Here is a 56,739-nt window from a genome sequence, read left to right as displayed (position 1 = left end):
GCATCGCGCGTCGCCACCGCATCGGCCTCCTCGCCGATCTCGAAGGCGACGAAATAGGTGGGGTCGCCGACCTCGATGCCGAAGGAGCGGTTGGCGGTCGCCGGGATCTTCAGCGGCAGCGTATAGGTCAGTGTCAGGATCTTGTTCTCATAGGCGAGCGAGGCTTCGCCCGGCGTGCCGAATTCCTGCACCTTGCCGTTCGCCTTGGCGATGGTGAAGAAGCCGACATCCGGCAGCGATTCCATGTTCACCTTGGCGAGCTCGGTCAGTTCGTCCGGGGTGATCTTGCCGTCGCCGTTCTTGTCGAGGCCCTGGACCATATAGGCCGAATAGGCCTCGTCGAAGCTCCAGCGATGGCGCAATGCCTTCACCGCGCCGCTGGCGTCATAGAGAATCTCGGTGCGCGAGGTCACGAAGACGTGCGGATGCGCCAGCGCCGGCAAGGCAAGGCCGAGCCAAGCCGAAATGGCGGCGAACAGCGTCAGGAGCGTCGAGTATCGCGGCACGCGGCAATTTCCTCGAATCTGCGGCGAATCCGGCCGAGCTTTCATACAAAAACGCGCCTGGCGCGCCTAGCCTTGCAATCCCGTGCCGTCAGCCCTGCCGGCATCGCCCGCAAAGGCGGCCAAATCGCGGCGCGAGCGGTCTCCGCCACTCTGGAATCACCCCAGGGTGATTTGACGATATCACGTCAGTTATGACAGCCTTGCTGACATAATAACGAATTGGTGACCGGCGCTACCGGTCCCTATAGTCGATTTGTGCGCGATCGTCGGGAGGTCGGCCATGGCCGGTACGCAGCAGACTTCGCAAGGCCACGCGGCGAGTGAGCCGGAGCTCAGAGCCGTCGCGCTCGACGACAAATACGACCTTTCCAAGCAGCAGATCTTCCTGACCGGCACGCAGGCCATCGCCCGCATGCTGCTGGTCCAGCACGAACGCGACCGGCGTGCGGGCCTGAACACCGCCGGCTTCGTCTCCGGCTATCGCGGCTCGCCGCTCGGCGGGCTCGACCAGCAGCTCCAGCGGGCCGCCAAGCAGCTCAAGCCCGCCAATATCGTCTTCCAGCCCGGCCTCAACGAGGACCTCGCCGCCACCGCGATCTGGGGCACGCAGCAGGCCGAGCTCTCCGGTGAGGGCAAATATGACGGCGTCTTCGCGCTCTGGTACGGCAAGGGCCCCGGCGTCGACCGCACCGGCGACGTCTTCCGCCACGGCAACATGGCCGGCACCTCGCGCCATGGCGGCGTGCTCTGCCTGCTCGGCGACGACCACACCGCGGAATCCTCGACCAACGCTCACCAGACCGAGTTCGTCCTGGTCGACCGGATGATGCCGATCCTCAATCCGGCCGGCGTCCAGGAGATCATGGACTATTCCCTACACGGCTTTGCGCTCTCGCGCTTCGCCGGCGTCTGGGTCGGCCTGAAATGCGTCAAGGACAACATCGAATCGACCGCCTCGGTCGACGGCTCGGTCGACCGGGTCAGCATCGCGATCCCCGATGATTTCGTCATGCCGCCGGGCGGCCTCAGCATCCGCCGCGAGCTCGATTTCCTCGACCAGGAAAAGCGCCTGCACCTGTACAAGCGCGCCGCGATCCTCGCCTACTTGCGCGCCAACAAGCTCAACCAGACCATCCTCTCCGGTGGGCAGACGCCGCGCATCGGCATCATCACCGTCGGCAAATCCTATCTCGACGTGCGCCAGGCGCTGGAGGAGCTCGGCCTCAACGAGGTCCGCGCCAATGATCTCGGCATCCGCCTGTTCAAGATCGCCTGCCCCTGGCCGCTCGATCCGCAGGAACTGCAGGACTTCGCCGCAGGACTAGACCTCGTCATGGTCGTCGAGGAGAAGCGCTCGCTGATCGAGGTCCAGCTGCGCGAGGAGCTCTACGGCACCGCGCACCAGCCCATGGTGATCGGCAAGAAGGACGAGCAGGGCGAGTGGCTCTTCCCGGTCCATGGCGCGCTCGATCCCAACGACATCGCCATCGCGCTCGGCGCCCGGCTGCTGCAGTATCAGGACGATCCGGCTCTGCGCGCCCGGCTCGAAGAGATCGCCGCGGCGCAGGGCCGGCTTGCCGAGGCGCAGGAAGTCGCCAAGCGCACCCCGTATTTCTGCTCGGGCTGCCCGCACAACTCATCGACCGTCGTGCCCGAGGGCTCGCGCGCCTATGCCGGCATCGGCTGCCACTACATGGTGCAGTGGATGGACCGCGACACCACCGGCTTCACCCAGATGGGCGGCGAAGGCGCCAACTGGATCGGCGAAGCCCCGTTCTCGAGGCGCGGCCACGTCTTCCAGAATCTCGGCGACGGCACCTACACCCATTCCGGCTCGCTCGCGATCCGCTGGGCCGTCGCGAGCGGCGTCAACATCACCTACAAGCTGCTCTACAACGACGCCGTCGCGATGACCGGCGGCCAGCAAGCGGAAGGGCATTTGTCGCCCGACCAGATGGCGCGCCAGGTCGCGGCCGAGGGCGTCTCGCGCATTGCCGTGGTCTCCGACGATCCGGACAAGTACCCGGCCGGCACGGTCTGGCCACCCGGCACCACCTTGCACCACCGCGACGATCTCGACGCCGTCCAGCGCGAGCTTGCGACCGCGTCAGGCGTCTCGCTGCTGCTCTACGACCAGACCTGCGCCACCGAGAAGCGCCGCCGGCGCAAGCGCGGCGCCTATCCCGATCCGGACAAGCGCGTCATCGTCAACGAGCTGGTCTGCGAGGGCTGCGGCGACTGCGGCGTGAAGTCGAACTGCGTCTCGGTGCAGCCGCTCGAGACCGAGTTCGGGCGCAAGCGGCAGATCGACCAGTCGAACTGCAACAAGGACTTCTCCTGCGTGAAGGGCTTTTGCCCCTCCTTCGTCACCGTGCATGGCGCGCGGCCGAAGAAGGCGGAGCCGCGCACTCTCGATGCCTCCGCGCTCGGCGCAAGCGATCTGCCCGAGCCCAGGGTGCCAGCGCTCGACCGCAATTTCGCTGTCGTCGTCACCGGCGTCGGCGGCACCGGCGTCGTCACAATCGGCGCGATCCTCGGCATGGCAGCCCACCTCGAAGGCAAGGGCTGCGGCATGATCGACATGGCCGGCCTCGCCCAGAAGGGCGGCGCGGTCTTCAGCCATGTCCGTCTCGCACCGACCCCGGACGAGATCCACGCCATCCGCGTCGCCGCCGGCCAGGCCGATCTCGTGCTCGGCTGCGACCTCACCGTCACCGGCTCGAAGAAGGTGCTGGGCGCCATCCGCCAGGGCCGCTCGACCGTCGTGGTCAACACCGCCGAATCCATGCCCGGCGATTTCACCCGCAACGCCGATTTCTCGCTGCCGACCGAGCGATTGAAGCGCTCGATCGTCTCGGCCGCCGGGCGCAACAGCACCCATCTCGTCGATGCGACGGCCGCAGCCGTCTCATTCCTCGGCAATGCCATCGCCGCCAACATGTTCATGCTCGGCTACGCCTGGCAGCATGGCGGCGTGCCGCTCTCGCGGACATCGCTGCTGCGGGCGATCGAGCTCAACGGCGAGGCCGTGGCGATGAACAAGCAGGCTTTCGAGCTCGGCCGCCGCGCCGCGCACGACCCGGCGGCCCTGCTCGCGGCGCTCGCCGAGGCCAAGGCGCCGACGGACGCCCGCCAGCTCTCGCAGAGCCTCGACGAGATCATCGCCCGGCGCGTCGACTTCCTCACCAGCTACCAGAACCCGGCCTACGCGGCGCGCTATCGCGATCTCGTCGAGAAGGTCCGCGCCAAGGAGGCCGGCGTGCTTCCCGGCCAGAGCGCACTGGCCGAGAGCGTCGCGCGCTATCTTTTCAAGCTGATGGCATACAAGGACGAGTACGAGGTCGCCCGGCTCTACAGCGACGGCGCCTTCCGCAAGCAGCTCGCCGCGACCTTCGAGCAGGATAGCGCTTCGGGTGAGCCCTTGCGGCTCGAATTCCACCTCGCACCGCCCCTCCTGGCCAAGCGCGATCCCAATACCGGCCTGCCGCGGAAGATGAGCTTCGGGCCGTGGATGCTGGGCGCCTTCGGCCTGCTGGCCAAGCTGAAGGGCCTGCGCGGCACCGCCTTCGACGTCTTCGGCTACACCCAGGAACGCAAGACGGAGCGCCGGCTCATCGCAGATTACGAGGCGCTGGTCGCCGAAATCCTTGGCAAGCTCTCGCCGCAGAACCATGCGCTCTGCGTTGCGCTGGCCGCGATCCCTGAGAAGATCCGCGGCTTCGGCCACGTCAAGGAGCGCCATCTCACGGCGGCAAAGGCCGAGGAGGCGGACCTCCTCAAGCGCCTGCGTGACGGGTCGGCGCAGGTGCTGGCGATGCCGAAGGCAGCCGAGTAGCCGCACGAACGTTCAAGACGGCCGATAGCTCCCCTGGTGTCCTCTGCGCTCGCTCAGGGCTGCGGAGGACGACATGGATGGGCTGGCCGGATTCCTCCTCGCCGGCGTTGCGCTCACCGGCAGCCCCGGGCCGGCGACCCTGAGCCTGACCGCGACCGGCGCCGCCTTCGGCACTCGCCGCGGCCTAGCCTATGGCGCCGGCATCACGCTTGGCATGCTCGCGGTGATGGCCCTGACGGCGAGCGGCGTCGTCGCCGTCGTCCTGGCGCTGCCGGGCCTGGCACCGGTCGTCACGGTGCTGTCGGCGCTCTATTTCCTCTATCTCGCCTTCCGGATCGCGACGGCGCCGCCGCTGGCCGAGACGAACAGCGACGCGGCGGCTCCCTCCTTCGCCGCCGGCTTCACGCTCTCGCTGGTCAATCCCAAGGGCTATGCGGCCATGGCCGCGCTGTTCTCCGGCTTCACGCTGCTGCCGCAGCAACCGGCGCTCGATGCAAGCCTCAAGATCGGCCTCCTGCTGCTGGTGATCGCCACGGTCAACCTCGGCTGGCTTCTGGCCGGTTCCGGCCTGACCGGCCTGTTCCGTGATCCCCGCAGCAACCGCATCGTCAACCTGATCTTCGCGGCGCTGCTGCTCGCCTCGCTCGCCGCCGCAATCAGGTCCTGAGGGGCCATCCCGTGGAAGCGACGCACGATGCACCTGGGGATCGGCGCAGGCCGCACGACAGCCCGCCTGACTTGAGTTTGCGATGAACCGGGCCGCATAGTGCGCGACGAGCGCATGCGAGGGGCCGGCGAATCTTGATTTCCGAGGACGAGCTGCGCCGCATCGCCGCCTGGTCGAACGACCTCACGCCGGAGGAGTTCGAGGAAGCCCGGCGCGGCACCAGCCTCAAGGCCTATGGCAAGGGCGCCTATGTCTGCCATGTCGGCGACCGACTGGAATCCTGGACCGGCGTCGCCGACGGGCTGCTCAAGATGAGCACGACCTCGCGCAGCGGCAAATCGGCGACGCTCGCCGGACTGCGCGGCGGCGCCTGGTTTGGTGAGGGCACGATCATCAAGAACGAGGCGCGGCGCTATGATCTCGTTGCGCTGCGCGAGAGCAAGGTCGCGCTGATGCGGCGCCAGACCTTCCTCTGGCTGTTCGAGCATTCGGCCGCCTTCAACCGCTTCCTAGTGCACCAGTTCAACGAGCGGCTCGCCCAGTTCATCGGGCTCGCCGAGTACGACCGCATGCTGGGCGCCACCGGTCGCCTCGCCCGCAACCTCGCCTGGCTGTTCAACCCGATCCTCTATCCGAACAACGAGCGGACGCTGACGATCAGCCAGGAGGAGCTCGGCCTGCTCGCCGGCATCTCCCGGCAGATGGCCAATCAGAGCCTCGCCAGGCTGGCCGAGCTCGGCTTCATCAAGATCGGCCACAACGAGGTGACGATCCTCGATCTGGAGCGGCTGGCGCGCTACGAGGGGTAGATGGCGCTCGCTGGAAGCAAGGTCCGCTTCCGGGGCCTCGAAGCCTCAGACCCAAGGCTGCGGGATGTGCTCCTGCGCATGGGCGCGCTGCACGGCTGGCCGGGCGATCATGCGCTGCAGATAAGCGCCCAGTTGCTGTCGGCTGACGGCGGGTCGACGCATGCCGCGCGACCAGCGGGCAAGCGTAAAGAGATAGGCGTCCGCGGCCGTATAGGTGTCGCCCAGGAGCCAGGCACCGCCATGCCGCGCCAATTCCTCCTCGACACGGTCGAACTGGGCGTTCACGCGTTGCTCGGCTGCGTCCCTCACCTCGGCTTGCGCTTCCGCAGAAGCCGCAACCTTGCTGGGGTGTAAATAGAGCGACAGATTGGCGTGCAAGGCAGTCGAAAGCCACATCAGCCATTTGTAGAACTGCGGCCTGAGAGCGCTGCCCTGCTCGGGCAATAGCGATGCGCCGCCTGTCTTTTCGAGGAGATGAAGGATGATGGCGACGCTCTCGTAGAGAACCAGATCGCCGTCTTCCAGCACGGGGACAAGGCCGTCGGGATGCAGCGCGAGATAAGACGGGCTCCTGTTCGGCCCCTTGTGCAGGTTCACGAACGACAGCTCATAGTCCAAGCCGATCTCTTCGATGACGATGTGCGTGGCGAGGCTGATGAACCCGGGATAATAGTGAAGACGTAGCATCTCGGAGCTACCAATTCGGTCATCGTCTGGGGCGCCATTTGTCAGGCTCCCGACCTGCAGCGGTCAAGCTCACGATCCCGGCTGGGTTCGCAAACGTCCGCACTTACCGATTGCGGCAGCAGCGACGGCACTGTCCGAACCTAGCCGGCTCGATGGTCGCCGAATTGTCGCATAAATCGCCCAATGGTTGGGGTTCACGCCCAGCGGAGCCGGCATGGACTATTTCAGGCGCTTCACCTTCCTGTTCGCGACGCCGAACTTCGATGCCGAGGATCTCGAGGGCATCCGCTTCAATCAGATCATCGACGAGATCGAGCGGTCGGGCTTCGAGGTGGTCAAGGCGCGCAAGCTCGAGGATGCCGAGATCGCCGTCCAGACCGACGCCGCCATCGGCTGCATGGTGGTCGACTGGGGCAAGAAGGGCCTGGAAGGCAAGACCGCCGCGCTGATCAACCTGATGCGCCGGCGCGGCCTCGACTTCCCGATCATCCTGCTGATTCGCCGCAAGCGCTTCGAGGACGTGCCGGTCGAGGTGCTCGACTTCATCGACGGCTACATCTTCCTCTCGGAGGAGACGCCGCCCTTCATCGCCAAGAGCCTGATCAGCCGCCTCAAGCAATATGCCGAGACGCTGAAGACGCCGTTCTTCGGCGCGCTCGTCGACTATGCCGAGGAGGGCAACCATCTCTGGACCTGCCCGGGCCATAATGGCGGCGTGTTCTATAGCCGCAGCCCGATCGGCCGGGTCTTCATGGAGCATCTCGGCGAGGCGGTCTTCCGCGACGATCTCGACAATTCCGTGCTCGATCTCGGCGACCTCCTGACCCATGAGGGCCCGGCCCTCAAGGCGCAGAAGGAAGCGGCGCAGATCTTCGGGGCCGAGAAGACCTATTTCGTCCTGAACGGCACCTCGACCTCGAACAAGGTCGCGCTCGCAGCCCTGGTCACCGATGGCGACCTCGTCCTGTTCGACCGCAACAACCACAAGGCTGCCCATCACGGCGCACTGCTGATCGCCGGCGGTATACCGGTCTACATCCCGACCGCCCGCAATGCCTGGGGCCTGATCGGGCCGATGCGCTGGGAGAGCTTCGACGAGGAGGCGCTGCGCGAGCGCATTCGCACCAATCCGCTGGTCAAGGATGCCGAGGCCTGGACAAAGCCGCGCCCGTTCCGCGTCGCCGTGGTCGAGCAGTGCACCTATGACGGCACGATCCACTCGGCCCAGATGATCCTCGATAAGATCGGCCACCTCTGCGAGTATATCCTCTTCGACGAGGCCTGGGCCGGCTTCATGAAATTCCACCCGCTCTATGCCGGGCGCTTCGCCATGGGGCTGACAGGCTTGGGGCCGGACTCGCCCGGCATCATCGCGACGCAGTCGACGCACAAGCAGCTCGCGAGCTTCAGCCAGGCCTCGCAGATCCATATCAGGGACCGGCACATCAAGGGCCAGAAGCGGCGGGTCGAACACCGGCGCTTCAACGAGAGCTTCATGCAATACGCCTCGACCTCGCCGTTCTATCCGCTGTTCGCCTCGCTCGATGTCGGCGCGCAGATGATGAAGGGCCGCTCCGGCGAGGTGCTGTGGGACGACACGATCCGGCTCGGCATCGAGTTGCGCAAGAAGATCCGGGCTGTCCGCCGGGAATTCGAGGAGAAGGAGACGAGGCCGGAGCGGCGCTGGTTCTTCGAGCCCTTCGTGCCGGACCGGGTCACGATCGCCGACGCGTCGCGCGAAGGCGCCGTCCATGATGTCGCCTGGGAGATGGTGGCGACCGACCAGCTCGCCAGCAACCCCGCCTACTGGCAGCTCGCACCGGATGCCAACTGGCATGGCTTCACGCAGATGGAGCCGGGCTTTGCCATCACCGACCCCAACAAGCTGACCCTGCTGACGCCCGGCTTCGACCGCGAGACCGGCACCTACGCCGAGCATGGCATCCCGGCGCCGGTTGTGGCGCAGTTCCTGCGCGAGAACCGGATCGTCGCCGAGAAGAACGATCTCAACTCGCTGCTCTTCCTGCTGACGCCGGGCGTCGAGGCCAGCAAGGCCGGCACGCTGATCAGCGGACTGGTCGCCTTCAAGAAGCTGCACGACGACAACGCCCTGCTGGAAGAGGCGATCCCCGAGTTCTACCGGCGCCGGCCGGGCCGCTATGGCGGCGTGCGCCTGCGCGATCTCTGCGGACAGATGCATCGCTTCTTCCGCGACCACGACGTCAGCGGCCTGCAGAACCGGCAGTTCTCGCCCGAGCATCTGCCGGAGATGGCGATGTCGCCGCATGATGCGGCGCGCTGCCTGACTCGCAACGACGTCGACTATCTGCCGATCGACGCCATCGCCGGCCGGATCGCGACGACCCCCTTCGTCGTCTACCCGCCGGGCATCGCGACCATCGTCCCCGGCGAGCGCCTGACCGAGCGGGCCAAGCCGATGATCGACTATCTCAAGATGTTCGAGGCCTGCTTCAATCTCTTCCCCGGCTTCGATGTCGAGATCCAGGGCGTCTATCGCGAGGTCGATGCCGAAGGGCGGGTGCGGCTCCACACCTATGTCGTCAGCGAGCAGGCGCAGGGTTGAGGATCGCGACGGCATATGGAGAGCGAGCTACCGATCATCATCCGCCCCTCCCGCGACGACGATGTCGAGCCGATGCTGGCGATCTATCGCCGGCATATCCGCCATGGCATCGAGGCCGGCGTCGAGGATACCGGAACGCCGCAGCCCGACGACCTCAAGGACCGGCGCAAGAACCTGCGCAGCCGCAAGCTGCCGCATCTGGTCGCGACCCGCGGCGGCGAGGTCGTCGGCTATGCCTATGTCGTGCTGTTCCGCAAGCGGCCGGCCTATCGCTTCACGGTGAAGCACTCGATCTACGTCCATCACCAGCATCTCGGCCGCGGCATCGGACGGCTCTTGATGCAGGCGCTGATCGACGCCTGCGCTGCCGCCGGCTTTCGCCAGATGATCGGCTATATCGACGCCGAGAACGGCGCCTCGCTCGCCTTGCACGAGCGCTTCGGCTTCGTCCGGGTCGGCCTGCTGCCGGGCGTCGCCTATCGCCATGGCAAATGGTCCGACAGCGTCATGGTGCAGAGATCGCTGGGGCCGGGTGCGACGCAGCCGATTGGGTGAGGCGGAATGTCGGCTTGCGACCCGTTGCCGACATCAGCACTACGATCCCCCACCCGGTGAGAAGAAGCAGAGCAACTCGCCCGCATCGTTCATGCAGAGATGGAAGAAGCCGTCCGGCGAAAGACGGGCCTTCTGATAGGGGATGTCGAGCACGGCCGGCTGGCGGGCGCTCGCTGGCCCACATCGGATGGCGACCGGGCATGATCGTCACGACGAAGCCGGACGGAGTCTCCCGCACCTCGCTTGGATCGATCCGCGCGCAATCGGCCTCGGAGCAGCATTCGAACGGATAGTCCCAGCCGCCCGGCGCCCGATGCGCATGCGTCTGCGTGGCGCCCGCGGCGAGCAGCATCGCGATCGAGGCAAGAGCACGCATTGGCCAGTCCCCGAATCGAGCTTCCGGTTCGAAAGCGGCAGATCGAAGGCGCTGCCTTCCACCCGCATCGCCCCGCCAGGTTCACCCCGAGGCCGGAGTATGGTAGCTCGGCGCCATGACCGCATCCATCCGGCTTCGCTGACCTCATCGAGCGCACGTCCGCAGCCCGCCTCACCGAGAGCGGGCGCGATCGATTCTGCCTTGATGACGAAAGCGAACCAAGATGCACGCCTTTGAACTGCCTGCCGATCCCGCCTTCTGGCAGGATCCCGCACCCTTCTTCCAATCTGCCCTCGCTACCGGCGACGGCCTCTTCGCATCGACCGGCGGCCTGTCCGTACTGGGCTATGAGGCGCTCTTCGCGCTTGGGCGCGACCCGCGCCTCGATGGCCATCCCTTCCCGCCCGAAGGTCTCGGCCCGGACAAGGCCGATATCCACGCCTTGCTGCGCTGGGGCCTGTTCACCCTGGCGGGGCCCGAACATCGCGGCCTGCGGCAAGCGGTCATTGCCGGGCTGTCGGCCCAGCGGATCGAGGCGTTGCGGCCCACGATCCGGCATCTGGCCGATGCGGCGCGCCGGGACCTGCTCGGCGCAGCGAATCCGGACCTGGTCCGCGACTTCGTCGCACCGCTTTCGGCCCGCGCCTTCTGTGCACTTGCTGGGATAGACCAGCAACAGGCAGGCCGGATCGGCTTTGCAATAGCCGTCATCGGCGAGCAATTGTCCTTCGCGCCGGCGCCGGACAGGCTCGCCGCCGCGAACCGGGAGGCGCGCGGCCTGCTGCGGCTGCTGCACGAGCTCGAATCCGAGGGCCAATCAGGGCTGATGCGCGACATCGCGGCGCGATTGCCGTCGGGGAGCGCCGCCAAGGCTGCAGATCTGGTCGCAGGCTTTGCATTCGACGCCGTCGAAACGACGATCTCGGGCGTGTTCTGCGTCCTCGACTACCTGATGCAACAAGAGCAATTGCGCCTCGACCTGTCGGCCGGACAGTACACGCTTTCCGATGCGGTGCAGGAGGCATTCCGGCTGACCTCGCCAACGATCCTCACCGCCAGGATGGCGGCCGAGGACATCGTCTGGCGCGGCGAGACGATTGCCGCCGGCACTTCATTGACGATGTGGTGGCCGTCGGGCAATCTGGATGGATGGGCCTTCGAAGAGCCGACGCGGTTCGATCCAGCCCGGCCAGCGAAACGGCACCTCGCCTTCGGCGTTGGCGGCCATGGCTGCCTCGGCCGGCAGCTCGCTTCGCTGCTCGCCGAAGAGGCCGTGCTCGCTCTGCTGGTCAGTGGCGGGCCGCAACCTGTCAGGATCGGCGAAACACGGTTCCTGCCGCGCTTCTCGCGTTTGAGTGAAAGCGCGCCGATCCGTTTCGTGTGACGGCAACGCGGCCTCCTGCACGATCGGGGGCCGCAAACTCTCGAAACTGCCTGAGAAACACCGGTTCGGGTAGAGCAGGCCAAACCTCGGCGGGACAATAGCGCCCCAAATGCGTCTTGTCTGTCAAGTGGCTTCTTGCACAGCGTCGAGGCACCTGCAAAGCTTGCATGATCGCAAAAGGGCGCAAGGCCCCGACAACCCGCGACAGACGGGGCGACAGGGTGGAGACGATATCGTGGCAAGCGCAGCCGCCGGCCGGGCGGACACCTTTCCCAAGCTTTTGCTGCGCAATGCGCGGGAGCGCGGCGCACGCGTCGCGTTCCGGCACAAGGACCTCGGCATCTGGCAGTCCTGGACCTGGGCCGAGGTGGCCGAGCAGGTCCGCGCTTATGCCAAAGGCTTCGAGCAGCTCGGCCTGAAGCGCGGCGAGAAGGTCGCGATCATCGGCTACAACCGGCCGCGCCTCTACTGGTCGATGGCCGCGGCGCAATGGCTCGGCGCGATCCCGGTGCCGGTCTATGCCGACAGCGTCGCCGACGAGATGGCCTATGTGCTCGACCATGCCGGGGCGGTCTTCGCCTGCGTGCAGGACCAGGAGCAGGTCGACAAGGTTCTCTCGGTCGTCGAGCGGCTGCCGGCCCTGCGCCACATGCTCTATGACGAGCCCCGCGGCCTGCGCGATTACGACCATGCCAAGCTGCACGACATCGGCAACGTGATCGAGGCCGGGCGCGCCGCGCTCAAGGACACCACGGTTTCTACCGCGCATGACCGCGAGATGGAGCAGGGCGCGAGCGACGATCTTGCCATCATCCTCTACACCTCCGGCACGACCGGGCGGCCCAAGGGGGTGATGCTGACGCATTTCAACGTCATCACCGCCGCCGAGATCGGCTGCAGCTTCGACGGCCTGAACGAGAGCGACGAGATCATCGCCTATCTGCCGATCGCCTGGGTCGGCGACCATGTCTTCTCCTATGCCCAGGCGATCATCGCCGGCTTCTGCGTCAACTGCCCCGAAGGACCGGAGACCGTCGTCGACGACCGCCGCGAGATCGGCACCACCTACGCCTTCGCGCCGCCGCGCGTCTTCGAGACCATGCTGACGCTGACCATGGTGCGCATGGAGGATGCCGGCCCGCTGATGCGGAAGGTCTTCAACTACTTCCTCGGCGTCGCCAAGCAGCATGGCGAGAAGATCCTGAACGGCGAATCCGTGCCGCTCTCCGCCCGGCTGCTCTACAAGCTCGGCGACATCATCATCTACGCGCCCTTACGCAACCGCTTCGGCCTGACCAACATCAAGGTCGGCTACACCGCCGGCGAGGCGATCGGCCCCGAGCTCTTCCGCTTCTACCGCTCGATCGGCGTCAACCTGAAGCAGCTCTACGGACAGACCGAGGCCGGCGTCTACATCACCATGCAGCCGGACGGCGAGATCAAGGCCGACACGGTCGGCAAGCCGGCGCCGCAGGTCGAGATCAAGATCGCCGACAATGGCGAGGTGCTCTACCGCTCGCCCTCGATCTTCCGCGGCTACTACAAGGACGACGAGAAGACCGCCGAGACGATGACCGAGGACGGCTATGTCCGCTCGGGCGATGCCGGCTTCTTCGACGAGAGCGGGCACCTCAAGATCATCGACCGCGCCAAGGATGTCGGCAAGCTCAACTCCGGCGAGCTGTTCCCGCCGAAATACATCGAGAACAAGCTGAAGTTCTATCCGAACATCAAGGAGGTCGTCGCCTTCGGCCAGGGTCGCGACTACGCCACCGTCGCGCTCAACATCGACCTGACCGCCGTCGGCAATTGGGCCGAGCGTAACAACGTCGTCTACGCCTCCTATCAGGAGCTCGCCGGCCATCCGCAGGTCTACGAGATGATGGCCAAGCATGTCGACGAGGTGAACCGCTCGCTGGCGGCCGAGCCGATGATGGGCGGCGCCCAGATCAAGCGCTTCCTGATCCTGCACAAGGAGCTTGACGCCGACGATGGCGAGCTGACCCGCACCCAGAAGGTCCGGCGCGGCTTCATCGCCGAGCGCTACGCCCCGCTGGTCGAGGCTTTGTACAACGGCTCGACCCAAGCGGATATCTCGACGGAAGTGACCTTCGAGGACGGCCGCAAGGGCGTGATCTCAGCGACGGTCAAGGTCGCCGACGCCAAGGTTTACCCGGTCTCGAGCCTGGCGACGAAGGAGGCGGCATGAACGCGCATTCCATGACGGTCGCCGGCGAACCGGTCACGCACAAGGGCGAGGTGCTGCTCTCGGTCGACAACGTCTCCCTGCGCTTCGGCGGGGTGAAGGCGATCAGCGACGTCTCCTTCGACATCCGCAAGGGCGAGATCCGCGCCATCATCGGCCCGAACGGCGCCGGCAAGACCTCGATGCTGAATTGCATCAACGGCTTCTACCATCCGCAGGAAGGCCGCATCACCTACAAGGGCGTGCGCCGCGCCAAGGTCAGGCCGCACCAGGCCGCCGCCGCCGGCATCGCCCGCACCTTCCAGAACGTCGCGCTGTTCAAGGGCATGTCGACGCTCGACAACATCATGACCGGGCGCACCCTCAAGATGCGCAAGGGCTTCTTCTGGCAGGCGCTGCGCCACGGGCCGGCGATGGACGAGGAGATCGAGCATCGCAAGGTGGTCGAGGACATCATCGACTTCCTCCAGATCCAGCACATCCGCAAATTGCCGGTCGGCAAGCTGCCCTATGGCCTGCAGAAGCGCGTCGAGCTCGGGCGTGCGCTCGCGATGGAGCCGGAGCTCCTGCTGCTCGACGAGCCGATGGCCGGCATGAACCTCGAGGAGAAGGAGGACATGTGCCGCTTCATCCTCGACGTGAACAATCAGTTCGGCACCACCATCGCCCTGATCGAGCACGACATGGGCGTGGTCATGGACCTCTCCGACCGCGTCGTCGTGCTCGAATACGGCCGCAAGATCGCCGACGGCACCCCGGCCGAGGTCAAGGCCGACCAGCGCGTGATCGACGCCTATCTCGGAGTGGCGCACTGATGGCCGCCGCAAGCAAGGACATGAGCGCAAAGGACATGAGCGCATGAGCGACATCGCCGCGCAGCCCGCGCCCAATCTCCTCGGCAATGTCTGGGTCAAGGCCGGCCTGATCGTGGTCGGCCTCGTCGCCGCCGCGCTCATCGGCGCCCGCATCGACCCGACCGGCACGATCCACAGCATCTTCGTCGATCCGTTCAACCAGATGGTCCAGGCGCCGGACCTGCTCGCCCAGACGATCTGGGAAGGCCTCGTCTCCGGCGTGCTCTATGCGCTGATCGCGCTCGGCTTCGTGTTGATCTTCAAGGCCTCGGGCGTGTTCAACTTCGCCCAGGGCATCATGGTGGTGTTCGCGGCGCTGACGCTGGTCGGCCTCTACGAGAAGGGCGTGCCGGCCTTCCTCGCGGTCATCCTGACGCTCGGCGTGATGTTCGCCCTCGCCGTGACGATCGAGCGCGTAGTGCTGCGCCCGCTGGTCAACCAGCCCGACATCATCCTGTTCATGGCGACCTTCGGGATCACCTATTTCCTGATCGGCTTCGGCGAGGCCATCTTCGGCGGCAATCCCAAGCAGATGATCGCCGAGCAGCTCTATCTGCCCAAGGGCGCGATCGACCTGAAGATCCTGGGCGGCATCGTCTCGCTGCAGAAGATCGACATCGCTGCCGCCATCATTGCCTCGCTGATGATCGCCGTGCTGGCGCTGTTCTTCCAGTACACGCGCATCGGAAGAGCCCTGCGGGCGGTGGCCGACAGCCACAAGGCGGCGCTTTCGGTCGGCATCTCGCTCAACCAGATCTGGGTGATCGTCTGGTTCACCGCCGGCATCGTCGCGCTGATCACCGGCATCATGTGGGGCGCCCGCTCCGACGTCTCCTTCGCGCTCGAGATCGTGGCCCTGAAGGCGCTGCCGGTGCTGATCCTCGGCGGCTTCACCTCGATCCCCGGCGCCATCGTCGGCGGGCTGATCATCGGCATCGGCGAGAAGCTCGGCGAGTTCTACTGGGGGCCGCTGATCGGCGGCGGCATCGAGAGCTGGCTCGCCTATTTCATCGCCCTGGGCTTCCTGCTGTTCCGGCCGCAGGGCCTGTTCGGCGACAAGATCATCGAACGCATCTGAGAGGCTGACCCGTGTTCTACCGCGAAGCCGGCCAATACAAGACCAACTACGCCGCCGACATGGCCGTGTTCCCGCTCCGGCAGGATCGGATCGGCATCGCCGTCATCCTGGCGATCGCCCTCGTCGGCATCCCGCTGATCGGCAACGACTTCTTCATCGCCTCGGTGATGATCCCGTTCCTGGTGTTCTCGCTGGCGGCGATCGGGCTCAACATCCTCACCGGCTATACCGGGCTGATCTCGCTCGGCACCGCCGCCTTCATGGGCGTCGGCGCCTATTCCTGCTACAAGCTGACGACCTTCTTCCCGGGCGTGAACATCATCGTCCTGATCTTGTTGTCGGGCCTGTTCTCGGCGGCGATCGGCGTGCTGTTCGGCCTGCCCTCGCTGCGGATCAAGGGCTTCTATCTCGCCGTGGCCACGCTCGCCGCGCAGTTCTTCCTGCAATGGGCCTTCGTGCGTGTGCCCTGGCTGTTCAACTACAACGCCTCCGGCGCGATCGAGGTGCCGCAGCGCACATTGTTCGGCCTGCCGATCACCGGCGCCTCCGCGACACCGGAGACGCGCTATTTCGTCTGCCTCGGGCTCGTCGTCGTGCTGACCTGGTTCGCCTCCAACATCGTCCACGGCAAGCTCGGCCGCTCCTGGATGGCCGTGCGCGACATGGACATCGCCGCCGAGCTGATGGGAATCAAGCTGCTCAACGCCAAGCTCACGGCCTTCGCCGTCTCCTCCTATTTCGCCGGTGTGGCCGGAGCGATGATGATCTTCCTCTGGTATGGCGGCGGCGAAGCCAACGACGTCTTCACCATCCGCCTCTCCTTCACCATCCTGTTCATGGTGATCATCGGCGGCCTGGGCTCGCTGATCGGGTCCTTCTTCGGCGCGGCCTTCCTGTCGATCCTGCCGACGGCGCTGAAGTTCGGCCTGCCGGCGCTGGGCGTGCCGATCGGCGGCGCCACGGCCGAGCACGTCACCTTCATGCTGGTCGGCGCGCTGATCATCCTCTTCCTGATCCTCGAGCCTCACGGCCTTGCCCGGCTCTGGCAGATCGGGAAGCAGAAATTGCGGACGTGGCCCTTCCCCTACTGAGACCGGGGCGCAGGGTCCAAGGACAACGACTCGCCGCGGTCTTCAAGCGGCGGGCAAGCGAAGACGGGACGGCTCGGCCGGACCCGGCAACCACGGAGGAAGGCCTATGAAAACGAGCAGCATCATCAGGAGCGTCGCCGTCGGCGCGCTTCTCGCCGCCGGAGCGATCGCCGTCCCGGCACAAGCGCAAGAGACGATCTACTTCTCCAACAACGCCTATCGTACCGGCCCGTTCTCGGGCTCCGGCATCCCGATCGGCGACGGCATGCGCGACTACATCTCGATGATCAACGAGCGTGACGGCGGCGTGAACGGCGTCAAGATCGTCTACGAGGAGTGCGAGACCGGCTACGACACCAAGAAGTCGATCGAGTGCTACGAGCAGGTCAAGTCGAAGACCATCGTCTACAGCCCGTGGTCGACCGGCGCGACGCTAGCGGCGATCCCGCGCGCTCATGTCGACAAGCTGCCGATCCTGTCGATGGCCTATGGCCTCTCGGCCTCGGCCGACGGCACCAACTTCCCCTGGGTCTTCATCCCGCCGCTGACCTATTGGGACGGCGCCTCGGTCATGGTGAAGCACATGGCGAACGAGCTCGGCGGCATGGACAAGCTCAAGGGCAAGAAGCTCGGCCTGATCCATCTCGATGCGCCCTTCGGCAAGGAGCCGATCCCGGTGCTCGAGAACCTCGCCAAGAAATACGGCTTCGAGCTCAAGCTCTATCCGGTGGCCGCGGCCGACATGCAGAACCAGGGCTCGCTCTGGCTCTCGATCCGCCGTGACCGGCCGGACTTCCTCTACAACCAGGGCTGGGGCGCGATGAACCCGACCGCGGTGAAGGAAGCGATCAAGAACAACTTCCCGATCAACAAGCTGGTCGGCGTCTGGTGGGCCGGCGGTGACGACGACGCCCGCGCCGGCGGCGCCGAGGCCAAGGGCTACCGCTCGCTGAACTTCAACGCGGCCGGCCAGAACTTCCCGGTGATCCAGGACATCCTCAAGCATGTCGTCGAGAAGGGGAAGAGCACGACGCCGAAGGAGAAGGTCGGCGAGAACCTCTATAATCGCGGCGTCTACAACTCGATGCTCGTCGTCGAGGCGATCCGCACCGCCCAGAAGCTGACCGGCAAGAAGGTGATCACCCCCGAGGACATGCGCCGCGGGCTCGAGAACCTGAATATCGACGAGGCCCGCCTCAAGGAGATCGGCATGGCCGGCTTCGCCTCGCCGGTGAAGGTCAGCTGCACCGACCATTCCGGCCACCACAAGGCCTATGTCGCCGAGTGGGACGGCACCAAGTGGACCCAGAAGGGCGACTGGATCGAGCCGATGAAGGACGAGGTCCGGCCGCTGATCGAGGCCAACGCCAAGGACTATGTCGAGAAGGCCGGCAACTGGCCCAAGCGCACCGAGCCTTGCGAAAAATCGTCCTGATCTGACGAGTGCCAATCCTTCTCCCCTCCGGGGGAGAAGGTGTCTGCGAAGCAGACGGATGAGGGAAGTCTTGTACCGCCTCATCCGTCCGTCCCTCATCCGACCCGGCTGACGCCGGGCCACCTTCTCCCCCGAGGGGAGAAGGATTGGAGGTTCAATGTCGACCGCCACCCTCGAGAAGCCCGCAGCCACCGCGGCGACGGACACGATCCTGTCGCTGAACAATATCGAGGTGATCTACGATCACGTCATCCTGGTGCTGAAGGGCGTCTCGCTGACCGTGCCGCGCAAGGGCATCGTCGCGATCCTCGGCGCCAACGGCGCCGGCAAGACCACGACGCTGAAGGCAATCTCGAACCTGCTCAAGGCCGAGCGCGGCGAAGTCACCAAGGGCTCGATCGTCTTCGACGGCGAGCGCGTCGACAAGATGTCGCCGAGTGAGCTCGTCCGCCGCGGCTGCATCCAGGTGATGGAAGGCCGGCATTGCTTCGGCCATCTCTCGATCGAGGAGAACCTGCTCACCGGCGCCTTCACCCGCCGCGACGGCAACGCCGCGATCAAGCGCGATCTCGAGAAGATCTACGAGCTTTTCCCGCGGCTTAAGCAGCGCCGCAACTCGCAGGCCGGCTATACCTCCGGCGGCGAACAGCAGATGTGCGCCATCGGCCGCGCCATGATGAGCAAACCCAAGATGATCCTGCTCGACGAGCCGTCCATGGGGCTGGCGCCGCAGATCGTCGAGGAGATCTTCGAGATCGTTCGCCGGCTCAACGACAAGGAGGACGTCTCCTTCCTCGTCGCCGAGCAGAACACCAACATGGCGCTGCGCTACGCCACCTATGGCTACATCATGGAAACCGGCCGCGTCGTCATGGACGGCGAGGCCAAGATGCTGCGCGAGAACGAGGACGTGAAGGAATTCTACCTGGGCGTCGCCGAGGGTAACAAGAAATCCTTCCGCGAGGTCAAGAGCTACAAGCGCCGCAAGCGCTGGCTGTCATAGTCAGGCCGGGATCGGCGGGCACGACACGGTCATGCTCTATGTCGTCCTCGCCGTCCTTCTCGTCGCCGTCATCTACGGTCCGCAATTCTGGGTCCGCTACGAAATGGACAGGCACGCCGCAGACAGGCCAGACCTTCCCGGCACCGGCGGCGAGCTTGCCCGCCATCTGCTCGATCGTTTCGGCCTGCAAACAATCCCCGTGGAGATCACCGCCGCGGGAGATCACTACGATCCCGACGCCCGTGCCGTGCGGCTCTCGCCCGGCAACCATGACGGCCGCTCGATCACCGCTGTCGCCGTCGCCACCCACGAGGTCGCCCATGCGCTCCAGCATGCGCAGGGCAGCCGCCTGTTCGACATCCGCACCAGCCTCGCCCGGCTGCTGGGCAAGGTCGACAAGGTCGCGATGGTAGTGCTCGTCACCGCGCCGCTGGTGATGATCCTGGTGCGGGCTCCGGGCGTGCTTTTCGCTCAGTTCGCCGCGGTGCTGGCGCTGCTCGGCATCGGGCTCGTCGTCCATCTCGTGACGCTGCCGGTGGAATTCGACGCCAGCTTCGGCAAGGCACTCCCGATCCTCCAGCAGGACGGCTACCTGCACCCGGACGACATGCCGGCGGCACGCGGGGTGCTGAGGGCCGCGGCGATGACCTATGTCGCGGCCTCCCTGATGGGACTGCTCAATTTCCTTCGCATCCTGCGCCGATAGGCCGGGCACCATTTCCAAGGGCAAGCGCGATGAGCGAGCACTACGACGATCTCGAGACCCGGCCGCCCGAGCGGCGCGAGGCCGACCTGTTCGCAAAACTGCCGGCCGTGCTCGCCGCTGCGCTGGCGACACCGGGCTATGCTGCGCATCTGAAGGGCGTCGATCCGACCGGTGTCACCGACCGCGCCGCGCTCGCCGAATTGCCCGTGCTGCGCAAGGCCGACCTGCCTGCGCTGCACAAGGACAGCCCGCCCTTCGGGGGCTTCGTCGGTTCGCCGCTCGGCTCTTTCGGCCGGCTCTTCACCTCGCCCGGCCCGATCTTCGAGCCGGAGGGGGTCGGCAGCGATCCCTGGGGCACGGCACGCGGCCTCTACGCCGCCGGCTTCCGCAAGGGAGACGTCGTTCTCAACACCTTCGGCTATCATCTGACACCGGGCGGCTTCATCATGGATTCGGCGGCGCGCGCCATCGGCTGCGCCGTCATCCCGGCCGGGCCCGGTAACACCGAGCAGCAGATGGAGGTGATCGGCGCCTACAGTCCAAGCTCCTATCTCGGCACGCCGGACTTCCTGAAGTTGCTGATCGAGGCCGCCGACAGCCGGGGCGTCGACACCTCCTGCCTGAAGCGCGCGATCGTCTCGGGCGCGGCCTTCCCGCCTTCGCTCCAGGCCTGGGTCCGCGACCGCGGTGTCGACGCCTACCAGCTCTACGCCACCGCCGATATCGGGCTGATCGCCTATGAGACCGGCGCCCGCGACGGCATGGTGCTGAACGAGAACCTGATCGTCGAGATCGTCCGCCCCGGCACCGGCGACCCTGTCGCCGAGGGCGAGGTCGGCGAGATCGTCGTCACCAATCTCGACCCGCATCACCCGCAGATTCGCCTTGCGGTTGGCGACCTCACCGCGATCCTGCCGGGGGCGAGCGCATCCGGCCGCACCAATGCGAGGATCAAGGGCTGGCTCGGCCGCGCCGACCAGACGGCGAAGGTCAAGGGCATGTTCGTGCGGCCCGAACAGGTCGCCGAGATCGCCCGCCGCCATGCCGAGATCGCCAAGCTCCGCCTCGTCATCGGCCGTGCCAACGAACTCGACACGATGACGCTGAAGGCCGAAATCTATGCCGAGCCGAAGGGCTTCGTCGACGCGGTCTCCTCGACCCTGCAGCAGGTCACCAAGCTGAAGGGGGCTGTCGAAGTGCTGCCGCTCGGCGCACTCCCGAATGACGGCAAGGTCATCGCCGACGAGCGGCCGGTGGGGTAGCCCTCACCACGCGACCGGCTCCTCCCCTTTCGCCTTCAGCCAGTCATTCGCCTGGCTGAACGGCTTCGAGCCGAAGAAGCCGCGCCGCGCCGAGAGCGGCGAGGGATGGGCGCTGGCGATGACGAGATGCCTGCTCTCGTCGATCAGGCCCCGCTTGGCCTGCGCGGGTAATCCCCAAAGCATGAAGACGACATGCGGTCGCCGCTGCGAGACGGCCGCGAGGATCGAGTCCGTCACCGCCCGCCAGCCGAGCTTGAGATGCGAGCCGGCCTGCGTCGCGCCCTCGCGCACCGTCAGCGCGGTGTTGAGCAGCAGCACCCCCTGCTTCGCCCAGCCAGAGAGATCGCCGTCAGCAGGCGCAGCGAAGCTGATATCCTCGGCCCGCTCCTTGTAGATGTTGACCAGCGAACGCGGCAGCGGCGGCGGTCCGACATAGGAGAAGGCGAGCCCGTTGGCATGGCCGGGTGTCGGGTAAGGGTCCTGGCCGAGGATAACGACCCTGACATCGTCCAGCGGCGTCAGCGTGAGCGCCGCCAGAAAGCGTTCGGGCATCGGCGCCACGACCTGGCCGGCAGCGCGCTCGGCATCGACGGCAGCGCAGGCGCGCGCCACCGTGCCGTCGCGGAAGACGGAAAGATCGCGCCAGGAGGCTGAGGTGGGCGAGGCCAGAAACGCATCGAGCGCGGCGCGATAGGTCATCGTCGATGTCATCGTGATCGGGTCATTCATCGTCATCTCAGGCAACCCGCAGCGCGGCGCAATCGCAACCAGCGGATCATCTCAGTCCGCAAAGGCCCGGTCGAGTGGCGGCAGGATCAACGGCAGAGTGGGCTGACGCTGTTGCTGATCATCCGGACGAGACTGAGCGCGGCCATCTCCGAGGATTTCGGATTGTCGGCGAGCGGGCTGTTCTCGATGGTGACACTGAGGCGGCCGAAGGCGCCATGCGCGCTCAGGCGATGGCAGTTCTCGGCGATCCCGGGATCGGCGATCAGCTCGACGCGGGTCCGGTCGAGCCCAATGCCGGCGAGCGCCGAGATCACCGCGACATTGGCGTTCTGGGGAAAGCGCCGGGCCGCCTCGCGGGCGGAGCCGATGAAGAAGCTAGCCGGTGCGGTCAGCGCATCGAGCGGGACGAGGCTCTCGGCAGGCGTGCCCCGCCAAGCCGCCGGCGGTTTGACGATGGCGTGGACGACCTCGTCGAGCGGCAGCGCCGAAGCTGCCGCGAGCGCATCGATGCCGGCGAGCGCGCCTGATGTGACGACGAGCTGGCTGCCGGCGGCTTCGGCGACCGAGATGAGGCGCTCGAGCAGCGCCGTGTGGGCGAGGGCACCGGCCGAGGTCACCGCGAACGCCCCCGCCTGCCGCAAGGCACTCTCACCCCAGAGCGCGACGGCGGGCTGCCCTGCGGCTTCCGCCACGATGTCGAGATCAAGCCCGGCAAGCTGCTGCGGGTCGGTCAGCAGGCTGGCGTCGGCCGGGATATCCTGCGCGCGTTCGGGCGAGCGCACGCTGATGGCGACGATCGAGACCGCTTCAGCAACCGCCGATCGCGACAACAGCCGGACGACATGCCGGTTGATCGCGCCCCAGCCGATCAGCCCGATCCTCAGCGGCTTGCGCCGACGAGCCGTCATGGTCTTGCCGTCCGCAAGGCGAGGTCGAGCAGGGCGCCACCGTTGAGCCCATCGAGCATACTGAAGTGATGGCCCGGGCAGATCAGCGGCTCGGATGCCTGCCAGGCCGCCGCCAGCCTCGCCGATTGTCGCTTGAACGCGTCGCTCTCACCCTCGCCGACGGCGAAGGCGAGGCGTGCATTGCCAGGGCGCGGCCGACCGAGCGGGCTGAGGCGCACCGCGCGCTCGGTATCGTCGAGGCCGAGCAGGCGCCCGATCGGGAGGTGACCGAGCGGTTCCAGATCATAGAGCCCGGAGAGCAGCAGCGCCGAGGCAACCGGCGGCGACGCCGGGTCGCACAAGGCCATCGCCGCGAGATGGCCGCCGGCTGAATGGCCGCTGATGTGCAGTTGCGCCGGATCGAGCCCGAGCGCTTCGGCCTCGCGAACGAGGACGTTCAGCGCGGCGACAGTCTGGGCGATGCTCGTCTCCAACGGCGTATCCGGCGCCAGCCCGTAATTCGGCTGGGCGACCGCGAAACCGGCATCGAGCAGCCCCTGCGAGAACTGCGCGTGCTGGAGCTTGTCAGAAGCCTGCCAATAGCCGCCATGGATGAAGACGAAGATCGGGGCGCGCGCCACGCCGGCGGGACGATAGAGATCGAGCGTCTCGAAGCGGCCTGGGCCATAGGCGAGGTCGAGCCCGCCATGCCCGGCGCGGAAGGCCTCCCCTTCGCGGCTCCATCGCCGGAACAGCGCGGTCATGTCGGCCTGCAGGCGCGGGCTGTACTGCCGGCCGAGCTCGCGCAGCGGATAGCCCTCGACCTCGATGTCGGGCAGCGGCTGCGGCAAGGTATGGCGGGCGCGGACGGTCAGGCCCGGCTCCGTTCCAAGTTGAAGGTGGATCGGCGGCCGGAAGCCGGCGAAGACCTCGCGATAGGCCAATTCGACCGTATGGCGCGAGAGATGGAAGGCGGCGGGATCGGCGCTCTCCCAGTCCATGCCGGTCAGGTGATGCGGGCCGCAGCCGGCCGCGACCAGGCCGGCGAGGATCTCGCTCAGCGTGTCGCGCAAGGCTTCGACGGGATCGACCGCGAGACTGCTCGCGACGATCTTGTTTTCAGACGCCGACATAGCGATGCACCAGTTCCGCATTGGCCGCGAGGTCGCCGCTCGAGCCCGACCAGACCGTGCGCCCCTTCTCGATGATGTAATGCCGGTCGGCCAGGCGCTTGAGCACCGCGATGTTCTTGTCGATCAGCAGGATCGACTGGCCCTGTGCCTTGAGCGCTTCGATGCAGCGCCAGATCTCGGCCCGGATCACCGGCGCGAGGCCCTCCGTCGCCTCGTCTAGGATCAGCAGCTTCGGATTGGTCATCAGCGCCCGGCCGACCGCCAGCATCTGCTGCTCCCCGCCCGACAGCGTGCGGGCCGACTGGCCGGCGCGCTCCTCAAGGCGCGGGAAGAGGGCGTAGACACGCTCCAGCGTCCAGGGCGAAGAGCGCTTGAGCCGGTTTGCTGCGGTGGCGACGAGGTTCTCGCGCACGGTCAGCGTCGGGAAGACCTGCCGGCCTTCCGGCACGAGCCCGATGCCGCAGCGGGCGATCGCCTCCGGCGTATTGCCCTTGAGCTGGCGGCCGTCGAAGCTGATTTCGCCGCCCTTGGGCGACAATAGCCCCATCAGCGAGCGCACCATCGTGGTCTTGCCCATGCCATTGCGACCGAGCAGGGTCACGACCTCGCCCTCGCCTATGTCGAGGCCGACATCGAACAGCACCTGGCTGGCGCCATAGGCCGACTGGAGATTGCGCACGCTCAGCATCAGGCGTCTCCCTCGCCGAGATAGGCGGTGCGCACATCGGCGTTGTCGCGGATCTCCTGCGCCGTGCCGGTCGCGATGATGCGGCCATAGACCAGCACGGAGATCCGGTCGGCAAGCGCGAAGACGGCGTCCATGTCGTGCTCGACCAGCAGCATGGTGACGCGGCCCTTCAGCCCGGAGAGCATCGCGACCATCTGCTCACTCTCGGCGTGGCCGAGGCCCGCCATCGGCTCGTCGAGCAGGAGCAGGCGCGGCTCGCAGGCGAGCGCGATGGCGAATTCGAGCTGCTTCTGCTCGCCATGGGAGAGATCGGCGACCTTGACCTCGGCTCGATGGGCGAGGCCGGCGGTGGTCAGATGCTCGCGGGCGCGCTGGCGCAGGCCCTTGTCGCGGCGGGCATCGCCGAAGAAGCGGAAGCTGTGCCCCTGCCGCGCCTGCACGGCGAGCGCGACATTGTCGAGCATGCTGAAATTGGGCAACAGCTGGTTGATCTGGAAGGTGCGGGCGAGGCCGCGCTGGACACGTTGCGGCGTCGCCAGCGCGTCGATCGGCACGCCCTCCAGCCTGATCTCGCCTTCGTCATGGCTGAGCTCGCCGAAGAGCTGGGTCAGCAGCGTGGTCTTGCCGGCGCCGTTCGGGCCGATCAGCGCGTGGATCTCGCCCTCGACGACATCGAGGTCGACATTGTCTGTGGCGATCAGCCCGCCGAAGCGCTTGCGCAGGCCGCGGACGGAGAGGAGCGGCTGGCTCATCGCGCGCTCCTGCCGATGCCGAGGCGGCTGAACAGCCCGTTGAGCCCACCTTGCGTGAAGAGGACGACGAGCAGCAGGATCGGCCCGAGCACGAGTTGCCAATGCTCGGTCCATGAGGTCAGCACGGTCTCGAGAATGACGAGGGCGGCTGCGCCGAAGAGCGGGCCGAGCAGGGTGCCGACGCCGCCGAGGATGACCATGATCATCAGCTCGCCCGACTTGGTCCAGTGCAGCATGTCCGGGCTGACGAAGCGCAGATAGTTGGCCATCAGAGCGCCGGCGAGGCCGGTGCCCATGCCGGAGATGACGAAGGCGGCAAGCTTGTAGCGATAGGGCGCGATGCCGATCGCCGCCATGCGCCGCTCGTTCTGGCGGATGCCCGCCAGCACCATGCCGAAGCGCGAGCCGACGATGCGCCAGAGCGCCAGGAAGACCAGCACGCCGATCGAGAGGCAGATGAAATAGAAGGTGATGTCGTCACGGGTGTTGAGGCCGAAGAGCTCGTTGCGGCGCCGGATCGTCATGCCGTCATCGCCGCCATAAGCTTTCAGCGAGACGAACAGGAAGAACAGCATCTGCGCGAAGGCGAGCGTGATCATGATGAACTGCACGCCGCTGGTGCGCAGGGACAGCGCGCCGATCAGCAAGGCGAGCAGCCCGCCGACCAGGATCGCGGCCGGCAGGGTGATCAGCAGCTGGCTCGTGCCGGGGATCAGGCCGAGGAAGAGGCTGTCGTCGACATAGTTGCGGTAGAGGATGCCGACGACATAGCCGCCGACGCCGAAGAAGGCGGCGTGACCAAACGAGACCATGCCACCAAAGCCGAGCGCGAGGTTCAGGCTGGCGGCGGCGATCGCATAGATCAGCACGCGGGTCGCCAGCGGCACCAGTGCCGGCTGGCCGAGCGCCTGGACGACAAAGGGCAGCGCGATCAGCCCGAGGGCCAATGCCAACAGCATCAGCACACGGCCGGTGCTCGGCGCGGGGGAGCCGGTGTGGATGATGGCGTCATCAGACATTGGCGGGAAAGAGTCCCTTGGGCCGCACCAGCAGCACCACGGCCATCAGCATGTAGATGCCCATCGAAGCCAGGCCGGCGCCGAGCGCATCGGCTTCCGAGCCGGTCATGACCTGGCGCAGCAGGCCGGGCAGGAAGGCGCGCAGCACCGTGTCGACGAGGCCGACGAGCAGGGCGCCGAAGAAGGCACCGCGGATCGAGCCGACGCCGCCGATCACCACGACAACGAACGTCATGATCAGGATTTGCTCGCCCATGCCGACCTGTACGGCCAGGATCGGCCCGGCCATCAGCCCGGCGAGGCCGGCGAGCAGGGCGCCGAGGCCGAAGACGGCGGTGTAGAGCAGGCGGATATCGACGCCGAGCGCCCTGACCATCTCGCGATGGGTCGCGCCGGCGCGGACCAGCATGCCGATGCGGGTGCGATTGATCAGGAGGTAGAGCCCGAGCGCGACGAGAAGGCCGACCGCGATGATGATCAGCCGATAGATCGGATAGGTCAGCCCCGGCAGCAGCTGGACCGAGCCATTGAGCACGGATGGCACCGAGACGAAGAGCGGCTGGCGCCCGAACAGAAGGGTCACGCTCTGATTGAAGATCAGGATCAGCGCGAAGGTCGCCAGCACCTGGTCGAGATGGTCGCGGGCATACAGCCGGCGCAGCACGAACAGCTCCATCGCCATGCCGACGATCGCCGCCGCCGCGAGGCCGGCCAGGATGGCGAGAAGGACCGAGCCGGTTTGTGCCGCGGCAAAGGCGGCGGCATAGGCGCCGACCATGTAGAGCGAGCCATGGGCGAGGTTGATCACGCCCATGATGCCGAAGATCAGCGTCAGCCCTGCAGCGAGCAGGAACAGCATCACGCCGAACTGCAGGCCGTTGAGCAATTGTTCGAGAATGAGGGTCATTGCTGGTCACGTCCGGCTGGCGACGGGATGGGCAGGCAGCAGCCCACCCCGTCGATGCGGGAGCTTGTCAGTGGTTCAGAGCTTGCAATCCTTGGCGTAGGCGTCGCTGTGATTGCTCAGCACCTTGCCCGAGGTCTTCAGCACCGGCGTGCCGTCGGCGCCCTTCTCGACCTTGAGTGCGTACCAGTCCTGGACCGGGTGCTGGTTGGTGCCGAACTTGAAGGCGCCGCGGACCGACTGGAAATCGGCCTTGGCGAGCGCCTTGCGCAGCGCCGGCACGTCGGTCTTGCCGCCGGTCGCCTTCAGCGCTGAGGCGATGGCGAGCGCGGTGTCGTAGCCCTGGCTGGCATAGTAGGTCGGCACGCGGTTGTAGGCCTTGGTGAAGGCCTCGACGAAGGCCTTGTTCGCGGCGTTGTCGAAATCGGTGTTCCAGTGCGCGGTGACGCTGAGGCCGAGCGCCGCATCACCGACCGCCTTCAGCGTGGTCGCGTCGAGCGAGGGTTCGGCCAGCACCATCGGGGTTTTGCCGAGCAGGCCGGCCTGCTGGTATTGGCGCAGGAAGGCGATGCCGAGCCCGCCCGGATGGAACTGGAAGACGACGTCGGGATTGGCCGAGCGGATCTGCGCCATCTCCGGCGCGAAATCGGTCTGGTCGAGCCTGGTATAGACCTCGCCGACGATCTCGCCCTTGAACAGGCGCTTGAAGCCCGCGAGCGCATCCTTGCCGGCCTGGTAGTTCGGCGCGAGGATGAAGGCCTTCTTGTAGCCGAGATTGGTGGCGTGCTGGCCGGCGCTCTCGTGCAGGCTGTCGTTCTGCCAGGAGACGACGAAATAGTTCTCGTTGCACTCCTTGCCGGCGAAGTTCGACGGCGCCGCGTTGGGGCTGACATAGAGCGCCCCGGCATCGACGATATCGGGCACGGTCGCGCCGGCGACGTTCGAGAAGACGATCCCGGTCATGATCTTGATGCCGTCGGTCTTCAGCATCTTCTCGGCGATCTGCTTGCCCTGGCCGGGCTTCAGCGCGTCGTCCTCGACCACGAGCTCGACCGGCGCGCCGCCGAGCTTGCCGCCGTTCATGTCGATGGCGAGCTTGAACGCGTCGCGGATGTCCTGGCCGAGATAGCCGCCCGGCCCCGACAACGTCGTGACCATGCCGATCTTGACCGGCGCCTGCTGGGCCAACGCCGGCATGGCGACGGCGGCGGCCAGCATCAAACCCAGGTATCCTGATTTACGGTGCTGCATGGTTCCCCTCCTCCGATCATTCGCGTCGGATTGTCAGAAATTATTTTAAGCTTAAAGCAATTTCCAATGGGCGCGCAAGAGCCGCGAAGTGGCCGGACGAACCGGCACCTTCGTCGTCGCTCAGAGCGCGACCCAACCGGCCGGCGGCTTCCGGCCGGGGTGGACGGCGCCGCATTGCTTGCAGGTGCGGGCCTTCTCGTCGGCGAAGAAGGCTTCGTAGAGCGGCGGCAGGTCCTTCACGAGATCCCCAACCTTGAGCTCGATGCGATGCACCAGGCCGTTGCACTCGAAGCAGTACCATTCGAAGCCGTCGACCTGGTCGGCATGGCGCGCCGGCTCGACCACGAGCCCGATCGAGCCTTCCTGCGGGCGCTGCGGCGAGTGGCGCACATGCGGCGGCAGCAGGAAGACGTCGCCCTCCCGGATCGTGACGTCGTAGTGCTTCCCGTCATCGACCAGCTTCAGCATCATGTCGCCCTTGAGCTGGTAGAAGAACTCCTCCACCGGGTCGTCATGGTAGTCGGCGCGCTGGTTCGGCCCGCCAACGACCATCACGGTCATCTGGCCGTCGTCGAACACCTTCTTGTTGCCGACCGGCGGCTTCAGCAGGTGCTCGTTCTCCGCGATCCACTTCTTGAAGTTGAAGGCCTTCAGCCGTCCTTCGCTCGCCATATCCGTCTCTCCCGTCGTTCAAGCCTTAAGTCTCAGCCAGCCTTGGCCAGCGGCGCACCGGCAAGCTGCAGCCCGCAGCTCTCGAAGGCGGCGCGCGTCGCCGCCTTCTCGGCTTCGGTCAGCTCCAGCAGCGGCGCGCGCACGCGCCCGCCGACCTGGCCGAGCAGTTCCTGCCAATATTTCTGATGCGCGTGCGGCTTCTCGGCCGGCCGCGTCGTCCGCAGCGCCTCGCGCACAGGGTTCAGGCTGTCGCGCACTGCATGCGCCTTCTCGACCTCGCCGGCGAAGGCGAGGTCGGTATACTCGCGCATTCGCCGGTCCGCTGCCGTCTGGATCAGATAGGGCGGCGAGGAGCAGAGATAGACCTGCCAGCCGAGCTCGACGATGTTGTCGAGCCATTCCTCCTCGGAGGCGGTGCTGACCAGGATGCGGTCGCCGGCGAGCCGGGTGAGCTCGGCATACATAGCGCGCGGCACGCTGTACTTGATCGCGACGACGTTCTCGATGTCGGCGAGCCGGTTGCACAGCTGCGGGCTCATCAGATAGCCGGAGTCCGGGTGGCTCCAGAGCGCGATGCCGATGTCAACCTGTTCCGCGATGCTCCGGTAGTACTGGTAGAGCGTCTCGTCCTGCGCCTTGAAGAAGTGCAGCAGCGGCGCATGCACGACGATGTAGTCGGCGCCAACCTTCTGGGCGTGCTTGGCCAGATCGATGACGACGTCCATGTTCTGATCGGAGCAGGACATGATCGTCTGGCCGCGCCCGGCCGTGGCCTCGACGGCGAGCTCGAAGCTGCGCTTGCGCTCCTCGACCGACATCGCGAAGAACTCGCCCTGCTTGCCGGCGATGAACAGGCCGTCGATGCCGAGATCGTTTGTCCAGTGCCGGATATTCTCGCGGAACCCGTCCTCGTCGATGGCGAGCGAGGAGGTGAACGGCGTCAGCGCGGCCGCCCAGATGCCCTTCATGTTGGCGCGGGTGTAAGCCTTCGCGTCCTTCCTGGCGTATTTCATGTAGGCAATCTCCCTGTCGCCTGCCGGTCAGATCGCCATGCGGTGCGAGACCGTCTTGATGGTCGTGTAATGCGCCAAACCCTCGGCGCCGCCCTCGCGGCCATAGCCGCTGTCCTTGACCCCGCCGAACGGCACCTCGGCGACCGAGGCTTCCAGCGTATTGATCGAGACATTGCCGGCCTCGATCTCATCGGCGAGCCGGTCGGCCCGGCTGGCCGAATGGGTGAAGGCGTAGGCGGCAAGGCCGAAGGGCAGGCCGTTCGCCTTGGCGATCGCGTCGTCCAGGGTCGAGACCGGGTTGATCACCGCGAGCGGTCCGAACGGCTCTTCACGCATGACCCTTGCATCATCAGGCACATCGGCGAGCACGGTCACCGGGAAGAAATAGCCGCGATTGCCGATGCGCTCACCGCCGGCCAGCACCTTGGCGCCCTTGGCGCGGGCATCCGCCACCAGCATCTCCATCGCCTCGATGCGGCGATGATTGGCGACCGGGCCCATCTGCGTTGCGGCATCGAGGCCGTTGCCGACCACGACCGAGCGCGCCTTCTCGGCGAAGGTCCGGGCGAAGGCCTCGTAGATCGGCTCCTGTACGAAGAAGCGCGTCGGCGAGGTGCAGACCTGGCCGGCATTGCGCGACTTGCGGATCGCCGACGCCGTCGCCGCCGCGACCGGGTCGACGTCGTCGCAGACGATCACCGGGGCATGGCCGCCGAGCTCCATCAGCACCGGCTTCATATGATCGGCGGCGATCCGGGTCAGATGCTTGCCGATGGCGGTCGAGCCGGTGAAGGCGATCAGCCGGGTCTGCTCCTGCGGGATCAGATAGGAGGAGATGTCGGCCGGCACCCCGAAGACGAGGTTGAACACGCCCGGCGGCAGCCCGGCATCATGCAAGGCCCGGGCGATGTGGAGCGCACCGGCCGGGGTCTCCTCGGCCGCCTTCAGGATGATCGAGCAGCCCGCCGCCAGCGCCCCGGCGATCTTGCGCGAGGGCTGGCTCATCGGGAAATTCCAGGGCGAGAACGCCGCGACCATGCCGATCGGCTGGTGCATCACGACATATTTGATGCCGGGCTCGCTTGGGATCACCCGTCCATAGGTACGCTGCCCTTCCGCCGCATCCCATTCGAAGAATTCGCAGCCGCGGATCACCTCGAGCTGCGCCTGGGCGAAGGGCTTGCCATGCTCCAGCGTGATCGCATGGGCGATCTCGTCGATGCGGGCCCGCATCAGCGCGGCGGCCTTAAGCATGATCTCGCCACGGGCCCGCGGCGACATCCTGCTCCAGACCCTGAAGCCGTCCCTGGCCGCGGTCAGCGCATCGTCAAGATCGGCGCGAGCGGCGACAGGAAGCGCGCCGATCACGCTCTCATCGGCCGGATTAAGAACAGGCAGGCTGTCGGAGGTCTTGCGCCAGGCGCCGCCGATATAGAGCTTGAGATCGGGATAGGCGGTCATGAAAAGCCTCGAACGGAGCGGCCAGCGGCGCGATGTCGGGGCATGATGGCCTTGGCCATGACCATATGGAATTCAGCTTATTTGTCTGAATTCAGAGGATCTGCTTATAAATCGTGATGGCAGTCACGCTCCGACAGATCCAGGCGTTCCTCGCCGTCGCCGAGCTCGGCACCTTCACCAAGGCGGCGGAGCGCCTGCACATGGCGCAGCCGGCGCTGTCGCAATTGGTGCGCGAGCTGGAGCAGGCACTCGGCATCCGCCTGTTCGACCGCACGACACGCCGGGTCGAATTGACCGAGGGGGGCCGGGAGTTCCAGGGCGCCTCCGCCAAGATCATCCATGACCTCGACCTCGCCATCCAGAATGCCAACGATCTCGCCGAGCGTCGGCGTGGCAAGATCACCGTCGCCGCCCCACCATTGCTGGCGGCGGCGATCCTGCCCGAGGCGATTGCGGAGATGCGCGAACGCTTTCCCGGCGTGCAGGTCGCGGTGCTCGACGCGCGCACCGACACGATCGTGGAAGCCGTCAGGACGAACCGGGTCGATTGCGGACTCGGCACCTTCGCCGCCATCGAGGACGGTATCGAGCGCATCTCGATGGCGCGCGACCAGCTGATGCTGTTCTGCAGCCCAGGCAGCCGCTTCGCCGATGCGGACGTCGACTGGCGCGAGCTGCAAAGCGAGCCGCTGATCACGCTGACCCGCGACAGCGGTATCCGGCTGCTAGTCGAGGTCGCCTACGAGACTGTCGGCATTCCGCTCGTGCCGGCCTATGAGGTCTCGCAGATCACCACCGCCCTGGCGCTGGTCGAGGCCCGCCTCGGCGTCGCCGTGCTGCCGACCTATGCGCGGGCGGCGGCGCCGCATCGCCGGGTCCTCGCCCGGCCGCTGGCGAACCCGGCGATTGCGCGCGACATCGTCCTGATCCGGCCAAGCGGCCGCTCGGTCTCGCCGGCGCTGGCGACGTTCGAGACTGTCCTGCGCCGCCATGTCCGCCGCCTGACGCCAGCCGACATCGACTGAGTTCGGCGCCGCTGGTGCTAGGAGATGCCCGCCAATTCGGCCTGGAGGAAAGCCATGAGGGCGGGATCGTCGGCATAGGCGACGTTGACTCGCATGCCCGAGACTCGCTCATTGCCTTCGAGCTGATGCCGCTCAGGCATGAAGACCGTGCCGGGCGCGATGAAGATGCCCTGCTCGGAGGCGCGGCGCGCCAGCGCGAGATCGTCGAGACCCGGCGGCAGACCGACCCAGAGATAGTAGCCGCCGCCCTGTCGCGAGAAGATCGGCAGGCCGAGGCGCTCCAGACCGGTGAAAGCGGTGCGGGTCGCCTTGCCAATCCGCTCCTTCAGGCGCTTGAGGTGATGGCGATACTGGCCGCTGGCGATGAGGTCGCTGACCAGCCGCTCCAGATAGCCGGAGGAATTGACCACGGTCAGCATCTTCATGTCGCCGAGCGAGCGGGCGAGCGCCGGGCTCGCGGCGACATAGCCGATGCGCAGGCTCGCGGAGAGCGTCTTAGAGAAGGTGCCGAGATAGATCACGCGTTCCAACTGATCGAGCGCGGCGAGCCGCGGCGCGCTCGCCGGCATCACGTCGGCGAAGGGGTCGTCCTCGACGATGACGAGATCGTGCTGGGCGGCAAGCTGCAGCAGGCGATGCGCGATCGGCAGGGCGATCGAGCCGCCGGTCGGGTTGTGCGCCAGTGACTGGGTGAAGAACACTTTTGGCCGGTGCCGCGCGATCTGCGCGGAAAGATCATCGAGATCCGGCCCGTCCGGCAGCCGCCGGATGCCGGCCATCTCGATGCGGGCGAGCTTCAGCTTGCCGAACAGAGGGTAATAGCCGGGGCTGTCGACCAGCACGGTGTCGCCGGGCTGGAGCAACTGTCGGATGATCAGGTCGAGCGCGTGGTTGGCGCCGAAGGTCATCAGGATCTGCGCCGGCGAGACCTGGATCGAGCGCTCGGCCAGCATCAGCCCGATCTGCGTGCGCAAGGGGGCGTAGCCGACCGGATCGCCGTAGCCGTGCTCGATCGGCAGGTCGCCCTTGCCGCTGCGGACGCGCAAGTGCCGCCCGAGCTCGGAATCCTCCATCCAGGAGCGCGGCGGGCGGCCGTCGCCGACGCGAACGGGATGGACCTGGCAGAGCTGTTCGCGGAGCAGCGAGACGATGTCGATCGCCTCGCTCATATGCGGCGGCGGCGCCTCGCTCGGCCGCTGTCCGGGGGCGCGGACATAGAAGCCGGCGCCACGGCGGGCCTCGAGCCGGCCGCTGGCGACGAGTCGGTCATAGACCTCGACCATGGTGTTCTTGGAGACGCCGTATTCGCCGGCCGCCAGTCGCAGCGAGGCCATGCGCCGGCCGGGCTGGAGCAGCCCTTCGTCGATCATCCGGCTGATCCGGGCAACGATCGCGCCGGTGCGGTTGCTGTCGGCCTGCTCGTCCATCAAGCCTCGCGGCTGTACCAGTCAATCTACTGGTACAGAGAATGGGACATTGCGAAAATTGTGCCTTGCCGCTCTCCGGCGATTGTCCGAGCTTGTCAACCGAAGAAGCGCCGATGCCGATCGCGAGGCGCATGAAAAACCCCGGCTGGGGAGGACACGACATGGTGACGGCCGAGGCGCGCAGCGCCGCCGGGCGCGAGGTGAACTCGCGCATCGAGAACTACCGCAATCTGAGCTGCGCCGAGCGGCTGGCTGAGGCTGTCGCGGCGGCCGGGCTCGCCGATGCCGACCGCGCCTTGCTGGCCCAGCCCGGTGCATTGCCGCTCACCCTCGCCAACGGCATGATCGAGAATGTCGTCGGTACCTTCGAACTGCCGCTCGGCATCGCCACCAATTTCACCGTCAACGGCAAGGACTACCTGATCCCGATGGCGGTGGAGGAGCCCTCCGTCGTTGCCGCCGCCTCCTATATGGCCCGGATCGCCCGCGGTTCCGGCGGCTTCCGCACCTCCAGCGACCGACCGATCATGCGGGCACAGGTCCAGCTGCTCGGCGTCGGTGATCCCGAAGGCGCGCGCCACAAGTTGCTGGCGGCTCAGGCCGAGATCGTCGCTGCCGCCAATGCCAAGGACAAGGTGCTGGTCTCACTCGGCGGTGGCTGCCAGGGCATCGAGGTCCATGTCTTCCCGCAGACGCCGCGCGGCCCGATCGTCGTCATGCATCTGCTCGTCGACGTGCGCGACGCGATGGGCGCCAACACCGTCAACACCATGGCCGAGACGGTGGCGCCGATCGTCGAGCGCATCACCGGCGGCACGGTGCGCCTGCGCATCCTCTCCAACCTCGCCGATCTCCGGCTGGCCCGTGCAAGCGTCACCATCCCCGAGGCGGCGCTGGCGACCAGGGAATTCTCCGGCCGGCGCATGATCGACGGCATGCTCGACGCCTATACCTTCGCCGCGATCGATCCCTACCGCGCCACCACCCACAACAAGGGCATCATGAACGGCATCGACCCCGTCGTGGTCGCGACCGGCAATGACTGGCGCGCCATCGAGGCCGGCGCCCATGCCTATGCCGCCCGCAGCGGCCGCTACACCTCGCTGACGACCTGGGAAGAGGACAAGGACGGCAACCTCGTCGGCTCGATCGAGCTGCCGATGGCGCTAGGCCTGGTCGGCGGCGCCACCAAGACCCATCCGCTGGCGCAATGGTCGCTGCGCCTGCTCGGCGTCACCAGCGCGCAGGAGCTGGCCGAGGTCACCGTCGCGGTCGGGCTCGCCCAGAACATGGCGGCGCTCAGGGCGCTGGCGACCGAAGGCATTCAGCGCGGCCATATGGCGCTGCATGCCCGCAACATCGCCATCGTCGCCGGGGCGGAGGGCACCGAGATCGAGGCGATCGCCACCGAACTCGCCCGCACGCACGACGTCCGCGTCGACCGGGCACGCGAGCTGCTCGCCGAGCGGCGCAAGGGCTGACCTTTTTCAACTCTCACCACAGAACCGCAGCAAGCGGACGACAACCGGAGGAACGTTATGGACAATCGCATCACCCGCCGCCTGCTCGGTGCGCTCATGGTCACGACCGGCATCGCGCTGTCCCTGCCGGCCTACGCGCAGAACGAGATCAAGATCGGCTACAATGCCGACCAGTCGGCCTCGGGCGCGGCCGAGCTCGGCCTCTCCGGTCTCTACGGCTTCCAGGCGGCGATCGATGATTTGAACGCGCAGGGCGGCGTGCTCGGCCGCAAGGTCGTCGGTGTCGTCAGAGACGATGCCGGCGCGCCGCCGAAGTCGATCCAGAACATGAACGAGCTGATCGACAACGAGAAGGTCGCCGCCGTGGTCGGCCCGACCAACTCCGGCAATGCTCTCGCCTGGCTGCACATCCCGCAGCAGAAGAAGGTGCCGGTGATCTCGCATGTCGCGACCGCGACCGACATCACCGCCCGCTACGCCAAGGAGCCGCAGAACTACATCTTCCGGGTGTCGATGGTCGATCGCGAGCAGCTCGCTCTGCTCGCCGCTTATGCGGTCAAGGCGTCGAAGAGCAAGAACATCGCGATCATCGCCGACACCACAGGCTACGGCCAGGCCGCGACCAAGGACCTCCAGGAGATCCTGACCCTGCACGGCATCAAGCCGGTCGGCATCGAGAAGTTCGGGCCGAAGGACACCGACATGACCTCGCAGCTCGCCAAATTGAAGGCGGCCGGCGCCGACATGATCATCACCGGCTCGCTGGCGGATGCGACCGCGCAGGTGCTGAAGAGCATGGAGAAGATGGACTACTATCCCGGCCTGCTCTCGACCTGGGGCTCGATCAACACGCCGCTGGTCAACATCGCCGGCCCCAAGCTCGCCGAGAAGACGATCTTCGCGGCCTCGACCACCGAGGATGCCAGCGACCGCGCCGCGGCGCTGCACAAGCGCCTTGTCGCCAAGCATCCGAACATGCCGGCCTTCGTCTCGGCCGCGCAGGGCTATGACGCAGTGATGCTGATCGCCGCCGCGATCAATCAGGCGGGCGGCACCGACGGCCCGAAGCTGCAGGCGGCGCTGGAGAACCTCGGCGCGGTTCAGGGCATCATCAAAAAATACGAGAAGCCGTTCAGCAAGGAGCAGCACGAGGCGCTCGGCGTCGCCGACTTCCACCTCGCGCAGTGGAAGGACGGCCGCGTGGTCAAGCTCGACGACGCCGTGGTCAAAAGCCTGACGGCGGCTGATCTCAAGCGCTGATCGGTCCGTAGCTCCCTTATGCTAGTCGTCCCGGCCGGAGCGTAGCGAAGACCCGGGACCCATGCCCGAACCGTTCCGGCATGGGTCCCGGGTCTCCCTGCGGTCGCCCGGGACGACCGCGTGATTTCTGATCACAAGGTTCGGCGTCGGCGCAAAGGACGCGCGGAGAGACGATGACGGCATTCCTTCAGGCTCTGGCCAGCGGTCTGGCGCTGGGCGCGATCTACGGTTTGATCGCGCTCGGCTTCAACATCACCTACGCCACGACCAAGACCTTCAATTTCGGCCAGGGCGCCTTCCTCGTGCCGGGCAGCCTGGTCGGCGTTTCCCTGCTGTTGCTGGCAGCCGGCAAGCCGCATTTCGGCAATCTCACCCAGGCCGAGATGACGATGACGGCCTATGTGCTGGCGACCATCGCCAGCGTCGTCGTGGTCGGCGCGATCGGCATCGCGCTCTATTACTGCGCGATCAAGCCTTTCGTAGGGGCCGGCGGCCTCAACTGGGTGCTGAGCACGATCGGCTTCGGCATCATCATGCAGAACACCGCATTGGCGATCTGGGGCCCGGCTTCGATCGCAGTGCCCTCCCCGCTCGGCAGCGATGTCTGGCGCATCGCCGGCGCCGGTATCCGGCCGCAGGAGGTGCTGATCGCGGTCGTCGCGGTCGCCGTCATGGCCCTGCTCGACATCGTCCTGCGCAAGACGCGCTTCGGCAAGGCGCTGCGGGCCGTCGCCTTCAACCCGCAGGCGGCGGCGATCGTCGGCATCAATGTCGAGACGATCGTGATCCTCGCCTTCGTCATCTCCTCGGCGCTCGCCGGGCTCGCCGGCATCCTGATCGCGCCGATCACCACGGCCTCCGTCTTCATCGGTCTCGGCATCGCGCTGAAGGCCTTCTCCGCCGCGATCGTCGGCGGCCTGACCAGCCCGCGCGGCTGCATGCTCGGCGGCTTCCTGCTCGGGATCGTTGAGGCGCTGGTCGGGCTCTGGCGCGCCGAGATGCGCGAGATCACCATCTTCCTGCTGATCATCATCGTCCTCGTCGTTCGCCCGAGCGGATTGATGGGCGCGCGCAGCGTGGAGAAGATCTGATGCCGGCGCTCGCCCACGCCATCGGGCTGGCGGTGCTGGCAGCAGCGCTGGCGCTCGTGCCCCTGTTCGGCCTCAACGATTTCTACCTGCAGATTCTGTTCACGATCGGGGTGAACTATCTCGCGGCTGCCGGGCTCAACGTGCTGGTCGGCTATGCCGGCCAGAAATCGCTGGGGCATGCCGGGCTCTTCGCCGTCGGCGCCTATACGGCGGCGATCGCCAATATCGAATGGGGCCTCTCGCCCTGGCTGTCGCTGCTCTTGGCCTGCGGCTTCGGCGCGATCTTCGGCCTGGTCATCGCCATGCCGTCGGTCCGCGTCTCGGGCCCGAGTCTGGCCATGGTCACCATCGGCTTCGGCATCGTCGTGGAGAAGATCGTCACGGAGTGGACCGACATCTTCAAGGGCCAGGCCGGCTTCTACGGCATCAGCGCGCCATCCATAGCCGGCGTCAGCTTCACCAACCTGCACTGGGTCTGGTTCGTCGGCGCGCTCTGCATCGCCACCCATCTGATGCTGCGCTCACTGCTCGCCGGCCGCTATGGCCGTGCCTTCCTCGGCGTGCAGATGGCAGAGCCCGCGGCGCAGTCGGTCGGCATCTCCGTGGTGCGGGCCAAGACGCTCGCCTTCGTCATCTCCGCGGTGACCTGCGCCCTCGCCGGCGCTGTCGTCGCGCAGCAGAACCAGTATTTCAACTCCGACTTCATCACCTTCAACCTTTCGATCTTCCTGCTGGTCGTGGTGATCTTCGGCGGCTCGGGCTCGCTCTACGGGCCGTTGTTCGGCGCCGTGATCCTGACGCTGCTCGATGCCTGGCTGGCGCGCTGGCCGGCGCTGCAGCACTTCACCTATGGCGCGCTGCTGCTGTTCTCGCTCTATCTGATGCCGAACGGCATCGCCGGTGCCGTCTCCGGCTTCGCTGCGCGCTGGCGACAGGGCAAAGTGGCTGCGCCCGTGGTCGCCGGCCACAGCGCTCTGGCGGCGAGCTCAGCGGCGGCAGCGGGCGGCGAAATCCTCGTCGTCAAGGATCTTTACAAGGCCTATGGCGGCATCGTGCCGGTACGCACCGTCTCCTTCGCGATCAGCGCCGGCAAAGTCCATGCGCTGATCGGCCCGAACGGCGCCGGCAAGACGACGCTGCTCAACCTGCTCTCCGGCCATGTCGCCCCGGGCAGCGGCTCCATCCGCTTCGAGGGCCAGGAGATCGCCGGCTGGCCTGCGCATCGCGTCGCCTCCCTCGGCATCGCGCGCACCTTCCAGAACCTCAAGCTGTTCGGCGAGCTTTCGGCGCTCGACAACGTCCTGCTCGGCGCGCATCGCCATATCGAGACCGGCCTTGCCGCCTCGCTGCTCGGACTGCCGTCGAGCCGCCGGGCGGAGGCCTCCGCCCGCGCCGACGCGTTGGCGCTGCTCTCCGATCTCGGCCTTGGCGAGCGCGCTCACGAGCCGGCGAAAGGCCTGCCTTATGGCCTGCAGCGGCGGCTCGAGATCGCCCGCGCGCTCGCTTCAAAGCCTAAGCTGCTCCTGCTCGACGAGCCGGCGGCGGGCCTCAACCCGCAGGAGACGCATGAGCTCGGCGAGGTCATCCGCCGCATCCAGCAGGCTGGCGTCACCGTGCTGCTGATCGAGCATCACATGGACCTGGTCATGGGCATCTCGCAGCATGTGCTGGTGCTCGACTATGGCGCACTGATCGCCGAGGGGCGGCCGGAGGCGATCCGGCAGAACCCGAAAGTCATCGCCGCTTATCTCGGTGCCGACGATGATGCCGCCCTGACCGGAGACGCCGCATGACCATGCTCGCGATCGAAGGGCTCAAGGTCCGCTATGGCGCGGTCGAGGCGCTGAAGGGCATCTCGCTGGAGGTTGGGCAAGGCGAGGTCGTGACGCTGATCGGCGGCAACGGCGCCGGCAAGTCGACACTGATGCGGGCGATCGGGGGGCTGGTGAAGGTCGCTGGCGGCGCGATCCGCTTCGAGGGACGCGACATCACCGGCATCCGCGGGCATGACTGCGTCAGGCTCGGCATCGGCCATTCGCCGGAAGGGCGCCTGGTCTTCGGCGACCAGAGCGTGCGCGACAATCTCGTGCTTGGTGCCTATGCGCGTCGCGACGAGGATGGCATCGCCAGCGATATCGCGCGCTATTTCGCCGTCTTCCCGCGCCTTGCCGAGCGACAGGACCAGCTCGCAGGCACGCTCTCGGGCGGCGAGCAGCAGATGCTGGCGATCGCCCGCGCTTTGATGGCGCGGCCGAAATTGCTGCTGCTCGACGAGCCCTCGCTCGGCCTGGCGCCATTGATCGTGCGCGAGGTCTTCGCCGTGATCCGTCGGCTACGCGAGGAGGGCATGACGATCCTGCTGGTCGAGCAGATGGCCAATCAGGCGCTCGCCATCGCCGACCGCGCCTATGTCATCGAGACCGGCGCGATCACGCTCGAAGGCACCGGCGCCGAGCTGCTGCGCGACGAGCGCGTCCGCTCGGCCTATCTGGGCGCCTGACAATGGCCGACAGCGTCACCATCGTCGAGGTCGGCCCGCGCGACGGCTTGCAGAACGAGAAGGCCGGGATCGCCACGGCGGATAAGCTCGCGCTGATCGGGAGGCTCGCCGATGCCGGCCTGTCGCGGATCGAGACGACCGCCTTCGTCTCGCCGCGCTGGGTGCCTGAGATGGCCGATCATGAGGCGGTGATGCGCGGCGTCGATCGGCGACCCGGCGTGACCTATTCCGCCCTGGTCCCCAATGAGAAGGGAGCGGAGGCGGCGCTCGCTGCTGGCGCGCAGGCACTCGCCGTATTCACCGCGGCCTCCGAAAGCTTCTGCCGGACGAATACCAATTGCTCGATCACGGAGAGCATCGAGCGCTTCCGGCCGGTGATGGCGCTGGCAAGCCGTGCCGGCGTGCCGGTGCGCGGCTATGTCTCTTGCGCGCTCGACTGCCCCTATGAAGGAGAGATCGCGCCCGAGGCAGTCGCGGCAGTCACGGCCGAGCTGCTGGCGCTCGGCTGCAACGAGATCGCCTTGTCCGACACACTAGGTCGCGGCACGCCGGAACGGACGGCGGCGATGGTCGAAGCCGCCTTGCAGCGGGCACCGGCAATGATGCTCGCCGGCCATTTCCACGACACCTCCGGGCGCGCAATCGCCAATGTCGCGGCGGCCTGGGAGCTGGGCCTGCGCGTCTTCGATGGCTCGGTCGGCGGTCTCGGCGGCTGCCCTTATGCGCCCGGCGCCGCCGGAAATCTTGCGACCGAACGGCTGGTCGCGCATTTCGAGGCCAGGAGCATCGCGACCGGGATCGATCGCGCCTGCCTCGAGGCAACGGCTGAATGGATCGCCGGCCGCCGGGCGGCCTCGGCCGAATAGCGGGGCGGCCGGACGCCGCCCCGCACGAGGCCTGTCAGGCGACGAGGAAGCCGGCGTCGACCGGATCGTCGCGGTTGATCGTCCAGCGCGCGGTGCCGAGCAGGCCGGCGGTGCCCTTCACGGTCGGGCGCACGGCGCGGGTACCGTTCAGGCTGGTCTCGCCGATCAGGCAGCCCTCGAAGGTCCCGGAGCCGAGCAGGCCTTCCGAGCGGATCGGCTGGTTCATCTTCATCAGCCCGCGCGCCTCGTACATCGCCATCATCGCGCTGGTGCCGGTGCCGCCGGGGGAGCGGTCGAGCTGGCCGGCCGAGAAGACGTGGACGTTCTTGTAGAAGGCGCCCTCGATCGTCGGCTCGTGCCAGAAGGTGACGAAGTTGAAGTTGTTGATATGGGCCGAGGCCGGGTGCTGGATCGCGACCTTCTGGCGGAGCTGCTCGCGGGCGATGATGCCGAGACGCGAGAGCTCCGAGCCGTTCTCCGGCGAAATCCGGAGCGAGGTGCCGCGTAGGTCGATGATCCCAAAGTAATTGCCGCCCCAGACGATGTCGGCCTTGAGCGAGCCGACGCCCGGCAGATCGAACGGCACATCCTGCGCCGCGACATAGGCCGGCACATTTTCGAAGCGGGTCCAGAGCACGTCGGGACCGTCATTGGCGACCTCGGCCGTCACGAGGCCGGCGGTGGTCTCGAAGCGGATGGTGGTACGACCGTTCTCGCCGCGCCGGACGAGGCCGAGCGCGACCATCGCCATGCCGACCGCAATCGTGCCGTGACCGCACATATGGGAATACTGGGTGCCGTCGATATAGATCAGGCCGGCATCGAACTCCGGGCTCGACGGCGGCGTCAGGAAGACGCCGAACATGTCCTTGTGCCCGCGCGGCTCGCGCATCAGGGCGCAGCGCAGCCAGTCATAGTTCTCCTCGAGGAAGCGGCGCTTCTCCAGGATGCTCGATCCGGCTGGGTACGGAATCCCGCTATGGATGATGCAGAGGGGCTCACCCTCGGTATGCGTGTAGACGACGTCGAAGACATTCTGCTGGCGCATGTGCGGCTCCTTGGGAAAGCAGTGGGTCGAAGGGGTTAGCGGCGTCGCTCCGAGAGCACGTCGAGGCCGATGGTGAGGTCGAGCAGCACGATGACGACGGCGGCGACGATGATCGTCAGGCCGGAGACCGCGGCGATGGTCGGGTCGATCGTGTACTGGACGTAGTTGAACAGCTTGACCGGGATCGTGGTCAGCTCGGCGGTCGTGTTGAAGATGCTGAGCTCGACATTGATCCAGGAGGCGATGAAGGCGAAGATCGCACCGCTGACGAGCCCGCTGCGGATTTGCGGCAAGGTCACCAGGAAGAAGGTGGTCAGCGGCCGGGCACCGAGATCGGCGGAGGCGTCCTCCAGGCTGCGCTGGTCTTCGCTGAGCTGCGGCAGCACGGCCCGCAGCACGAAGGGCATGATGATCACGACATGCCCGACCAGCAGCGCCGGGAAGCTGCGGACGAGGCCGATCGCGCTGCCGTATTGCAGCAGCGCCGCGCCGAGCACGACATGCGGCAGGATCAGCGGCGACATCAGCGTCTCGGAGAGCAGACGGCGGCCGGTGAAGCGATAGCGGGCGATGGCGATCGCCGCCGGCACCGCCAGCAGCACGGCGACGATGGTCGCGGCGACGGCGAGCAGCGTGCTGATCAGAAAGGCGGAGACATAGGAGGGATCGCCGAGCATCTTGCCGTACCAGGCGAGCGTCAGTCCCTGCGGCGGGAAGGCGAGGAAGCTGGTCGTGGTCAGCGACGCCCCGACCAGGACGACAAGCGGCAGCGCGAGATAGGCGAGCGCGGCGAAGGAGACGATCCGGACGAGAGCTGACACCATCTCACGCCCTCCTCGGTTCACTGAGGCGCCCGGCGATGGCGACGAGCGCCAGCGTCAGCACCAGCATGGTGATGCTGAGCGCACCGCCATAGTTGAAGTCGAAGACTGAGCTGTATTGCTGGAAGATCAGCATCGAGAAGACGGTGATCCGCCCGCCGCTGAGCAGCGCCGGCGTGACATAGGCACTGACCGCCAGCATGAAGACCATGACAGCGCCGGCCATCAGGCCGGGCAGGCTGAGCGGGAAGATGATGGTCCGGAAGGTGCCGGCCGGCGTCGCGCCGAGATCGGCAGAGGCATGCTCCAGCGCCGGATCGACCTTGGCGAGCGCGTTGCCGACGGCGAGCACGATGAAGGGCAGTAGAATGTAGACGAGGCCGATCAGGATGCCGAGCTCAGTTCCGAGGAAGCGCATCGGCCGCTCGATCAGGCCGAGCCCGATCAGCCCGTCATTGACCAGGCCATTGCGGCCGAGCAGCACCATCCAGCCGAAGGAGCGCACGATGTTGCTGGTGAACAGCGGCACGACCAGGAGGATCACGCAGAAGCGGCGCCAGGGCCGCCATTTGACGATGCGGACGAGATACCAGGCGAGCGGATAGCCGATCAGGACGCAGACCAGCGTGGTCAGCGCGCCGATGCGGAAGGTCACCCAGAGCACGTCCCAGTGATAGGTGTCGGCGAGGATGCGGACATAGTGCGCGAAGGTCGGCTGGCCGGCCGGCGTCGTCAGGCTCGCGATCAGCACGACCGCCATCGGCGCCAGGAAGAAGGCGACGAAGAAGGCCGCCGGCAGGGCGCAGAGCAGCAGGACCGGGCGCGGCACTCCGCTCATCACGCATCCCCCGGCACGAGGCTGATGTCGACGAGGCGGATATTGGCGAAGACGGCCTGGCCGGCGCTCATCCCGGCGAGGGCGGACGGGGCAAGCCGGGCGGTCAGCGTAGTATCTCCAACGGTCAGTCCGACCGAGGCATGGCTGCCGACATGGACGATCTCGGAGACGACGGCCGGCAAGGCGAGGCGCTCGGCGACGGGCTCGGTCGTGACGAGGATGTCCTCGGGCCGCAGCACGCCGGTCAGGGTGCCTTGCGGCGCATCGGCAGCCGGCAAAGTGATCACGCCGCCAAGCAGCGAGACGCTGTCATCACCGCGCCTGTCGACCGCGAGCAGGTTGGCATCGCCGATGAAATCGGCAGCGAAGCGGGTCGCCGGGCGGGCGTAGATGTCCTGGCCACGGCCGATCTGCTCGATGCGGCCACGATTCATCAACACGATCCGGTCGGCCATGCTCATCGCCTCGTCCTGATCGTGCGTCACGAACAGGAAGGCGATGCCGAGCCGGTGCTGGATCTGCTTTAGCTCACTCTGGACCTTCTTGCGCAGCTTCAGGTCGAGCGCGCTCAGGGGCTCGTCGAGCAGCAGCAATTGCGGCCGGTTGACGATGGCGCGGGCCAGCGCGACGCGCTGCTGCTGACCACCGGAAAGCTGAGCCGGCAGGCGCTCGCCGAAGCCGGAAAGGCCGACAAGCTCCAGCGCCTCGGCAGCGCGCCTGGCCGCCTCATCCCTGGCGACGCCCTGCCGGCGCGGCCCATAGGCGACGTTCTCGGCGACGCTCATATGCGGGAAGAGCGCGTAGTTCTGGAACACCGTATTGAGTGGACGCCGATAGGGCGGCAGCCGCGTCACGTCCTCGCCGGCGAGCCGGATCGTGCCGGCCTCCGGCGTCAGGAAGCCGGCGATGCAGCGCAGCAGCGTGGTCTTGCCGCAGCCCGAGGGCCCCAGCAGGGCGATGAACTCGCCCTGCTCGACGGCAAGGTCGATCGCCGTCAGCGCCGCCTGTCCGCCGAAATGCTTGGACAGGCCGTCTATGGCGAGGATGGGGCTCATGCTGCGGCTCGCGATGCTCGTTGCCATCAGCTCACTTGCGGGCGATCTGCCGGTTCCACTCGTCGACGACGCGCGAGCGCAGGCCGTTGATCTCAGCCCAGTCGAACAATTGCAGGTTCTTGACCGAGCCGGTTTCGCCCCAGGGCAGTTTGCGGGCCGTCTCGAGCTTGACCGTGACGTTCTTCACCGACGGGCCGAGATAGAGTTTTTCCGCCAGGCAGCCGGAGGCTTCCGGTGTCAGCGCCTGGTTGATGAATTTGGCGGCCGCGTCCTTCTTCGGCGTGCCCTTGACCAGATGAAGGCGCGCATCGGTCGCCCAGGCGCCCTCCTTGGGCACGACGAAGCCGATCGGCAGGCCCTTGTCGGCGAGATCCCAGGCGCCGACGTTGAAATGCGCGCCGATGATCGCCTCGCCGCTCTGATAGGCGTTGGTGGCGGCGCCCGAGGAATCGAAGAACAGCGCGGCCTTGAGCTCCTTGATCTTCTTGAAGGTCGGAGCGAGGTCGCCGGCCGGATGGCCCCAGATCTTCGACAGGAACATCACGAAGGGCACGCCGGAGGAATTCGCCGGCGAGGGAATGGTGACGGCGTCCTCGAACTCCGGCTTCCAGAGATCGTTCCAGGAGGTCGGCGCGGTCTTTACCTTCTGGGTGTTGTAGGTGAGCCCAAGCGAGTAGTAGCCGGTGCCGACCGCATAGGTGGTCGCGCCGCTCTTGTAGATCGCTTCCGGCAGGGTGTTGGCGAGATTGGGGATCGCCGCCGGGTCGAGAGTGTCGGTCACCTCCGCGGCGAGGGCGAGCTCGCTGATGCCGCCATCCATCCAGGCGACGTCGATGGTCGGCGCCGCCTTCTGCTGCTGCAGCTTCGCCAATGTGACGGTCGAGGTGCCGATCTCGGCATTGACGGCGATACCGGTCGCCTTGGTAAAGGGCTCGGCGACGCAAGCCTTGAAGGCCTCGCCCCAATTGCCGCCATACCAGGCGACGGTGATCGACGAGGGCTGCTGCGCCAGCGCCGGGGCGGTGAGCAGGGTGGTGGCGAGCATGGCCGTGGCCAGCCGGACGGTTGGGGTCATCGTCGTTCTCCTCTGCCGAGCGTCTTTGCGCTTCTGTAGCGACATTGGCGCGCGGGCCACAAAACGCACTAGAATGCGCCGGCCCAAAATTTGAATAATCACGACATGAGCACCGCCCAGTTCCATCACCCCGCCAGCGACCGGCCGCAGACCGCCGCAGCGCCGGTCTCGCGGCTGCGGATCGGCTTCCTGCTGCTCGACCAGTTCACGCTCGCCGCGTTCTCCGGGCTGATCGACGTGCTCCGGCTGGCTGCGGATCATGGCGGGCGCAGCCGCCAGCTCCATGCCAGCTGGACGGTGATGAGCCTCGACGGCGAGCCGCGGCGTTCGAGCTGCGGCGTCTCGGTCACGCCGAATGCCGGCCTGCTCGACCCCGCCAGCTTCGACTATCTCGCCGTCTGCGGCGGCAACGACTATCTCAACGACGCTCTCCCCGAGAGCCTGCTCGGCTATCTGCGCCAGGCGGCGACGTCGGGTGTACGTTTGCTCGGCATCTGCACCGGCACCTTCGCCATCGCCCGGGCCGGCCTCGCCGGCCCGCGCCGGGTCTGCGTGCACTGGAACGTGCTCGACGCCTTCAAGGAGCGCTTTCCCAAGGTCTCGGCCGGGGTCGAGCGGCTCTTCATCGACGAGGGCGACCTGATCACCTGCGCCGGCTCGACCGCCGCGATCGATCTCGGCCTTTATCTCGTCGCGCGCCATTGCGGCCGCGACAAGGCCCAACAGGCGATGCGGCACATGATGCTGCAGGACATGCGCCCGGCCGAGATGCCGCAGGCGCATTTCTACGCCGAGCTGGCGCCCAATCTCGATGTTCGGGTGCAGCAGGCGGCGCAGTTCATCGAGCAGCGGCTCGACAATCCCCCGCCGATCGCCGCGGTCGCGCGCTATGTCGGCGTCAGCCCGCGCCAGCTCGAGCGCCTGTTCGGCGCCTCGCTCGGCCAGAGCCCGGCGGCCTTCCAGCGCAAGCTGCGGCTCGACTATGCGAAATGGCTGATCCTGAACAGCAAGCGCTCGCTCACAGACATCGCCATGGGCGCGGGCTTTGCCGACAGCGCCCATCTCTCGCGGGATTTCAAGGCCGCCTTCCGCGAAACCCCGCGCTCCCTGCGGCAGAAGGCTCAGCCCGGCTGAGACGTCCCGCCTGTCAGAGGCAGGCGGCGATCGCTGCGAGTTGCGCCTCCAGCCCGGTCCCACGCGCCGGGAAGCGGCCCTCGAGCGCCGACGTGCCGATGGTGAACCCAGCGGCGCCGGCCTGCCGAACCGCCTCGATCTGCTCCGGCCGGTCGATCGAGCCCGCAACGATCACCGGCTTGTCCGTCGCTCCGCAGACGGCCGTCATCAGCGCCGGGACATCGGCGCCGGAGCGATAGGCGAGCAGGTCGAGCCCATTGACGCCGTCCCGGCTCGCAATGGCGCGGGCGCTGGCGACGATCTCGTCGATCGAGCCGTTCAGCACGCTGGGATGGCCCGCAATCTCGCCCGGGAAGGGATAGTAGCGGATGCCGGTGCCGCGCAGCAGCGGCAGGACATCGTCGACATGCGTTCCGCCCAGCAGATGGTCGACGCCAAGATCGATGGCTGCGCGCACCGACATGATCTCGCTGGCGCGATCGAGCGAGACGACTTCGAGATAGCTTACCGCACCGCCGGCCTTGATCATGCGGCCGAGTTCCCTGAGCGCGGGAAGCGGCAATCCGACATCCTTGAAGCCGATATGGCGGATGCCGGCGGCGAGCGCGGTCGCGACATGCCCGGCAGCGTCGGGCACCGTCCGGTCATGGCGCGTCAGCATAAAAATGAAATCGAGGTCAGCCATGGCGATGATCCTGGTCGCGCGCGGCCGTGAGGCGGCACGCATAGTCGAAAGCGGTTTCGAGGCTGGCGGGATCCGCGATGCCCTGCCCGGCGATGTCGAAGGCCGTACCGTGATCGGGGCTGGTGCGGATGAAGGGCAGGCCGAGCGTGATGTTCACCCCCTTGTCGAGGCCGAGATATTTGACCGGGATCAGGCCCTGATCATGATACTGCGCCACGACGATATCGAAACGGCCGGCGCGCGCCTGCATGAAGACGGTGTCGCCCGGCCAGGGACCGCTCGCATCGATCCCCTCGCGCCGCGCCGCCGCGACCGCCGGGGCGATGATCTCGATTTCCTCGCGGCCGAACAGACCGCCCTCCCCGGCATGGGGGTTGAGCCCGGCGACGGCGATGCGTGGCGCTGCGAAGCCGAGCGCCTTCCCGCCTGCATGGGCGAGGCGAATGGCCGACATCTGCGCGGCAAAATCGGCGCGTTCGATCGCCTCGCGCAGCGAACAGTGGATCGTGACGAGAACTGTCCGGATCTCGTCATTGGCCAGCATCATCGCCACACGGCCCGCCTTGCCACGATCGGCCAGGATTTCGGTATGGCCGGGGTAGCCGAAGCCTGCGGCCGACAATGACTCCTTGTGGATCGGCGCCGTGACGATCCCGGCGATTTGCCCGGCTGCAGCCAGCTCGATGGCCAGCGCGATCGCATCGAACGCGGCCTTGCCGCTTCTCGCATTGACGGTGCCGAGCGGAGGAGGCGCGTCGAGGTGGGAGGATGCGAGGACATCGATCGTGCCCGGCTCGCAGGTAGCCTCACTCACCGCCGCGACCGTCCGGAGCTGGAGCGTGCTGCCCAGGAGGGTCAGGGCATGGCGCATGACCAGCGGATCCCCGATCACGATCGCAGGCCGCGCCCGGTTTTCTCCCTGCAATGTGCCTTCGGCCACTCGCCTCACGAACAGCTTCGCGACGATCTCCGGCCCGATGCCGGACGGATCTCCCATGGTGATCGCGATAGGCAGGGCTGTCGATCTCATCGGGCTCTCTCCAGCAGAACAAGCCGGCTGCCACGCCCGAGAAACGGCGTTGGCGCCTTCCGTGGCGATGCCGGTCTGCGCAGAATCCCGCATCTTCATGCCCGTGAGGATGCCAGAATTGTCCGCACTGAAAATCCATATGATCTGACAGATACTGGTGATAATCGATCACCAATGAAGCGCACCGAGATTCCCTCGCTCGACGATCTTCGCGCCCTGGAGGCGGTAGCTCGGCTCGGGTCCGTGCGAGCCGCCGCGATCGAGCTCGCCTTGACGCATGGTGCTGTCAGCCGACGGGTTTCGAAGCTCGGCATGGATATCGGCGTGGCCTTGCTCGAAGCGGATGGGCGCGGCGTACGGCCGACGGCCAGCGGCGAGACGCTGGCGTCGGCGACGGGTCAGGCGCTCGGCCTGATCTCGGGCGCGCTCGCTGCGATCAGGACAGATGCCGCGCCGGCCCCGATCGTCCTGTCCTGCGAGCGATCCCTGGCGATGCGCTGGCTGATCCCGCGCCTGTCCGAGTTCCAGGATGCCTATCCGGCGATCGAGGTGCATCTGTCGACGGGTGGAGGTGCACTGGATTTCGAGCGCGAACGGGTGACGGTCGCGATCAGGCGGCTGGATTTCGCGCTCGATCCGGGCTGGGCGGTCACGGCGCTGATGCCAGAGCGCGTGGGCCCGGTGATGCCGCCATCGCTGCGCGGGACCTTCGACAGCGGCGACTATGTCGCGCTGGGATCACGAACCCGGCCGCAGGCCTGGCAGGCCTGGCTTGAGGGGCAGCCGACCGCGCCTCGCCCCCGTTCGGTCCGGCTGCTGGACCATCATTTCCTGATGCTCGAGGCCGCACTCGGCGGCCTCGGCGTGGCTCTCTCGCCGCAAGCGATCGCGGCAAGCGAGGTCAAAGCAGGACGACTTGAAGCACCGGCCGGCTTCACTGCGGACGGAACCACCTATGGTCTCATCCAGCCCCGGACTTCGGCGATCAGCGAAGACCTGTCGGCGCTGCGGACCTGGCTCATGACCCAGGCCGCAGCGCTCTGAGGATAACGGGCCCCCGCTCGCTCAGGGCATGACCGGCGCGCGATAGGTGAAGGTGTGCATCAGCGCGACCGCGAGCAGCATCACCACCGGGAAGTGGATGAAGAACTGCATAGAGGTGTAGCCGATCAGGTCCTTCGACTTCAGCTTGAGCACGCCGAGCAGCGGCAGCATCCAGAACGGATTGATGAAGTTCGGCAGGGTCTCGGCGATGTTGTAGACCATCACCGTCCAGCCGAGATGCGAGCCGATCTCGTTGGCCGCCTTCATGATGTAGGGCGCCTCGATGATCCATTTGCCGCCGGCAGAGGGGATGAAGAAGCCGAGGATCGCCGAATAGATGCCGACGATGAAGGAGAACACGCTGGCATCGCTGGCGAGGCTGACGAACCAGTGAGCGATGGTGTCGGACAGCGAGGCGCCCTCGGCCTTCACCCGCGTCAGCATGTAGGCGATGCCGCCATAGAACGGAAACTGCAGCAGCACGCCGGCGACACTCGGCATCGCCTGCGAGAAGCTGACCAGAAAGCTGCGCGGCCGCCAGTGCAGCAGCGCGCCGACCAGCAGGAAGACGAAGTTGTAGGTGTTGAGGCCAGACATCGTGATCAGCGGATTGCCGGACTTGAAGGTCTCGTAGAACCAGCCGGCGGCCAGCACGACGATCAGGATCGTCAGGAGCGGGCTGAATTCGAGATAGTCGCCCGGCCGCGTCGGCTTCTGCTCGGCCTTGACGTCGGTGAGGTCGACGCCGAGGTCGGCGGCGGTCCGGGCCGTAGCGTCGGACGGGGTGGTGTAGTAGCAGATCGCCGCCGAGAGCGCCGTGCCAACCACGATCACCAAGAGGTTCTGCCAAGTCAGGATCGTCTCGTAGAAGCTGATCACGCCGGTGATCGGCATCAGCGAGGGCGGGATGCTCGCCGGATTGGCCTGGAGCTGCGCCGCCGAGGAGCTGATGCCGAGGGTGAAGCCGAAGCCGAGCCCGAGATAACCGGCCGCGCCCGCCGCGCGATAATCGAGGCGGATGTCCTTGCGCCTGGCGATCTCGCGCACCAGCAGGCCGGAGAAGATCAGGCTGACGCCCCAGTTGACCAGCGAGAGCAGGATGCTGACCACGCCGACGAAGACGACGGCGCCGCGGCCTGTGCTCGGCATTGCGGCAGCCCGGCGCATCAGCGCCGCGACCGGCGGCGAGAGCGCCACGATGTAGCCGCCGATGGCGACCAGCGCCATCTGCATGGTGAAGGGAATGATGCTCCAGAAGCCTTCGCCGAAGGCGGTGCTGACTGCGACCGGCGAGCCGCCATGCGCGATCGCCGCGAGCGCGACCGCCACCGTCGCCAGCAGGACGAAGATATAGGCGTCCGGAAACCAGCGTTCCGAGAACGCCACCATGGTCTGCGACAGGCGCACGAGGACGCCTTCGCGCGGCGCCGCCGCGCGTTCGTTCAGGATCGTATCTGTCATTGTCCCCTCTTATGGCGGTTAGCCGCCGTTGGTTTACAGTCAGGCGTCGAGAACGAGGTCGCTGAGCGGCACCGCGCAGCAGGTCAGGCAATCGTCGGGCTCGCCGTCATGGGGCGAGAAGTGGCTGGCGGTGCCGGAGACGACACGCAGGCGGCAGCTCTCGCATTGGCCGCTGCGGCAGCCGCTCGGCAGCGACAGCCCGGCCGCCTCGGCGGCATCGAGCAGGCTGCCGGCCTGTACTGACCAGTCGAAGGATGCCCCGCTCCGCTGCAGCACGATACGGCGCGGCGCCAGATTGGCGGGAATGTCGATCTGCGAGACGAAGACCTCGCTGAAGACGTCGAAGCCCGGTAGGCCAATGCTCGCCAAAGCGGCCCGGGTGTCGGCGACGAAACCGTCGGGCCCGCAGAGATAGGCCAGCGGCCGGCGCGCCCCAGGAACGAGGCCCAGCCCTGCAATGTCCGGCCGGCCGGCATGGTCAAAATCGCGACCGAGCTGGTCCTGTGGTCGCGGCCGGGTGAAGGCCCGGATCACTCGCAGCTCCGGAATTCGCCCGGCGATCGTCGACAGCCAGTCACCGAAAGGCTGCTCGGCGCCATTGCGGCAGATATAAACCAGCTCGACCGAGGGCGGGCGCTGCTCCGGCAGGGTCCGAGCGAGCGCGGCGAGATAGCCGACGAAAGGCGTGATACCGACGCCAGCCGCGACCAGAATCACCGGGCGGGTGCCGGTCAAGGGCGGCGTGAAAATCCCCGCCGGCGGCTGCAGCGTGACGATGCTGCCGGGTTCCAGCTCGTGCAGCCGCGTCGACATCCGGCCGGGCGGCATGCCGTCGGTGCCGGCCGTGATCCGGCGGACCGCGATCTCGTATTCGGCGGGATTCTCGGTCGGGCCGGTCAGCGAATAGCTACGCGACAATCCCGTTCCGGGCTCGGTCACCTCAACATGCTGGCCGGGGAGGAAACCGGACAGCGACCCGCCATCGACGGGAGCGAGACCGAAGGCGAGGACATCCTCGGCCTCGTGCCGGCGCGAGACGATGCGGAAGGCACGCTCTCCGGTCCACCAGCCGCGCGAGGCGGCCTCGTCGCGGATGATCTCGCAAGCCACCGCCCTGAGCGGCACTGAGCCGCTGATCGGGTCGCGATCGCGGTCGGACAAGATCGCGTTGATGTTGCGCGTTGCCGGTCCCGTTACCGCCCCACCGGGGCGCCCGAGCGGCGTGCAGGCTTCCCACCAGCCGAACTCGGCGATCACGGTCCCGGCCGGCAGCGTCGGCTCCAGCTTGGCGCGCAGTTTCGCCTCGCCGTCGCGCGTGCGCACGATCACCCAGTCGCCGGCGACGATGCCGCGCGCCTGAGCGTCCGCCGGGCTGAGCTCGACCGATGGATCGGGCGCCTTGCGCCTGAGCGAAGCGACATGGCGGTGCGACGAGTGGACGAACCAGCCGGATTTTGCGGTCGAAAGCAGCAGCGGCAGCTCGGCCGGGCGCCCGGCTGCGCTCGCCGGCTCGACATGGCAGGGCAGCGCCGGATGGCCGAGCGCAAGCAACTGCTCGGAATAGATCTCGACCCGGCGGCTCGCCGTAGGGAAACCGGCAGCCCCGTCTTCCGTGCGGATCGCAGCGTACTTGCGCTCCGGGTTGGGCTGCGGCACGCGGATGCCGCCCGGCTGGGCCCGCAGTTGCGCGACACTCAGCCCGAGCGGTTCGAGCTGGTGGTTCCAGCCGGCCTCGATAGAACCGCCGAAGAACTCCTCCGCATGGCCGAGCCGGCAGGCGAGGTCGAAGGCGATGTCGTAGTCGGCCCGGACATCGCCGCGTGGCGGCACCATGGCCTGGCGCAGCTGGATGTGCTCGACCGCGTCCTGCGTGATCTCGAAACCGAGCCGCAGTGCCTCGCGCTCCCAAGGCATGCTGGCGGGCAGGACGATGTCGGCCTGCTCGGCGGTCGGGTTCATGAACATGTCGACATGAACATGGAATTCGAGCGCTTGCAGCGCGGCGCGATTGCGCGCGGAATCGCCCTGCGACACCACGAAATTGGTGCCGAAGCTCATCAATGCGCGGACGCGATAGGGCTCGCCCTCGAGCACGGACCGGCAGAAATCGCGGGCGGTGATCCAGCCCTTTGCCGGCGGGCCCAATGGTAGCTCGGCGAGGCCGAGGGCCTTGCGGCGCTGGGTTTCCGGCAGCAGGCCATAGTCGTTCACGGTGCGGAAAGGCGGCGCGCTCGTCCAGACATTGCCGCCGATGCGGTCACTCGCGCCGGTGAGCGCATAGAGCGTGCCGATGGCGCGCTCGATCATGGTCGCGTTGGAATGTTGGCCGACGCCGGTCCACGAATGATAAGCCAGCCGGGGCGCCCCCTCGAACAGACCGTAGAAGCTGGCGAGGTCGTCGATCGCGAGCCCGGTGATCCCGGCGACATGCTCCGGCGTGAAGGCGGCGGCCTCGCGCGCCAGGAGCCGCAGCACGGTGGCGCAGACGATCGCTCTACCGTCCGCGCCTTGCAGCGTCGCCTCGCCGTCGAGGACGATGTCCTGCGGCCGCTCGAGCGCCTCGTGGGTGTCATAGGCCTGCGGCCAACCATCCGGCCGCAACAGCACGAAGGCATCGTCCGCGCCGTCTGCCCGGAGATCCTGCGCGCGCAGCAGACGCCCGGTCGACAGATCGACCAGCATCGGCGCATTCGTCCATTGCCGGACGAATGCGTCGTCATAGCTGCGATTCATCAGGAGATGGCGGATCGCGCCCATGGCCAGCGCCCCGTCCGCACCTGGGCGGATGCCGAGCCAGAGATCGGCACCCTCGCCGGCGCCGCCGCGCTTGGGATCGACCACCGCGACGGTCGCGCCACGCTTGCGCGCGGCGGCGATGCGGGTCGCCTGCGCCAGCCATGTCCGCGTCGGGTTGTGTCCCCAGAGCACGATGGCGTCCGCATTGTCGTAATCGGCCGCGCCGATGCCGCGGCCATAGGTCAGGGCCTGGGCGAAATCCTTGTGCCAGCCACAGATCTCCACGGCGTAGATCAGATTGGGGCTGCCGAAGCAGCGAATGAAGCGCTCGACCCATTCGAAGCTGTCGACCATCGGCGTGCCGCTCGGCGTCGTCACCGCGAAGGCGACCGTCTCGGCGCCGGTCTCGCTTCGGATCGTGCCGAGCCGCTCGGCGATCGTGTCGAGCGCCTCAGGCCACTCGATCTCGACCCAGTCCGGCGCTTCGGCGCCACGCGGCGTGGTGCGCTTCAACGGCCTAGTCAGCCGCAGCGGGCTGTCGACCAGCTCGGGTGCTGCCCGCCCCTTGGCGCAGAGCGCCGCCCCGGTCGGATGGGCCGGATTGGGCAAAACCGCGACGAGACGCCCGTCCAGCACATGGTTCAGCGAACCACAGCGGGAGCGGCACAGGGTGCAATAGCCCTCTTTGATTTCGGCATTCCGCATATCGGACATAAGGTAGTGTATTACGCGTGACGCGCTACTTCAAGTCCGAGATGCGACTGGTCATAGCCGGGGCGATCATGGCAGAGAGCATCAACTATGCGGCGCAAGGCGGGGAACGGATGCAGCTGATCTCGGGAGACGCCAATCTGCGCGAACAGGTCGTCGATCAACTGCGGATCGCGATCGTCTCCGGCGAGATGCAGCCGGGCACGGTCTGCTCGGTCCCGTCGCTGGCGCGCACGCTCGGCATCTCGACGACGCCGATCCGGGAGGCCCTGCTCCAGCTCACCTCGGACGGGCTGCTCCAGCCGATGCGCAATCGCGGCTTCCGGGTCGTCGATCCCTCGCTCGACGAGTTGCGCGGCATCTTCGAGGTGCGCAGGCAGCTCGAAGCCTCTGCCTTCCGCAAGCTGGTCAGGATGGGGACTGAGGATATCTCTGAACTCCAGGCGCAGGCCGACGCCGTCGCCGAATCCGTCGAGACCGGCGACGTGCCGCGCTATCTCGCCGCCGACCGAGCCTTCCATGCGGAATTGCTCGCACTCGCCGGCAACGAGGTCCTGGCCGACATCGTCCTGCGCCTGCGCGACCGGATGCGGCTCTACGGCATCCGCTCAGCCCATGGCCTGGAGCGGCAGAAAGCGTCCGTGCCGGAGCATTACCGCATCATCGAAGTGATCCGGCAGGGATTGGAGGACGAAGCCGAGGCTCTGATGACCAGCCATGTCATGGCCTGGGAGCCGATCTTCACTGAAGCGATCGCGCAGAGAAACGCTCAGTCCGAATAGAGCCGGTCGTCGCCCTATCGGCGCCGCGTCTGCGTCAGGCGAACCGGAGTCAGTCGACGCATCGCCGTGTAACGGTCGCAGGCTGCCCGGAGCGCTCCGACACTTTGCACTCTTCAGAACCCGCAGAAGGCGACGAAGGTCTCAGCAAACCGTCGCCCACTTACTGCAACCGGGAGGATGACGACGTGGCGGAGGGCTCGATTCGGCGGACGACATCACTGCAGCAATCTGTGGCGCCTATCCCTCATCAAGGCTTCACCCGAGGAGATCATCTGCGAGGACGCCGGCATCGGTCTGCAGGCCCTCGCGGCAACATGCCAAGATTGCAATCGGACGCGCCGCCGTGAACGGGCATAAGCAGCCCAACTTCAACCTAAAATTGCTTCAGTTCTATACTACGACCTGAAATCAGTTGTTTGACACGCCCTGAAACGCTCCCTTTTAGCCTCGCGGCTCCGGGGGAAGCATGCCGAGGACGGGTAAAGGGCCAGCCAACGACAGCGCGAGGGCCTTTTTGAAGGCGTATCGGCACGCCGCAGGCCTGATTCAAGAGCATTTGTCGGAGCGCATTGAAGTCAAGCAACAGCAAATTTCGCAGTATGAAGCCGGAAGGAATAAGATTCCGTTTGAAGTCGTAGTCACGATTGAAGATCTTTGGGGCGTGAGCGCTCGAAGCTTCATGCGTCCTGACAGCGAATCTGCCGAACAGGGGAAAGAAGGTTTTATGATGAAGGGGCAGGCCGGCTATCTGGTGGATCTGCCTATCGACGTCCAAGAGGATGCCGAGGGTCAACAAGGCGAGCAGATAAAGCTCGATCTTGGCCGGATTCAAGACCCGGCAGACCGGCAGAAACTCCGGGATTTATACCAAACACTGCTGAGCGAACAGAATGGCGCCTAGAGCGCTCTCCGGGGGACCTAGATCGCAGAGGTTTTAGAGGCGCGAGGTTTCGGCACGGCCACTCGCTAGGCGCTTTGTGCTTCTTCGCCCAGAACGGCAAAAGCCCGCGGAGATTTCTCTCTGCGGGTTTTTGCATTTTTCATTGATTTGGTTGCGGGGGCCAGATTTGAACTGACGACCTTCAGGTTATGAGCCTGACGAGCTACCGGGCTGCTCCACCC

48 protein-coding genes (1 of these 48 only partly in view) are annotated in these 56,739 nt (G+C 66.7%); 25 read left to right on the top strand and 23 right to left on the bottom strand.

Going from position 1 to position 56,739, the window contains the following annotated elements:
- Positions 1-506 carry the 5' portion of a DUF1007 family protein gene (locus V7S63_RS19655; RefSeq protein WP_336531442.1) on the bottom strand. It extends 145 nt beyond the left edge of the window, so only the first 506 of its 651 coding nucleotides appear in the window; its start codon is at positions 504-506; its stop codon lies off the left edge, out of view.
- A 280-nt stretch (positions 507-786) separates the two neighbouring features.
- Here V7S63_RS19655 and V7S63_RS19650 point away from each other — a divergent pair, with 280 nt between their 5' ends.
- From V7S63_RS19650 to V7S63_RS19640, 3 genes are all read left to right on the top strand, one after another.
- Entirely contained in the window at positions 787-4,341 is a 3,555-nt protein-coding gene (locus tag V7S63_RS19650) for an indolepyruvate ferredoxin oxidoreductase family protein (RefSeq protein ID WP_336531441.1), read from the top strand.
- Between the two features lie 73 nt (positions 4,342-4,414).
- Positions 4,415-5,008 carry a LysE family translocator gene (locus tag V7S63_RS19645; protein ID WP_336531440.1) on the top strand — a complete coding sequence of 198 codons (594 nt, stop codon included), beginning with the start codon at positions 4,415-4,417 and terminating at the stop codon, positions 5,006-5,008.
- A gap of 134 nt (positions 5,009-5,142) precedes the next feature.
- The gene (locus V7S63_RS19640) at positions 5,143-5,817 is read left to right on the top strand and encodes a Crp/Fnr family transcriptional regulator (protein WP_100959233.1); all 675 of its coding nucleotides are present in this window, start codon (positions 5,143-5,145) and stop codon (positions 5,815-5,817) included.
- Between the two features lie 45 nt (positions 5,818-5,862).
- On the opposite strand, the gene V7S63_RS19635 is transcribed toward V7S63_RS19640, so the two are convergent.
- Entirely contained in the window at positions 5,863-6,504 is a 642-nt protein-coding gene (locus V7S63_RS19635) for a glutathione S-transferase family protein (RefSeq protein WP_336531439.1), read from the bottom strand.
- A 214-nt stretch (positions 6,505-6,718) separates the two neighbouring features.
- Between V7S63_RS19635 and V7S63_RS19630 the strand changes: the two genes are divergently transcribed.
- From V7S63_RS19630 to V7S63_RS19580, 11 genes are all read left to right on the top strand, one after another.
- The gene (locus V7S63_RS19630; RefSeq protein WP_336531438.1) at positions 6,719-9,088 is read left to right on the top strand and encodes an Orn/Lys/Arg family decarboxylase; all 2,370 of its coding nucleotides are present in this window, start codon (positions 6,719-6,721) and stop codon (positions 9,086-9,088) included.
- Positions 9,089-9,103: 15 nt separating this feature from the next.
- Positions 9,104-9,643: a GNAT family N-acetyltransferase gene (locus V7S63_RS19625; RefSeq protein WP_336531437.1), complete on the top strand. Its 540-nt coding sequence runs from the start codon at positions 9,104-9,106 to the stop codon at positions 9,641-9,643.
- Between the two features lie 599 nt (positions 9,644-10,242).
- Positions 10,243-11,403 (top strand): cytochrome P450, encoded by a 1,161-nt coding sequence (locus tag V7S63_RS19620; RefSeq protein WP_336531436.1) that lies wholly within the window; start codon positions 10,243-10,245, stop codon positions 11,401-11,403.
- Between the two features lie 235 nt (positions 11,404-11,638).
- A complete protein-coding gene (locus tag V7S63_RS19615; protein ID WP_442896486.1) occupies positions 11,639-13,612 on the top strand; it encodes an AMP-dependent synthetase/ligase in 1,974 nt (657 codons plus the stop codon).
- The gene (locus tag V7S63_RS19610) at positions 13,609-14,424 is read left to right on the top strand and encodes an ABC transporter ATP-binding protein (RefSeq protein WP_100959240.1); all 816 of its coding nucleotides are present in this window, start codon (positions 13,609-13,611) and stop codon (positions 14,422-14,424) included. Before V7S63_RS19615 ends, V7S63_RS19610 begins: the two co-directional genes overlap by 4 nt.
- Positions 14,425-14,626: 202 nt before the next feature.
- Complete coding sequence (locus tag V7S63_RS19605; RefSeq protein ID WP_091834258.1) at positions 14,627-15,541, top strand: branched-chain amino acid ABC transporter permease; 915 nt, start codon at positions 14,627-14,629, stop codon at positions 15,539-15,541.
- Between the two features lie 11 nt (positions 15,542-15,552).
- The gene (locus V7S63_RS19600) at positions 15,553-16,632 is read left to right on the top strand and encodes a branched-chain amino acid ABC transporter permease (protein WP_091832597.1); all 1,080 of its coding nucleotides are present in this window, start codon (positions 15,553-15,555) and stop codon (positions 16,630-16,632) included.
- A gap of 106 nt (positions 16,633-16,738) precedes the next feature.
- On the top strand, positions 16,739-18,067 hold the full coding sequence (locus tag V7S63_RS19595; protein ID WP_336531435.1) for an ABC transporter substrate-binding protein: 1,329 nt from the start codon (positions 16,739-16,741) through the stop codon (positions 18,065-18,067).
- 157 nt (positions 18,068-18,224) lie between these two features.
- On the top strand, positions 18,225-19,070 hold the full coding sequence (locus V7S63_RS19590) for an ABC transporter ATP-binding protein (protein ID WP_336531434.1): 846 nt from the start codon (positions 18,225-18,227) through the stop codon (positions 19,068-19,070).
- A gap of 31 nt (positions 19,071-19,101) precedes the next feature.
- Entirely contained in the window at positions 19,102-19,776 is a 675-nt protein-coding gene (locus V7S63_RS19585) for a zinc metallopeptidase (RefSeq protein ID WP_336531433.1), read from the top strand.
- A 29-nt stretch (positions 19,777-19,805) separates the two neighbouring features.
- Positions 19,806-21,038, top strand: coding sequence for a phenylacetate--CoA ligase family protein (locus tag V7S63_RS19580; RefSeq protein WP_336531432.1), 1,233 nt, complete (start codon positions 19,806-19,808; stop codon positions 21,036-21,038).
- A gap of 3 nt (positions 21,039-21,041) precedes the next feature.
- On the opposite strand, the gene ung is transcribed toward V7S63_RS19580, so the two are convergent.
- The 11 genes from ung to V7S63_RS19525 all read right to left on the bottom strand — a co-directional run bounded on the left by ung (position 21,042) and on the right by V7S63_RS19525 (position 31,547).
- Positions 21,042-21,767 (bottom strand): uracil-DNA glycosylase, encoded by a 726-nt coding sequence (ung, locus tag V7S63_RS19575; protein WP_336531431.1) that lies wholly within the window; start codon positions 21,765-21,767, stop codon positions 21,042-21,044.
- 86 nt (positions 21,768-21,853) lie between these two features.
- The gene (locus V7S63_RS19570) at positions 21,854-22,675 is read right to left on the bottom strand and encodes an aspartate dehydrogenase (RefSeq protein ID WP_336531430.1); all 822 of its coding nucleotides are present in this window, start codon (positions 22,673-22,675) and stop codon (positions 21,854-21,856) included.
- On the bottom strand, positions 22,672-23,787 hold the full coding sequence (locus V7S63_RS19565) for an alpha/beta hydrolase (RefSeq protein WP_336531429.1): 1,116 nt from the start codon (positions 23,785-23,787) through the stop codon (positions 22,672-22,674). The genes V7S63_RS19570 and V7S63_RS19565 overlap by 4 nt, the downstream gene beginning before the upstream one ends.
- Positions 23,774-24,475, bottom strand: a complete 702-nt coding sequence (locus V7S63_RS19560; protein WP_336531428.1) for an ABC transporter ATP-binding protein — start codon at positions 24,473-24,475, stop codon at positions 23,774-23,776. Before V7S63_RS19560 ends, V7S63_RS19565 begins: the two co-directional genes overlap by 14 nt.
- Positions 24,475-25,227 (bottom strand): ABC transporter ATP-binding protein, encoded by a 753-nt coding sequence (locus V7S63_RS19555; protein WP_336531427.1) that lies wholly within the window; start codon positions 25,225-25,227, stop codon positions 24,475-24,477. The genes V7S63_RS19560 and V7S63_RS19555 overlap by 1 nt, the downstream gene beginning before the upstream one ends.
- A complete protein-coding gene (locus V7S63_RS19550; RefSeq protein ID WP_442896485.1) occupies positions 25,224-26,246 on the bottom strand; it encodes a branched-chain amino acid ABC transporter permease in 1,023 nt (340 codons plus the stop codon). The genes V7S63_RS19555 and V7S63_RS19550 overlap by 4 nt, the downstream gene beginning before the upstream one ends.
- On the bottom strand, positions 26,239-27,153 hold the full coding sequence (locus V7S63_RS19545) for a branched-chain amino acid ABC transporter permease (RefSeq protein WP_336531426.1): 915 nt from the start codon (positions 27,151-27,153) through the stop codon (positions 26,239-26,241). Before V7S63_RS19545 ends, V7S63_RS19550 begins: the two co-directional genes overlap by 8 nt.
- A gap of 75 nt (positions 27,154-27,228) precedes the next feature.
- A complete protein-coding gene (locus V7S63_RS19540) occupies positions 27,229-28,368 on the bottom strand; it encodes an ABC transporter substrate-binding protein (protein WP_336531425.1) in 1,140 nt (379 codons plus the stop codon).
- A gap of 153 nt (positions 28,369-28,521) precedes the next feature.
- The gene (locus V7S63_RS19535; protein ID WP_091832556.1) at positions 28,522-29,073 is read right to left on the bottom strand and encodes a 3-hydroxyanthranilate 3,4-dioxygenase; all 552 of its coding nucleotides are present in this window, start codon (positions 29,071-29,073) and stop codon (positions 28,522-28,524) included.
- Positions 29,074-29,105: 32 nt separating this feature from the next.
- The gene (locus V7S63_RS19530; RefSeq protein ID WP_336531424.1) at positions 29,106-30,086 is read right to left on the bottom strand and encodes a dihydrodipicolinate synthase family protein; all 981 of its coding nucleotides are present in this window, start codon (positions 30,084-30,086) and stop codon (positions 29,106-29,108) included.
- A gap of 27 nt (positions 30,087-30,113) precedes the next feature.
- Positions 30,114-31,547: an NAD-dependent succinate-semialdehyde dehydrogenase gene (locus V7S63_RS19525; RefSeq protein ID WP_336531423.1), complete on the bottom strand. Its 1,434-nt coding sequence runs from the start codon at positions 31,545-31,547 to the stop codon at positions 30,114-30,116.
- 116 nt (positions 31,548-31,663) lie between these two features.
- On the opposite strand from V7S63_RS19525, the gene V7S63_RS19520 reads away from it, so the two are divergent.
- On the top strand, positions 31,664-32,572 hold the full coding sequence (locus V7S63_RS19520) for a LysR family transcriptional regulator (protein ID WP_336531422.1): 909 nt from the start codon (positions 31,664-31,666) through the stop codon (positions 32,570-32,572).
- A 17-nt stretch (positions 32,573-32,589) separates the two neighbouring features.
- Here the strand turns inward: V7S63_RS19520 and V7S63_RS19515 are convergent, their stop codons facing one another.
- Positions 32,590-33,999 (bottom strand): aminotransferase-like domain-containing protein, encoded by a 1,410-nt coding sequence (locus V7S63_RS19515; protein ID WP_336531421.1) that lies wholly within the window; start codon positions 33,997-33,999, stop codon positions 32,590-32,592.
- A 161-nt stretch (positions 34,000-34,160) separates the two neighbouring features.
- Here V7S63_RS19515 and V7S63_RS19510 point away from each other — a divergent pair, with 161 nt between their 5' ends.
- From V7S63_RS19510 to V7S63_RS19485, 6 genes are all read left to right on the top strand, one after another.
- The gene (locus V7S63_RS19510) at positions 34,161-35,480 is read left to right on the top strand and encodes a hydroxymethylglutaryl-CoA reductase, degradative (RefSeq protein ID WP_336531420.1); all 1,320 of its coding nucleotides are present in this window, start codon (positions 34,161-34,163) and stop codon (positions 35,478-35,480) included.
- Between the two features lie 57 nt (positions 35,481-35,537).
- The gene (locus V7S63_RS19505) at positions 35,538-36,740 is read left to right on the top strand and encodes an ABC transporter substrate-binding protein (protein WP_336531419.1); all 1,203 of its coding nucleotides are present in this window, start codon (positions 35,538-35,540) and stop codon (positions 36,738-36,740) included.
- Positions 36,741-36,913: 173 nt separating this feature from the next.
- Positions 36,914-37,831 (top strand): branched-chain amino acid ABC transporter permease, encoded by a 918-nt coding sequence (locus tag V7S63_RS19500; protein WP_336531418.1) that lies wholly within the window; start codon positions 36,914-36,916, stop codon positions 37,829-37,831.
- Positions 37,831-39,624, top strand: a complete 1,794-nt coding sequence (locus tag V7S63_RS19495) for a branched-chain amino acid ABC transporter ATP-binding protein/permease (protein WP_336531417.1) — start codon at positions 37,831-37,833, stop codon at positions 39,622-39,624. The genes V7S63_RS19500 and V7S63_RS19495 overlap by 1 nt, the downstream gene beginning before the upstream one ends.
- Before the next feature lie 2 nt (positions 39,625-39,626).
- On the top strand, positions 39,627-40,331 hold the full coding sequence (locus V7S63_RS19490; protein ID WP_091834252.1) for an ABC transporter ATP-binding protein: 705 nt from the start codon (positions 39,627-39,629) through the stop codon (positions 40,329-40,331).
- A 2-nt stretch (positions 40,332-40,333) separates the two neighbouring features.
- Entirely contained in the window at positions 40,334-41,197 is an 864-nt protein-coding gene (locus V7S63_RS19485) for a hydroxymethylglutaryl-CoA lyase (protein WP_336531416.1), read from the top strand.
- Positions 41,198-41,231: 34 nt separating this feature from the next.
- Here V7S63_RS19485 and V7S63_RS19480 read toward each other — a convergent pair whose 3' ends face one another.
- Genes V7S63_RS19480 through V7S63_RS19460 form a run of 5 tightly spaced genes read right to left on the bottom strand, consistent with a single transcriptional unit; the run spans position 41,232 to position 46,034 of the window.
- The gene (locus V7S63_RS19480) at positions 41,232-42,245 is read right to left on the bottom strand and encodes a proline racemase family protein (protein ID WP_091832526.1); all 1,014 of its coding nucleotides are present in this window, start codon (positions 42,243-42,245) and stop codon (positions 41,232-41,234) included.
- Between the two features lie 35 nt (positions 42,246-42,280).
- Positions 42,281-43,069, bottom strand: coding sequence for an ABC transporter permease (locus V7S63_RS19475; protein WP_336531415.1), 789 nt, complete (start codon positions 43,067-43,069; stop codon positions 42,281-42,283).
- A gap of 1 nt (position 43,070) precedes the next feature.
- Entirely contained in the window at positions 43,071-43,904 is an 834-nt protein-coding gene (locus V7S63_RS19470; RefSeq protein ID WP_091832520.1) for an ABC transporter permease, read from the bottom strand.
- The gene (locus V7S63_RS19465) at positions 43,904-44,959 is read right to left on the bottom strand and encodes an ABC transporter ATP-binding protein (protein ID WP_336531414.1); all 1,056 of its coding nucleotides are present in this window, start codon (positions 44,957-44,959) and stop codon (positions 43,904-43,906) included. Before V7S63_RS19465 ends, V7S63_RS19470 begins: the two co-directional genes overlap by 1 nt.
- 31 nt (positions 44,960-44,990) lie before the next feature.
- Positions 44,991-46,034 carry an ABC transporter substrate-binding protein gene (locus V7S63_RS19460; RefSeq protein WP_336531413.1) on the bottom strand — a complete coding sequence of 348 codons (1,044 nt, stop codon included), beginning with the start codon at positions 46,032-46,034 and terminating at the stop codon, positions 44,991-44,993.
- A gap of 105 nt (positions 46,035-46,139) precedes the next feature.
- Here V7S63_RS19460 and V7S63_RS19455 point away from each other — a divergent pair, with 105 nt between their 5' ends.
- Positions 46,140-47,168 (top strand): GlxA family transcriptional regulator, encoded by a 1,029-nt coding sequence (locus tag V7S63_RS19455; protein ID WP_336531412.1) that lies wholly within the window; start codon positions 46,140-46,142, stop codon positions 47,166-47,168.
- A gap of 13 nt (positions 47,169-47,181) precedes the next feature.
- On the opposite strand, the gene V7S63_RS19450 is transcribed toward V7S63_RS19455, so the two are convergent.
- Positions 47,182-47,853, bottom strand: coding sequence for a 4-hydroxythreonine-4-phosphate dehydrogenase (locus tag V7S63_RS19450; protein WP_336531411.1), 672 nt, complete (start codon positions 47,851-47,853; stop codon positions 47,182-47,184).
- On the bottom strand, positions 47,846-48,883 hold the full coding sequence (gene pdxA / locus V7S63_RS19445) for a 4-hydroxythreonine-4-phosphate dehydrogenase PdxA (RefSeq protein WP_336531410.1): 1,038 nt from the start codon (positions 48,881-48,883) through the stop codon (positions 47,846-47,848). Before pdxA ends, V7S63_RS19450 begins: the two co-directional genes overlap by 8 nt.
- Before the next feature lie 174 nt (positions 48,884-49,057).
- Between pdxA and V7S63_RS19440 the strand changes: the two genes are divergently transcribed.
- Positions 49,058-49,927 carry a LysR family transcriptional regulator gene (locus V7S63_RS19440; RefSeq protein WP_336531409.1) on the top strand — a complete coding sequence of 290 codons (870 nt, stop codon included), beginning with the start codon at positions 49,058-49,060 and terminating at the stop codon, positions 49,925-49,927.
- A 21-nt stretch (positions 49,928-49,948) separates the two neighbouring features.
- Here the strand turns inward: V7S63_RS19440 and V7S63_RS19435 are convergent, their stop codons facing one another.
- Positions 49,949-51,388, bottom strand: a complete 1,440-nt coding sequence (locus tag V7S63_RS19435; protein WP_336531408.1) for a short-chain fatty acid transporter — start codon at positions 51,386-51,388, stop codon at positions 49,949-49,951.
- Positions 51,389-51,427: 39 nt separating this feature from the next.
- Positions 51,428-54,838, bottom strand: coding sequence for a molybdopterin-dependent oxidoreductase (locus V7S63_RS19430; protein WP_336531407.1), 3,411 nt, complete (start codon positions 54,836-54,838; stop codon positions 51,428-51,430).
- 17 nt (positions 54,839-54,855) lie between these two features.
- Here V7S63_RS19430 and V7S63_RS19425 point away from each other — a divergent pair, with 17 nt between their 5' ends.
- Together V7S63_RS19425 and V7S63_RS19420 are read left to right on the top strand one after the other, a co-directional pair.
- The gene (locus V7S63_RS19425) at positions 54,856-55,617 is read left to right on the top strand and encodes a GntR family transcriptional regulator (protein ID WP_336531406.1); all 762 of its coding nucleotides are present in this window, start codon (positions 54,856-54,858) and stop codon (positions 55,615-55,617) included.
- 466 nt (positions 55,618-56,083) lie between these two features.
- Complete coding sequence (locus tag V7S63_RS19420) at positions 56,084-56,518, top strand: helix-turn-helix domain-containing protein (protein ID WP_336531405.1); 435 nt, start codon at positions 56,084-56,086, stop codon at positions 56,516-56,518.
- Positions 56,519-56,739: the final 221 nt, after the last annotated feature.

It is taken from the genome of Allobosea sp. CCNWLY174, from assembly GCF_037120455.1.
In the GTDB taxonomy this organism is placed as follows: domain Bacteria; phylum Pseudomonadota; class Alphaproteobacteria; order Rhizobiales; family Beijerinckiaceae; genus Allobosea; species Allobosea lupini.
Note: the sequence above shows the minus strand (reverse complement) of the source record. Positions and strands in the feature narration are given on the sequence as shown.

What these genes read in the sequence shown, in the direction of transcription:
- V7S63_RS19650 (WP_336531441.1), top strand. Translation starts at nt 787, where the DNA reads ATGGCCGGTACGCAGCAGACTTCGCAAGGCCACGCGGCGAGTGAGCCG.
- V7S63_RS19645 (WP_336531440.1), top strand. Translation starts at nt 4,415, where the DNA reads ATGGATGGGCTGGCCGGATTCCTCCTCGCCGGCGTTGCGCTCACCGGC.
- V7S63_RS19635 (WP_336531439.1), bottom strand. Translation starts at nt 6,504, where the DNA reads ATGCTACGTCTTCACTATTATCCCGGGTTCATCAGCCTCGCCACGCAC.
- V7S63_RS19630 (WP_336531438.1), top strand. Translation starts at nt 6,719, where the DNA reads ATGGACTATTTCAGGCGCTTCACCTTCCTGTTCGCGACGCCGAACTTC.
- V7S63_RS19625 (WP_336531437.1), top strand. Translation starts at nt 9,104, where the DNA reads ATGGAGAGCGAGCTACCGATCATCATCCGCCCCTCCCGCGACGACGAT.
- V7S63_RS19620 (WP_336531436.1), top strand. Translation starts at nt 10,243, where the DNA reads ATGCACGCCTTTGAACTGCCTGCCGATCCCGCCTTCTGGCAGGATCCC.
- V7S63_RS19610 (WP_100959240.1), top strand. Translation starts at nt 13,609, where the DNA reads ATGAACGCGCATTCCATGACGGTCGCCGGCGAACCGGTCACGCACAAG.
- V7S63_RS19605 (WP_091834258.1), top strand. Translation starts at nt 14,627, where the DNA reads ATGGTCCAGGCGCCGGACCTGCTCGCCCAGACGATCTGGGAAGGCCTC.
- V7S63_RS19595 (WP_336531435.1), top strand. Translation starts at nt 16,739, where the DNA reads ATGAAAACGAGCAGCATCATCAGGAGCGTCGCCGTCGGCGCGCTTCTC.
- V7S63_RS19590 (WP_336531434.1), top strand. Translation starts at nt 18,225, where the DNA reads ATGTCGACCGCCACCCTCGAGAAGCCCGCAGCCACCGCGGCGACGGAC.
- V7S63_RS19585 (WP_336531433.1), top strand. Translation starts at nt 19,102, where the DNA reads ATGCTCTATGTCGTCCTCGCCGTCCTTCTCGTCGCCGTCATCTACGGT.
- V7S63_RS19580 (WP_336531432.1), top strand. Translation starts at nt 19,806, where the DNA reads ATGAGCGAGCACTACGACGATCTCGAGACCCGGCCGCCCGAGCGGCGC.
- ung (WP_336531431.1), bottom strand. Translation starts at nt 21,767, where the DNA reads ATGAATGACCCGATCACGATGACATCGACGATGACCTATCGCGCCGCG.
- V7S63_RS19570 (WP_336531430.1), bottom strand. Translation starts at nt 22,675, where the DNA reads ATGACGGCTCGTCGGCGCAAGCCGCTGAGGATCGGGCTGATCGGCTGG.
- V7S63_RS19565 (WP_336531429.1), bottom strand. Translation starts at nt 23,787, where the DNA reads ATGTCGGCGTCTGAAAACAAGATCGTCGCGAGCAGTCTCGCGGTCGAT.
- V7S63_RS19560 (WP_336531428.1), bottom strand. Translation starts at nt 24,475, where the DNA reads ATGCTGAGCGTGCGCAATCTCCAGTCGGCCTATGGCGCCAGCCAGGTG.
- V7S63_RS19555 (WP_336531427.1), bottom strand. Translation starts at nt 25,227, where the DNA reads ATGAGCCAGCCGCTCCTCTCCGTCCGCGGCCTGCGCAAGCGCTTCGGC.
- V7S63_RS19550 (WP_442896485.1), bottom strand. Translation starts at nt 26,246, where the DNA reads ATGTCTGATGACGCCATCATCCACACCGGCTCCCCCGCGCCGAGCACC.
- V7S63_RS19545 (WP_336531426.1), bottom strand. Translation starts at nt 27,153, where the DNA reads ATGACCCTCATTCTCGAACAATTGCTCAACGGCCTGCAGTTCGGCGTG.
- V7S63_RS19540 (WP_336531425.1), bottom strand. Translation starts at nt 28,368, where the DNA reads ATGCTGGCCGCCGCCGTCGCCATGCCGGCGTTGGCCCAGCAGGCGCCG.
- V7S63_RS19535 (WP_091832556.1), bottom strand. Translation starts at nt 29,073, where the DNA reads ATGGCGAGCGAAGGACGGCTGAAGGCCTTCAACTTCAAGAAGTGGATC.
- V7S63_RS19530 (WP_336531424.1), bottom strand. Translation starts at nt 30,086, where the DNA reads ATGAAATACGCCAGGAAGGACGCGAAGGCTTACACCCGCGCCAACATG.
- V7S63_RS19525 (WP_336531423.1), bottom strand. Translation starts at nt 31,547, where the DNA reads ATGACCGCCTATCCCGATCTCAAGCTCTATATCGGCGGCGCCTGGCGC.
- V7S63_RS19520 (WP_336531422.1), top strand. Translation starts at nt 31,664, where the DNA reads ATGGCAGTCACGCTCCGACAGATCCAGGCGTTCCTCGCCGTCGCCGAG.
- V7S63_RS19515 (WP_336531421.1), bottom strand. Translation starts at nt 33,999, where the DNA reads ATGGACGAGCAGGCCGACAGCAACCGCACCGGCGCGATCGTTGCCCGG.
- V7S63_RS19510 (WP_336531420.1), top strand. Translation starts at nt 34,161, where the DNA reads ATGGTGACGGCCGAGGCGCGCAGCGCCGCCGGGCGCGAGGTGAACTCG.
- V7S63_RS19505 (WP_336531419.1), top strand. Translation starts at nt 35,538, where the DNA reads ATGGACAATCGCATCACCCGCCGCCTGCTCGGTGCGCTCATGGTCACG.
- V7S63_RS19500 (WP_336531418.1), top strand. Translation starts at nt 36,914, where the DNA reads ATGACGGCATTCCTTCAGGCTCTGGCCAGCGGTCTGGCGCTGGGCGCG.
- V7S63_RS19495 (WP_336531417.1), top strand. Translation starts at nt 37,831, where the DNA reads ATGCCGGCGCTCGCCCACGCCATCGGGCTGGCGGTGCTGGCAGCAGCG.
- V7S63_RS19490 (WP_091834252.1), top strand. Translation starts at nt 39,627, where the DNA reads ATGCTCGCGATCGAAGGGCTCAAGGTCCGCTATGGCGCGGTCGAGGCG.
- V7S63_RS19485 (WP_336531416.1), top strand. Translation starts at nt 40,334, where the DNA reads ATGGCCGACAGCGTCACCATCGTCGAGGTCGGCCCGCGCGACGGCTTG.
- V7S63_RS19480 (WP_091832526.1), bottom strand. Translation starts at nt 42,245, where the DNA reads ATGCGCCAGCAGAATGTCTTCGACGTCGTCTACACGCATACCGAGGGT.
- V7S63_RS19475 (WP_336531415.1), bottom strand. Translation starts at nt 43,069, where the DNA reads ATGGTGTCAGCTCTCGTCCGGATCGTCTCCTTCGCCGCGCTCGCCTAT.
- V7S63_RS19470 (WP_091832520.1), bottom strand. Translation starts at nt 43,904, where the DNA reads ATGAGCGGAGTGCCGCGCCCGGTCCTGCTGCTCTGCGCCCTGCCGGCG.
- V7S63_RS19465 (WP_336531414.1), bottom strand. Translation starts at nt 44,959, where the DNA reads ATGAGCCCCATCCTCGCCATAGACGGCCTGTCCAAGCATTTCGGCGGA.
- V7S63_RS19460 (WP_336531413.1), bottom strand. Translation starts at nt 46,034, where the DNA reads ATGACCCCAACCGTCCGGCTGGCCACGGCCATGCTCGCCACCACCCTG.
- V7S63_RS19455 (WP_336531412.1), top strand. Translation starts at nt 46,140, where the DNA reads ATGAGCACCGCCCAGTTCCATCACCCCGCCAGCGACCGGCCGCAGACC.
- V7S63_RS19450 (WP_336531411.1), bottom strand. Translation starts at nt 47,853, where the DNA reads ATGGCTGACCTCGATTTCATTTTTATGCTGACGCGCCATGACCGGACG.
- pdxA (WP_336531410.1), bottom strand. Translation starts at nt 48,883, where the DNA reads ATGAGATCGACAGCCCTGCCTATCGCGATCACCATGGGAGATCCGTCC.
- V7S63_RS19440 (WP_336531409.1), top strand. Translation starts at nt 49,058, where the DNA reads ATGAAGCGCACCGAGATTCCCTCGCTCGACGATCTTCGCGCCCTGGAG.
- V7S63_RS19435 (WP_336531408.1), bottom strand. Translation starts at nt 51,388, where the DNA reads ATGACAGATACGATCCTGAACGAACGCGCGGCGGCGCCGCGCGAAGGC.
- V7S63_RS19430 (WP_336531407.1), bottom strand. Translation starts at nt 54,838, where the DNA reads ATGTCCGATATGCGGAATGCCGAAATCAAAGAGGGCTATTGCACCCTG.
- V7S63_RS19420 (WP_336531405.1), top strand. Translation starts at nt 56,084, where the DNA reads ATGCCGAGGACGGGTAAAGGGCCAGCCAACGACAGCGCGAGGGCCTTT.